The 57,671-nt window shown below is 29.3% G+C and carries 45 protein-coding genes and 1 other RNA gene (2 of these 46 cut by a window edge); 22 read left to right on the top strand and 24 right to left on the bottom strand.

The genetic code is table 11. The features are described 5' to 3' along the window. From CXF68_RS19900 to CXF68_RS19880, 5 genes are all read left to right on the top strand, one after another. Positions 1–611 carry the 3' portion of a hypothetical protein gene (locus CXF68_RS19900; protein WP_101047057.1) on the top strand. The gene continues 403 nt to the left of window position 1, outside the view, so only the last 611 of its 1,014 coding nucleotides appear in the window; the start codon falls outside the window, past its left edge; its stop codon occupies positions 609–611. 18 nt (positions 612–629) lie between these two features. Continuing rightward, positions 630–1,100 carry a DUF4280 domain-containing protein gene (locus CXF68_RS19895; protein ID WP_101047055.1) on the top strand — a complete coding sequence of 157 codons (471 nt, stop codon included), beginning with the start codon at positions 630–632 and terminating at the stop codon, positions 1,098–1,100. Positions 1,101–1,102: 2 nt separating this feature from the next. Further along, on the top strand, positions 1,103–4,039 hold the full coding sequence (locus CXF68_RS19890) for a hypothetical protein (RefSeq protein ID WP_101047053.1): 2,937 nt from the start codon (positions 1,103–1,105) through the stop codon (positions 4,037–4,039). A gap of 19 nt (positions 4,040–4,058) precedes the next feature. Then, entirely contained in the window at positions 4,059–4,952 is an 894-nt protein-coding gene (locus CXF68_RS19885; protein WP_101047051.1) for a hypothetical protein, read from the top strand. A gap of 414 nt (positions 4,953–5,366) precedes the next feature. Next, positions 5,367–7,451 carry a WG repeat-containing protein gene (locus tag CXF68_RS19880; RefSeq protein WP_198553865.1) on the top strand — a complete coding sequence of 695 codons (2,085 nt, stop codon included), beginning with the start codon at positions 5,367–5,369 and terminating at the stop codon, positions 7,449–7,451. A 405-nt stretch (positions 7,452–7,856) separates the two neighbouring features. Here CXF68_RS19880 and CXF68_RS19875 read toward each other — a convergent pair whose 3' ends face one another. Continuing rightward, positions 7,857–8,630, bottom strand: coding sequence for a LexA family transcriptional regulator (locus CXF68_RS19875; protein ID WP_101047047.1), 774 nt, complete (start codon positions 8,628–8,630; stop codon positions 7,857–7,859). Positions 8,631–8,854: 224 nt separating this feature from the next. After that, positions 8,855–9,249: a transfer-messenger RNA gene (ssrA, locus tag CXF68_RS19870) on the bottom strand. A gap of 196 nt (positions 9,250–9,445) precedes the next feature. On the opposite strand from ssrA, the gene CXF68_RS19865 reads away from it, so the two are divergent. The 3 genes from CXF68_RS19865 to CXF68_RS19855 all read left to right on the top strand — a co-directional run bounded on the left by CXF68_RS19865 (position 9,446) and on the right by CXF68_RS19855 (position 12,014). Next, complete coding sequence (locus CXF68_RS19865; RefSeq protein ID WP_101047044.1) at positions 9,446–10,654, top strand: NAD(P)-dependent oxidoreductase; 1,209 nt, start codon at positions 9,446–9,448, stop codon at positions 10,652–10,654. A gap of 43 nt (positions 10,655–10,697) precedes the next feature. Beyond that, on the top strand, positions 10,698–10,913 hold the full coding sequence (locus tag CXF68_RS19860; protein WP_028887519.1) for a DUF3820 family protein: 216 nt from the start codon (positions 10,698–10,700) through the stop codon (positions 10,911–10,913). A 273-nt stretch (positions 10,914–11,186) separates the two neighbouring features. Next, on the top strand, positions 11,187–12,014 hold the full coding sequence (locus tag CXF68_RS19855; RefSeq protein ID WP_101047042.1) for a GEVED domain-containing protein: 828 nt from the start codon (positions 11,187–11,189) through the stop codon (positions 12,012–12,014). 104 nt (positions 12,015–12,118) lie between these two features. Here the strand turns inward: CXF68_RS19855 and CXF68_RS19850 are convergent, their stop codons facing one another. From CXF68_RS19850 to CXF68_RS19830, 5 genes are all read right to left on the bottom strand, one after another. Further along, a complete protein-coding gene (locus CXF68_RS19850; protein WP_101047040.1) occupies positions 12,119–13,024 on the bottom strand; it encodes a transporter in 906 nt (301 codons plus the stop codon). Positions 13,025–13,127: 103 nt separating this feature from the next. Then, positions 13,128–13,493, bottom strand: a complete 366-nt coding sequence (locus CXF68_RS19845; protein ID WP_101047615.1) for a DUF2809 domain-containing protein — start codon at positions 13,491–13,493, stop codon at positions 13,128–13,130. A gap of 67 nt (positions 13,494–13,560) precedes the next feature. Continuing rightward, positions 13,561–14,946, bottom strand: coding sequence for a cell envelope integrity protein CreD (gene creD, locus CXF68_RS19840; protein WP_101047038.1), 1,386 nt, complete (start codon positions 14,944–14,946; stop codon positions 13,561–13,563). A 53-nt stretch (positions 14,947–14,999) separates the two neighbouring features. Next, positions 15,000–15,296 carry a transcriptional regulator gene (locus CXF68_RS19835; RefSeq protein WP_028887514.1) on the bottom strand — a complete coding sequence of 99 codons (297 nt, stop codon included), beginning with the start codon at positions 15,294–15,296 and terminating at the stop codon, positions 15,000–15,002. 2 nt (positions 15,297–15,298) lie between these two features. Then, a complete protein-coding gene (locus CXF68_RS19830; protein ID WP_101047036.1) occupies positions 15,299–15,907 on the bottom strand; it encodes a hypothetical protein in 609 nt (202 codons plus the stop codon). A gap of 364 nt (positions 15,908–16,271) precedes the next feature. On the opposite strand from CXF68_RS19830, the gene CXF68_RS19825 reads away from it, so the two are divergent. Together CXF68_RS19825 and CXF68_RS19820 are read left to right on the top strand one after the other, a co-directional pair. Continuing rightward, on the top strand, positions 16,272–17,537 hold the full coding sequence (locus CXF68_RS19825; protein WP_101047034.1) for an ATP-binding protein: 1,266 nt from the start codon (positions 16,272–16,274) through the stop codon (positions 17,535–17,537). A gap of 15 nt (positions 17,538–17,552) precedes the next feature. Continuing rightward, entirely contained in the window at positions 17,553–17,906 is a 354-nt protein-coding gene (locus tag CXF68_RS19820) for a DUF1801 domain-containing protein (RefSeq protein ID WP_101047032.1), read from the top strand. Here the strand turns inward: CXF68_RS19820 and CXF68_RS19815 are convergent. The 3 genes from CXF68_RS19815 to kdsA are packed head-to-tail and all read right to left on the bottom strand — an operon-like array spanning position 17,903 to position 20,710. Next, entirely contained in the window at positions 17,903–18,865 is a 963-nt protein-coding gene (locus CXF68_RS19815) for a transglutaminase domain-containing protein (protein WP_101047030.1), read from the bottom strand. The genes CXF68_RS19820 and CXF68_RS19815 overlap by 4 nt on opposite strands. 32 nt (positions 18,866–18,897) lie before the next feature. Beyond that, positions 18,898–19,851, bottom strand: coding sequence for a transglutaminase domain-containing protein (locus tag CXF68_RS19810; protein ID WP_101047028.1), 954 nt, complete (start codon positions 19,849–19,851; stop codon positions 18,898–18,900). A 40-nt stretch (positions 19,852–19,891) separates the two neighbouring features. Next, positions 19,892–20,710 (bottom strand): 3-deoxy-8-phosphooctulonate synthase, encoded by an 819-nt coding sequence (gene kdsA / locus CXF68_RS19805; protein ID WP_101047027.1) that lies wholly within the window; start codon positions 20,708–20,710, stop codon positions 19,892–19,894. A gap of 90 nt (positions 20,711–20,800) precedes the next feature. Here kdsA and CXF68_RS19800 point away from each other — a divergent pair, with 90 nt between their 5' ends. From CXF68_RS19800 to CXF68_RS19785, 4 genes are all read left to right on the top strand, one after another. Next, positions 20,801–21,796: a M28 family peptidase gene (locus CXF68_RS19800; RefSeq protein WP_232771689.1), complete on the top strand. Its 996-nt coding sequence runs from the start codon at positions 20,801–20,803 to the stop codon at positions 21,794–21,796. Positions 21,797–21,965: 169 nt separating this feature from the next. Next, a complete protein-coding gene (locus tag CXF68_RS19795; RefSeq protein ID WP_101047023.1) occupies positions 21,966–23,447 on the top strand; it encodes a S8 family serine peptidase in 1,482 nt (493 codons plus the stop codon). Positions 23,448–23,542: 95 nt separating this feature from the next. Continuing rightward, a complete protein-coding gene (locus CXF68_RS19790) occupies positions 23,543–24,064 on the top strand; it encodes a DUF4136 domain-containing protein (RefSeq protein ID WP_101047021.1) in 522 nt (173 codons plus the stop codon). Continuing rightward, positions 24,064–24,414, top strand: coding sequence for a TfoX/Sxy family protein (locus CXF68_RS19785; protein WP_101047019.1), 351 nt, complete (start codon positions 24,064–24,066; stop codon positions 24,412–24,414). The genes CXF68_RS19790 and CXF68_RS19785 overlap by 1 nt, the downstream gene beginning before the upstream one ends. 32 nt (positions 24,415–24,446) lie before the next feature. On the opposite strand, the gene CXF68_RS19780 is transcribed toward CXF68_RS19785, so the two are convergent. From CXF68_RS19780 to CXF68_RS19760, 5 genes are all read right to left on the bottom strand, one after another. Further along, positions 24,447–24,893, bottom strand: a complete 447-nt coding sequence (locus CXF68_RS19780; protein WP_028887504.1) for a hypothetical protein — start codon at positions 24,891–24,893, stop codon at positions 24,447–24,449. 47 nt (positions 24,894–24,940) lie between these two features. Further along, positions 24,941–31,096 carry an alpha-2-macroglobulin gene (locus CXF68_RS19775; RefSeq protein WP_101047017.1) on the bottom strand — a complete coding sequence of 2,052 codons (6,156 nt, stop codon included), beginning with the start codon at positions 31,094–31,096 and terminating at the stop codon, positions 24,941–24,943. Between the two features lie 190 nt (positions 31,097–31,286). Continuing rightward, positions 31,287–33,338: an OmpA family protein gene (locus CXF68_RS19770; RefSeq protein ID WP_101047613.1), complete on the bottom strand. Its 2,052-nt coding sequence runs from the start codon at positions 33,336–33,338 to the stop codon at positions 31,287–31,289. Positions 33,339–33,348: 10 nt separating this feature from the next. Continuing rightward, positions 33,349–34,302: a type IX secretion system membrane protein PorP/SprF gene (locus tag CXF68_RS19765; protein WP_101047015.1), complete on the bottom strand. Its 954-nt coding sequence runs from the start codon at positions 34,300–34,302 to the stop codon at positions 33,349–33,351. Positions 34,303–34,306: 4 nt separating this feature from the next. Next, entirely contained in the window at positions 34,307–37,186 is a 2,880-nt protein-coding gene (locus CXF68_RS19760; protein WP_101047013.1) for a gliding motility-associated C-terminal domain-containing protein, read from the bottom strand. A 155-nt stretch (positions 37,187–37,341) separates the two neighbouring features. On the opposite strand from CXF68_RS19760, the gene murC reads away from it, so the two are divergent. After that, complete coding sequence (gene murC, locus CXF68_RS19755; protein WP_101047011.1) at positions 37,342–38,694, top strand: UDP-N-acetylmuramate--L-alanine ligase; 1,353 nt, start codon at positions 37,342–37,344, stop codon at positions 38,692–38,694. Here murC and CXF68_RS19750 read toward each other — a convergent pair. From CXF68_RS19750 to CXF68_RS19740, 4 genes are all read right to left on the bottom strand, one after another. Beyond that, entirely contained in the window at positions 38,691–39,764 is a 1,074-nt protein-coding gene (locus CXF68_RS19750) for a nucleotidyltransferase family protein (protein WP_157822014.1), read from the bottom strand. The genes murC and CXF68_RS19750 overlap by 4 nt on opposite strands. Further along, positions 39,754–40,860, bottom strand: coding sequence for a hypothetical protein (locus CXF68_RS19745; RefSeq protein ID WP_101047007.1), 1,107 nt, complete (start codon positions 40,858–40,860; stop codon positions 39,754–39,756). Before CXF68_RS19745 ends, CXF68_RS19750 begins: the two co-directional genes overlap by 11 nt. A 151-nt stretch (positions 40,861–41,011) precedes the next feature. Continuing rightward, a complete protein-coding gene (locus CXF68_RS20915; protein ID WP_198553864.1) occupies positions 41,012–41,185 on the bottom strand; it encodes a hypothetical protein in 174 nt (57 codons plus the stop codon). Positions 41,186–41,199: 14 nt separating this feature from the next. Then, positions 41,200–44,595, bottom strand: coding sequence for a T9SS type A sorting domain-containing protein (locus CXF68_RS19740; protein WP_101047005.1), 3,396 nt, complete (start codon positions 44,593–44,595; stop codon positions 41,200–41,202). Between the two features lie 265 nt (positions 44,596–44,860). Here CXF68_RS19740 and CXF68_RS19735 point away from each other — a divergent pair, with 265 nt between their 5' ends. Then, positions 44,861–45,856 (top strand): hypothetical protein, encoded by a 996-nt coding sequence (locus tag CXF68_RS19735; RefSeq protein ID WP_101047003.1) that lies wholly within the window; start codon positions 44,861–44,863, stop codon positions 45,854–45,856. Positions 45,857–45,896: 40 nt separating this feature from the next. Here CXF68_RS19735 and CXF68_RS19730 read toward each other — a convergent pair whose 3' ends face one another. The 3 genes from CXF68_RS19730 to trkA form a co-directional block, all read right to left on the bottom strand. Next, the gene (locus tag CXF68_RS19730) at positions 45,897–46,463 is read right to left on the bottom strand and encodes a phage tail protein (RefSeq protein ID WP_101047001.1); all 567 of its coding nucleotides are present in this window, start codon (positions 46,461–46,463) and stop codon (positions 45,897–45,899) included. Positions 46,464–46,932: 469 nt separating this feature from the next. Next, positions 46,933–48,432 (bottom strand): TrkH family potassium uptake protein, encoded by a 1,500-nt coding sequence (locus CXF68_RS19725; RefSeq protein ID WP_101046999.1) that lies wholly within the window; start codon positions 48,430–48,432, stop codon positions 46,933–46,935. Continuing rightward, positions 48,432–49,778, bottom strand: a complete 1,347-nt coding sequence (trkA, locus tag CXF68_RS19720) for a Trk system potassium transporter TrkA (RefSeq protein WP_101046997.1) — start codon at positions 49,776–49,778, stop codon at positions 48,432–48,434. Before trkA ends, CXF68_RS19725 begins: the two co-directional genes overlap by 1 nt. Before the next feature lie 97 nt (positions 49,779–49,875). Between trkA and radC the strand changes: the two genes are divergently transcribed. Then, entirely contained in the window at positions 49,876–50,562 is a 687-nt protein-coding gene (gene radC, locus CXF68_RS19715) for a DNA repair protein RadC (RefSeq protein ID WP_101046995.1), read from the top strand. A 125-nt stretch (positions 50,563–50,687) separates the two neighbouring features. Here the strand turns inward: radC and CXF68_RS19710 are convergent, their stop codons facing one another. Then, positions 50,688–51,734 carry a M12 family metallopeptidase gene (locus tag CXF68_RS19710; protein ID WP_198553863.1) on the bottom strand — a complete coding sequence of 349 codons (1,047 nt, stop codon included), beginning with the start codon at positions 51,732–51,734 and terminating at the stop codon, positions 50,688–50,690. A gap of 693 nt (positions 51,735–52,427) precedes the next feature. On the opposite strand from CXF68_RS19710, the gene CXF68_RS19705 reads away from it, so the two are divergent. From CXF68_RS19705 to CXF68_RS19685, 5 genes are read left to right on the top strand one after another with little or no spacing between them, the layout of a single operon-like run. Beyond that, on the top strand, positions 52,428–53,732 hold the full coding sequence (locus CXF68_RS19705; protein WP_101046993.1) for a polysaccharide deacetylase family protein: 1,305 nt from the start codon (positions 52,428–52,430) through the stop codon (positions 53,730–53,732). A gap of 27 nt (positions 53,733–53,759) precedes the next feature. Beyond that, positions 53,760–54,437 carry a YjjG family noncanonical pyrimidine nucleotidase gene (locus tag CXF68_RS19700; protein WP_101046991.1) on the top strand — a complete coding sequence of 226 codons (678 nt, stop codon included), beginning with the start codon at positions 53,760–53,762 and terminating at the stop codon, positions 54,435–54,437. A 21-nt stretch (positions 54,438–54,458) separates the two neighbouring features. Next, entirely contained in the window at positions 54,459–55,004 is a 546-nt protein-coding gene (locus CXF68_RS19695) for a hypothetical protein (RefSeq protein WP_101046989.1), read from the top strand. Continuing rightward, positions 55,004–56,383, top strand: coding sequence for a DUF5723 family protein (locus CXF68_RS19690; RefSeq protein ID WP_101046987.1), 1,380 nt, complete (start codon positions 55,004–55,006; stop codon positions 56,381–56,383). The genes CXF68_RS19695 and CXF68_RS19690 overlap by 1 nt, the downstream gene beginning before the upstream one ends. Position 56,384: 1 nt before the next feature. Continuing rightward, positions 56,385–57,131 (top strand): hypothetical protein, encoded by a 747-nt coding sequence (locus tag CXF68_RS19685; protein ID WP_101046985.1) that lies wholly within the window; start codon positions 56,385–56,387, stop codon positions 57,129–57,131. Positions 57,132–57,170: 39 nt separating this feature from the next. Here the strand turns inward: CXF68_RS19685 and CXF68_RS19680 are convergent, their stop codons facing one another. Further along, a protein-coding gene (locus CXF68_RS19680) for a replication-associated recombination protein A (RefSeq protein ID WP_101046983.1) crosses the window boundary here: on the bottom strand, positions 57,171–57,671 show its final stretch. It continues 771 nt past the right edge of the window; the window shows 501 of its 1,272 coding nt (coding positions 772–1,272); its start codon lies off the right edge, out of view — the gene reads right to left on this strand; the stop codon is at positions 57,171–57,173.

Here is a 57,671-nt window from a genome sequence, read left to right as displayed (position 1 = left end):
ACAAATTAGGACAAATAATAAATGTTACCAACCAAGAAGAAATTAAAGAACGTTGGGAAGCAAAGCAAAAAGAACTAGCAAAACGATATACCGGAAAACCATTTGTAAATTATTGTAAAAAAATAACGGAGGTTGTAAACAGTTCTGAAAAAATAGTAAAAAGTCTTGGCAACGATGTAGGATATGATATACTGTTTTCAGAAATATATATGAATTACACCAAAAAGTTTAGCCAATCATTAGAAAAAGGGTTTAAATGGTTTTCGGGAGTTCAAAAAGTGAACTTTTATGGTAATCAATCAGTAAATCCAATACTAAAAGAAAATAAGCGTATGCTAATAACCTATAAAGGAAATATGAAGCCTGTAGGAGGATTAGAAAAAGGAGAAACACAGATAAAATATGAGTTAGATGCCAAAGATAATTCACTACTACGAGTAGATGGTACCTTTAATTATGTACAGAACAATGTAGATAAAACGATACAATTTAAAGCTATTTGGCAAGAGAGTATGGATAAAACTGTTGCACAACAAATAGCCTATGAAAAGCAAAAGGGAATGTATTTTGATGAGAATTCTGAAAAGAAGTGGTACCAACTTTGGAAATAAAAAATAAAAAAATGAACTATGGGAAAAGCAATAGTATGTCAAGAAGCAGAGTGTGAGTGCCAATTTGGTACCATGCCAGATAAAATAATATCGATAAGTCAGCACAAGCAATATGTAAACGATGCCGATGGTGAAAAAAAGATGATTGTGTCTACCATGGATCTAGGGCAACCATTTGAGAAAAAAACCTTTGGGCAATGCAAAATGCAACCAACTCCAGGAGGCTACAAACCATGCCAATCTATGGTTACAGAGTGGGGAGGGTTTTACGATAAAGTAACATTAGATAACGGTGGAAACCCTATTTTAGAAGACAGTAAAGCTACTTGCCCAATAGGAGGAGCTCCTTGTATAAGTATTACATTTCACGGGCAAACAGCCGAAGCCACCCAGCAACATGAAGAAGAAGCCGATGAAGAGGTTATGGATCAAATAAATCCATTGGCAGCAGATGATACAAATGGCATAGCACAAAGTATACTAAGATAATTATGGCAGCAAAAAAAGAACTTATTCCTGTAGGGAAAATTAGAAGTCAGCAAACACATATAGATTTTTTTGAAGGTAAAAGCAATGGTGTAAAGTGGCAAAAAACAGCGAATATACAAGCCTTTTATATACCTGTAGGAGCAACCACCTCATTTAAATTTAAAGTACACACCGCTAAAAACTTTAAGGCAACTGCCGAACGGGTGTTTTTAGCTTTGCAGCCACTTAAAAATTTTAAAAAACCAACTGGTTGGATGCCTTTAAACGGTAAGGTAGCAAAAGAACCTATTCATAGTTACATAAATAGGTTAAGTCAAAACCAAATAGATGATGGAAGTTTTAACCCTTTAACTGATACCATGACCAAAGGTGTAGGTGTTAATTATCTTAAAACATTTGAGGTTGATAAATACGGAGTATTTACCTATTTAACTTTCGAATTGCGACTCGAAGCAAAAGATATAGGACAAGCCTTTTGGTTAGAAGCCTTTAATTTCTTGCCAGAATGGGGAGAGAGTAAGTCAACCAATAAGAATGCAAGTAAAAATCAAGGTTTTATTATAGCAGCTGTTGACAGCATTCAAATATTACATTTTTTCGCTAAAAAACGTACAGAACAAGAAAAGAAGATAAAGAATGTTGTACAGAAAACCATTACAAATATACCCGAAGAGTTGGCTTATGGCGATATTTTAGATATACATATAAGCATACATACTCAAAATATAAGTTTTCCTATAGCGTTAACAATTATAGATAACGATACCAAAATTGAAGTTTATAAAGATACTTTAAGTGAAGATGATTACAAAAACTCAACTAGTGCGTTTCAAAATTTATACGCTATAAAAGAAGTTCATTTAAAGCCTGATTGGATAAACGAAATAGGGCATGAGGTAGGAGACTCTAAAGATGAAAAAGGAAGCCCAAGAAATTTTACAATGCGCTTACAAATAATGCCTTTAGAATTTACAAGCTCAGAATTTGCTACAGATAGGGCTAAGCAAAAAGTTAAAGAAATAACCTTTACAATAAATTATAAAGACGAGTGGAGTATAGATGAAGAAGAACAAGAGTGGGTGCCACAAATAGCCGAAATACAAGAAGCTACACTAGTAACCCAAAAGTTTGAAGAATGTAGGTTTGAAGCTATAAAAATAGAAGACGGTACAGAAGGTAGCCCATACCACTTATTAAAACAAGAAAAAAATGGAAACCTTACTACTGACAAAAAAACCGAAATACTAGAATATGTAGCAGGTAATAAAAATAATGTGCACGAAATTACCATTAGTCTGGCTGAAGTAAAAACTGTAGAATGCCAAGAAGCAGGTTTTGATAATGCTACAGCCAGAGGTAAATCGCATAAAAACAATACCTTTATTGTACCCGATTATGATAAAGAAAAAAACGAAGGAAATAAGGTAAGTATTTCTAATGCAAACACGAACAAAGAAAAATGGCAATTGTTTGACCATAACCGTTTTTTTGATACCGAAATTTTTGAAGAAAAAGGTACCCGTAGCGAAGAAACACTTACATTTAAACTTGCTTACCCGTATGATGCCTATAACGAGCATACGTTTTTATTAAAATATTTAAGTTTTCAAATAAAACCAGAGTACTTGCCTGTCGTAATACAAAGTTGCCGTTATGTACGTACACCTGTATTTAAAGTGTACCCAGATGCAGTGTTTGTTTACCATTATATGTATGATGCAGCACAAGAACTTTATTTTCAAGATAAAGAAGTAGCACTGTTATCTATGGATGCAGATATATTAGATAGCGCTAAAAAGTTTATAAGGGAATGGCTTTACGAACCTTTTAAAACTATTGTAACCGCATTAGGAAAAAAAGACAAGCTAGATAATGAAGTTATGGGTATTATAGATAATTTTTTAAACAGCCCATCTACAACGCAAAAAATAGGATTTCATATGCTTGCTGATAGCGAAGAAATTAACTATGCTCAAATGTACCCGTATAAGGCAATACTATATTATCAAATGTTGCAAATTGCACTATTACCATTAGCTATAGAGTTATTACTTATATATCTTACTCGTGGTAAAAGTTTGCAAAGCAAATTAGGTAGATTTGCTAAAAAAACACAAAAGGTAAGAAGTAAATGGAAAAAGTTTTCTAAAGAAAATGATATAAAGCTTATTTATCCTAAATTATGTGTTAATTATGGGATGTATCGCCAGCAAGAAGAAAAAGGAAATGTAAGTACGGTATTAGAATATACCCTACAAGCAAAACCGCTTTTAGGTATTGAAATGACCAAAAAGTTTGAGTTTGATTTTTCTGGCGGTACCGCAGGTCTTATCGCTATTTTTACAGGCGAAATTTCGAGCGATATTAACCTAAAATACAACAGCTATACAGAAGAATTTACACTAACCGATAATGCCTGCCAACAAACTGGTAATAGTGGCATACCATACCGCGAAGGTGATATTGTAAAAAATGATAGTTATATTAAGTGTTTTGTAGATTTAGACTTAGATTTTGAGGCAAAAGGTGAATTTCAACTATTTTGGATAGATGTACCTTATAGTGTCGAGGTAGCTGCCGAGTTTAAAATTGGGGGCACTATAGGTATTGAAAGGCGTTTTGGTTACCACAAACAAAACGGATTATATGTGCAAGATATTTATTATTTTACCGGTGCCGAAGGTGAGTATAAGATTGATGCTTCAGCAAGTTTAGGCCCATTTGAAGAAGAGTATACATCAGGAGATGGAGAAGAAGCTGAATGGGTTAAAACACAAATATTAGAACGCTTTACATACCAACAACCACCACAGTATATTATTAAAACGTTTAAAGATCTAGCAAAAAATAAAGACAACAAACCTAATGATAAAACTTTTACAAGCCCCCAAGTACCTAAGGTTAGTTTTACTAAGCCTAACATTACTACTAATAATTAATTGCAAAAAAGAAACTATTATGGGACCTAACGAGAAAAAATTTAATAATATCCCTAACGAAATTAAACGTTATAATCTAGCCAAGTCTGTAAAGCACTATTTATACTTTCAGCGTTCTGAACAAGAAATTATGGAAGTATATATTAATGATATACCCTTTAAAAAATATTCTGAACATAAAAATTCTGCAGTTTCATTCCCTATTAACGAGTATATCTTAAAATCGGGCACTCAAAAGGTAGACGTGGTTTTTAAATCGCTTAAAGGCAAACCTTTTAGAATGGGTTTTGGTGGCATTATAAAAATAAAAAAAGTAGCCAAAAGTGAAGATTATAAGAATAATAAAGTTATAAAAGAATATACTACCCCAATAATTGATAACAATGGAGTAAAACAATTTATAGCCACAGGGCAATTAGAATACCGAGATAGTTTTACTTTTGAGGCTACTGTGCCCTACGATTTTACAGGTTGGAGAGAGAGCCAAGACCTTAGTGAAATGGATGTTGACGTACTTGAAAAAGAAGTGGTTAATTTTCATAAAAATGTAATTGATATAGCTAAACGCAAAGACCGTGAAGCTTTATTTCAGTTATTTTACCAATCTGAATTTCAAAAAGCGGAGTCTGAATATTATGATGATAAATTATTTAAAAAGTTTACTGGCGGCTATAACTTCATTTTAGACGATCCAACAGTAAAATTCTTACCTTTAGAGAACTACAAACTGCAATTATATGCGAATAGTAAAATTGTAACTCTAGAGAGCATTGAAAAATACGGTAGTTATGCGTTACGGTTTGATTATATCTATATAAGTTCTAAAACAGGTAAAGAGTATGATAAAACATCTTCTTTTAAGATTTTTCTGCACAAACCAAAAGGTTCCGATAAATTAGTGCCAATACGTTAAAAATAGTTGTTTACTTTGATTAGGCATATTATTGTCTGGTTTTGCATGGTTGCAAAAAAGGAACGATTACAACATCCAAGGAAATTAAATGTTATAATCTTAATGAATCGATTAAGTATTACATGCTTTTTTATCGTTCTGAGTAAGAAGTTGTGGAGGTATATGTAAAAGGTATCCTTTTTAAAAATATTCTACAAAATAAAATGATGGAGTATCATTTCCTATTAACGAGTGTATCTTAAAATTGAGTACTTAAAAGATAGGTGTAGTTTTTTATCACTTAAAGTCAATTCTTTTATAGTTATATACTAATAGTAAAATTGTTATTTTAGAGACTACTGAGAAATACGGTAGTTATGAGTTATGTTGGTAATAGTTAAACTCAGTAATCCACAATTAAATAATTTAGGTAAAATGAAGCAAATAATTACCCTATTAATAATATTAATTTTCAATATTAGTTGTAGTCAAGAAACCAAAGAAGAAACTTTTGATATTGAAAAAATAAAACTCACTGAAAAAGAAAAAATAGAATTAAATAACGTTCTTAAATATTATAAGAATTTTACAATAAAAGAAATAAAAGCTAATTTTGAAGAAAGTATAACTGCTGTTGAGGATGGAATTTCAAATGAAAAAGAATATATCTTTGATAAGGATAGCCTTGTAAAGGAAGAATATAGTCTTCCTTTTCAATTATACCTAAAAGGTATAAAAAAACAAGTAGAAGCTCTTAAAAAAAGCACTTTTTTAATTCAGAATTTTAAAAATGATAGTATCTATCTTAGATTTGATACTAAAAACAGATTCTACACACACTCTCATGAAGATAAAGAAGTATTTAAAGACATATATACTTTAAAGAAAAAATATTTGAATACACAAAAAATTGATACAACCTTTAATAAAGAAGCATTTTTTAATTTTGGTTATTTTAATATAAATTTTGGTAAAGCAAAATATATAGATAGTCTATTAATTACTGCTAATATTAACTACACTAAATCATACGATACAATTGTATTTTCTAAAAAAGAAATACTTAAAAATAAAGAAGGTATAATAATAAGGAATATTAGCAACAACTATATTCATTTTGAAAACAATAAGAATGTAAATTTTTTTAAATTGGAAGCTTATAACTCTAATGGCAGAAAATTAAAGAAAAAAAAGAGTAGAAATTATTCTCCAAATACAATTAGAAAATATAATAAAGAGCTTCTAAAAATATTAGAAAAGGCCTATCAAAATATTAAAAATATAGATAATCATCAAAAAATAAAAGAAGAAATAAAAAAAATAAAATACAAAATTATATTACTAAATCGTAAACATAATGGTTCACAATATAGTTTTCATGGTAATATTGATAAAATAAAATTTTATATAGAAAAAGAAAGAGAAAGTTTAGATTTCGATTTTATTGCTAGGAATAAATATCCTTCAACCTTTTATTTGAATGAACTAAAAGTAGAAACCTTAGTGATGAATACTAAAAACGAATTACTTTTTACAATTCCTGATACAAATTTTGAGTATTTAAAATATGATAGCTTTAATAAAAGAAATACTTTTTATTTAGCTAAAGATAATAATGATGAGGCTGAACAATATTATTATTTAAATGTAGAAAAACAAATCTTTAAAAAAGTAGTTCATGTTGAAGCACTTTCAGAAAATTTGGTAAAAGCAGAACTTGAAGAAGAAGATAATTATTTTTATGCTATTTTTAATAGCAATAAAGAGAATGTTTCTGGTTTTAAATATTTAGACATAGTAGTAGAAAAATATAATGAAGAGTTTTATATTATTGCGCAAAAAAAAGATAAAACATACACCTTTATTAACAACAAAGGAGAAGAGATAGGTACAAAAGGTTTAACTAATATTAGAACATCTTGGTTTAAATACGCTCCTATAGTATCTGCTATTAAAAATAATAAAATAGGTTTTGTAGATAAAAACGGTGAAACAAAAGTACCTTTTATATATGATATATATAATAAGCAATTTTCAGATTTAGAAATGAAAAAAAATAATTTATTTGGACTAATGGGACTTAATGGAAAACTTTCGATTCCATTAATTTACAATAAATTAGAACGATTTTATAACAACTTGTATATTGTAACGAAAAATGGGTATCAAGGTATTGTAGATATAAATAATAAAATTATTTTACCAATAAAATACAAAATTTGGAAAAATGATTTAGAAGACCTACATCTGATTACCTGTAATAGTAAAGCAGGCTATATTAGCAAGGAGGGAAAGATAATAATTCCTGAAATTTATAAAAAGGATGGTTCTGACAATTTTAGTCATGGTTTTGCTCAAGTTTGTAGAACAGAAGATAATAAATGTGCTATTATAAACGAAAAAAATGAAGTTATAATACCTTGGACAGATGCAACAATTAATTATAAGTATCATGAAGGAAAACGTACCTATACTATAGGTTCTAAAACCTACAATTACTTATTACAATTAATTGAATAATATTTGAATTTTATATAATAAAATGATTACTAGCAAAGATGTAAAAAACATAGAGCTTTTTGTCAATATCAAAAGTTCTGTGTTTATTTACAAAATCCGTTAAATATGAAATTAAGTATTTAAGAGAAAAAACAAAAATACTTTATTAACTGCCCAAAGTTTCTTATACTAGCATAATTTTATTATGCTAAAAAAGGTAATTATTTAGATAGTAAAAAATCAGAGAAATGGAAATCTTATTATAAAAGTAGGAATTTAGAAAAAGAAGGAGGTTTTATAAATGGTTATAGTAGGGGAATATGGAAATATTCTAATAAAAAAGATGAATTATTACATATAGTCGAATTCAAAGAAAATTCAGTGGAAACAATTTTTTTAAATGATAAATTAAAAAAGTAATATAAATTACCCTATCGATTTTTTAAGCGCTTCTAATTCTACCCCCAACTCATTAAACATATTTATAATGCTGCTTAATTTTAATTCATGCTCTTCATACTCTTGTGTATTAATACTACATGTAAACTTCCATAATTCTAATATTTCAGAAACGGGAACTTCATAAGGTTGATAACTTGTGTTGTCTGGTTTTAATAAAAAAGACTGTTTTTCATCAACTAAATTTTCTAACCTTTTATAAGTCATTCCATCATCTTTAGTTACTACAATATAAGAATAACCACTTTTCGCTTCTTTTATGTTCTCAATAAACTCAGCTACTAAATAAGAACCATCCTTCATTGGTAGCATAGAATCTCCTTTTATAGGAAAAGCTCGGTGTTTGCCAGTAGGTAAAAAAGGCAATTTTATTTTTTCTAGTTGCTCTATATATTCAGGGTCATCATAACCTAGCAAATAACCAGCAGAAGCTTTAGCAGGTACAACTTCTATTAAATTTTCATTATTATCATCAATTGCTATTGGGAATAATACTCGCTTGTTACCAACTTCAATAAAAGAAACATCTTTGGCTTTGGTTAAATCATTTTTAACAATAATATCAATAGGAAGTTTAAAATATTTAGAAAAATCTATTAAAAACTCAATCGTTGGTGAAGATCTATTTTCTTCATAAGAACTTATTCTAGATCGCGTTACTGATAGTTCTTCAGCTAAAGCCTCTTGAGTTAGCTTTTTTAAAGTTCTTAAATGTTTGATGTTTTTTGATAAATTTTCCATGTCGCTACATTTGTGAGCAACAAATGTATGTATTTGTAGCTGATTTTTTGGTGTAAAAAAAATATTTTACGATTGAATTTAGTCACTCTTTTGAAGATTAAGTAATAGGGGAGTTTTAACTATAAAAATGCACTGTTTTATAATTGTGTTTAAAACAATTAAATTATTTTTAATTGAAAACTTAAAATTAAAACCCCTGTAAACATAAAGTTTACAGGGGTTCTTTGTGGAGACGCCGGGAATCGAACCCGGGTCCAAACAAGCAGTTCAAATGCTTTCTACATACTTATTTCTTTCTTAATTTTCGACTAGTAACTGATTAAGAACATTCTGTTAATAGCTTATCTTCTTTAGTTTCAAAAACTTGCCGAAGTTTCAAGTTTTCTATATTTACTTTTACGATATCCAAAAGTGAAGCGCCGTAAATCAAGGCTATCCGTGGACATAAAGCTTGCACACCTTGTGTGCCTAGGCTAATCCTACTGTGATTCGGATTAAGCAGCTAAAGCGTAGTTATTCTCGCCGTTTAAAAAGTTGAAAAAAAGTTTAACGAGTTGTCTCTTCACTCCTCGGTATGCTTACATTATCGCTGATCTCGCTGTCAAAACCAGTCGTCCCCAAATATGTTAAAGAACACAAATCGTAAAGTTTCAAAACAATAGTTACAATACATTTGTTTAAAACCTAAAAATTGTGGGGAGCAAATATATGAAAATACTATTTGTACAATACTTTTAAATCAAGTATTTTCGCCTACGTTGTATTAATTTACAACAATTGTAGTTAATTTGTTTAATTTTATACAAAAAAGAAGAATGAAATTCGGTATCATCAAAGAACGCAAGAATCCGCCAGATAGAAGAGTGGTTTTTTCACCAGAAAAACTTCAAGAGTTTAAACAACAATTCCCAACTGCAGAAATAGTTGTAGAAAGTTCAGATATTCGTGTTTTTAAAGATGAAGCATATAAAAATGTAGGAATAGAGGTTGTAAACGATGTTTCTGATTGCGACGTGTTGTTGGGCGTAAAAGAAGTTCCGTTAGAAGCTTTAATATCTGGGAAAAAATATTTTTTCTTTTCACATACCATAAAAAAGCAGCCATACAATCGTAAGCTGTTAAAAGCGATGTTAGAAAAAAATATTGAAATGTATGATCACGAAACCATTATAAAACAAAATGGTGCACGATTAATAGGTTTTGGTCGTTACGCTGGTTTGGTAGGAGCATACAATGGTTTTAGAGCTTTAGGTTTACGAGAAGAATTATTTGATTTACCAAAAGTAGAAACACTTAGCGATTTAGATGCTGTAAAAGCAGCACTTAATAAAATTACCTTACCAAATATTAAAATATTACTTACAGGTACAGGTAAAGTTGCTAAAGGAGCAAAAGAAATTTTAGACCATTTAAAAATTAAAGAAGTTAGTGACGCACTGTATTTAACAGCTGATTTTTCTGAGCCAGTGTATTGCATGGCAGATGTTATGGAATACAATAAACGTACAGATGGTAAAGTAGGAGAAAGATTCGCTTTTTATAAAGACCCTAGTGGATATGAAAGTAACTTTATGCCGTATGCTAAAGTAACAGACTTTTTTATAGCGGGTCATTTTTATGGAGACGGAGCACCGTATTTTTTCACAAAAGAGAATGCAAAACAAGACGGTTTTAGAATAAAATACATTGCAGATATTTCTTGTGATGTTAACGGACCTATTCCTTCTACAATTCGTTCTTCTACAATTGCAGATCCTATATACGGATATAACCCAAAAACAGGAGATGAGGTAGATTTTAGAGATGAAAAAGCAATTACGGTAATGGCTGTTGATAATTTACCTTGCGAGCTACCAAAAGATGCTAGTGAAGGCTTTGGAGAAATGTTTTTAGAACATGTAATTCCTTCTTTTTATAACAATGATAAAGATGGAATTTTAGAGAGATCTAAAATGACAACAAATAAAGGGAAATTAACCAAACGATATTTATATTTGCAAGATTACGTAGACGGAAAAGAATAAAAATAAAACCCCGCATTTAGCGGGGTTTTTTATAACCAAAAATATGTTGCCAGATAAACAGTTTTTAATTGATACTGCAAGAATGAGAATGCCCTTTGGTAAATATAAAGGAGTTTACTTAGTTGATATTCCTGAATATTATTTAGTGTGGTATAAAAATAAAGGGTTCCCTGAAGGAAAATTAGGTAAAATGATGGGGCTGGTATACGAAATGCAATTAAATGGTTTAGAAGAAATTTTGCGAAAAATTAGAGATTAATTTTATATTATTATTCTGAGTTCGAATACTATTGAAAAAAATCACTTATAAAGTGATTTTTTTTTCGTTTTTATGTTATTCCTATATTAAATTAAGGTTTTTTGTTTTTAGTAAGTTGTTGTTTAATAGATGGTTGTTTCGCTTGTTTATTGGTTGTTTTATTTTTCGTATAGATACAGTTTAGTAACATTTAAAACCACGTTAATTAACCATAGCGAATTAATTTTGTCTTATAAAATGAAATTAAAGTTTAAATTTTACTAAGAAAAAAACATGAATACGAAAAAACAATTATTAACAGGAGTATTGGTATTACTAGCGCAATTATTTATTGCTCAGAATAACGAATCAAACGGATTACAAGATACTACGCAAATATATTGTGAAAGTACCAATGAAAATCCAAGAGGGCAACATATTACAGAAGTTGGTTTTTCTGGAGTTAGAAATACAACTACATATAATAGTGGCTATGAATTTTACGAGTTTAATAATATAAATGTAACTAAAGGACCTTATACGAATTTAAATGAGGCAGGATTAATTACTATAAAGGTTGAAACGGCTTGGAGAAATACAAAAGTTGGGTATTGGGTTGATTGGAATCAAGATGGAGATTTTGATGATGTATCTGAAGAAATGATATTAAGTAATGTAAAGTATCCAACAAAAAATGAATGGTTAAGTTTTTTTATAGTTCCAAATTCGGCTAAACTAGGAAGAACAAGAATGCGTGTTAGAGCTGTTTATGCTGATCAAATAAGCTCTTGTGGTGATGAGTGGTTTGGAGAAACAGAAGATTATATTATTAATGTAGTTGCACCTCGTTCAAAAAGAGAACGTATGGTTTCAGTACAAGAAAATATTGCTTTTCCTAACCCAAGTACTAATGGTAGTTTTACCTTTTTATTTAATAAACCAACTACTAATATTACTTTTAAAGTATTTAATAGTAATGGTATTTTAATACGTAGTGTATTAAATCAAAATACTATTGATAATAAATTGATGTTAGATTTATCTGATTTTAATTCAGGTATTTATACAGTACAAACAATTTCTAGGCAAGCATTAGAAACAACTAGGTTGGTTATACAATAATGAGTTTTAAAAACAATAGGAGTAGATAAATAGTTACTAAATTTATAATAATAAAAACAAGGCTTATCTAGTTATAGATAAGCCTTGTTTTTATTATTAAGTTGTTATTTTAAAGATACATTGTAAGTTAAACCAGCCGAAAAGGTAGTCGATTCACCTATGTTTCTACCATCAATTACTTTACCAAATCCTAAACTAACGCCCAATTTAGGAATAATGTTTTTATATATAGTAACGCCAACACTACTATAATCTACATTAGTCTCAGGAAAATTACCTTTAAAAGCAGGAGAGCCAATATCAACACCTTCTTCAGAGTTAAAAAAATCACCCCAAGCTTCAATGTAAATAAATTTACTAGCATATCCAATTTTAGCTTTAGTAACAAAAGCATTAGGAACTCCAAAATCTTTACCAGGTGTTAAGTTATTATCAGCATCACCTCTAAGGTTATAAGAAGCTAAAACTGTAGAAAATAAACCGCTATCAGTGTTTAAATGTAAACCAGCAGTAACATCAAATCCGAATGCTCCACTTCCAAGAGATAAAATTCCATTAGGTTCATACCCAGTAGGAATAATAGCTGTAAGACCAGTTATAACATTTAAGTTTACTTTTTTAAAATTAAATTTATAGGCATTCAATTTTAAAGCTATTGAAATATCTTGTAATTCAGATATTGAATTTTTACCATTTACAGGGTCTGCAGCTCCTGTTGTATTATCAGCAGAAATAAAAGGTACATTTATTACAGCCGACAAACGGTCAGTAATTCCATATTTAGCGTAAAGAGAAATAATATTTTGATTTATTTCTCCGTGAACAGGAACACCTTCATTTTTTACATCAGCTACATAAAAAGCATCGTATTTACTAATAGAGAAAGAAGACGTTATAGATAAATCACCTTTTTTAGATGTAAATCCATCTAATAAGCCTTGTGCATTTACAGTAGAATACATGGTTGTCATTGCAACAACAAATAATGCGATTAGTTTTTTAATTTTCATTTTTTTAAATTAGATTCAATTATTCGTCGAAATCAAAATCAAACATTACATAAAAATAAATTTTATTAAAATAACGAAACCTGTCTTTTTATTAATAAATGAATTATTGTTTCTTTTGAATCACCAATTCAATAATTAATACAGTAACAATACCTAATGCATAGGCAATTAAATCACCATAACTAAAGGTATTACCTATTATAATATTTGCCATTCTAGAACTTTCTAAACCAAGCATTTTTACCAAATTAAAATTTTGTAATATTTCAATACTAAAAGAAAAAATTAAAATTGAGATTGCTAATTTTTTAGGAGCAATATTAAAAAAAGACTTTACGAAATAGTAAAGTAGCATTACAACCAGAAAATCACCAAACGTATGTCGTATAAAACCTGATGTTTGTGCAATAACAATTTCAGTTATAAATAGTAATACAAAGGTTATAAAACTTTTTAAATTGAATTTCATATATATAATTTTTAAAACGTAAAACTTCATGTATATGAAGTCTTACGCTGTTTAGTAACAAATCTAATTATCCGTTTTGCCAATCAATTTTTCTAGAAGCATACATTACCGATGCTAGAATAACAAAAAGCCCAACACTACCAACAAGTAATGCGTAATTTTCTAATTGAATTATTATAAAAATAAAAGCATATAAAGCTATTAATGATAGCGCTATGAATATCGGAAATTTCATTCCTTTTAATATCGATTTTGAATAAAGTGAAATTAATCCAATTACAGCGATTCCTGAAACTATATATGCCTTTAAAAAACTACTATGCTCTGAAATAGAAATTAATAATGTGTAGAACATAGTTAAAGCAACACCAATCATTAAGTACTGAAACGGGTGGATAGAAATTTTACTCATTGTTTGAATAAGAAAAAAGATTAAAAAAGTTAAACCAATAACTAAAAATCCATATTTAGTAGAGCGCTCACTCTTTTGGTACTCATCTACAGGAATCATAAAGTTTACCCCAAAAGCATAATCTTTTAAATTAGGAATTCCTTTAAAAGATTGTTGAGGAAAAGGCCTGTTGATATCTAAAATTTTCCAGCTAGCATCAAAACCTGTTTTAGAAATTTTATCAGAATTATAGGGTAAGTATTCACCAATAAAATTAGCGGTTTTCCAATCAGACTTTATATTTATATTAGTTTCTTTACCAACAGGTATAAAACGAATTTGTTTACTACCATTAATGTTTATGTTTAAGCTAAAGGCAACATCATTTTTAGTAGGAATATCATCTTTATTTATAAACTTACTTTCTAGTTTATGTAAATCAAGATAGCCGTTATTATAGGTGTTATTAGAATTGTTGTTTTTATACTTAGAAGTAAAAGAATATGTATTCTTATTCAATTTAATTTCAACCAAACTATTAACACCTTTTAAGTTTGAAGTTTCTATTATTAACCGTGCTTTATTCCAAAGAATATCTTCTTTTGAAATATCCATTTCGCTAAAATCAGGTTGTGTAAAGCTTCCCGAAATATTAATATTACTGTTGTAAACGGCTGTTTTATAAATGCCACGTTTCTTTTCTTCAGGATTTATAGTAGAATTTACATCCAGTTTTTTAGGGAAAAAATAACCATAATTAATCTCTTCAACCATTTCGGTTTGCACTTCTTTGGTTTTTTGATTTACAATTGATTTTTTATGATATGTTTTGTAAGGTATTTTTAAAATAGGACCATATAGTAAAACTTCTTTACCCCATTTTTTATTTATTTCTTTAACAACTTCTTGCTGTCTGTTCATGCGTTCATAAATTAAACTTTTAATAAATGATAGTGGAATTAATAAGATTAATATTAAGAAACCAACCATAAGCATTCGTGCTGTGATTGATGTTTTAACCCATTTTCCAAATCTTCCGTTTTGTTTGTTTAATGTTTCCATAGTATGTTTATTTAAAAGAACTTTGTTTTTCAAAGTTGATATGTAAAAAAATATTATTTATTTTTAATTAGCTTTTCTAAAGCCTCTATATGTTTCTTAAATTCTTGTTTACCTAAGTCTGTTGCGTAATACCTCGTATTTGGTTTTCGGCCTATAAACTGTTTTTCTACCCTAATAAATTCAACTTTTTCTAAAGCTTTACTATGGCTAGCTAAATTACCATCAGTAGCGCCTAACAATTCTTTTAGTGTTGTAAATTCAGCATACTCATTAACCATAAGAACAGACATTATTCCTAGTCGGATTCTATGATCAAAAGCCTTATTAATATTTAGAATAATATTTTTCAAAACTATTTTTTGTCGTATTTATAATACATTAAAGTACCGTAAACTATATGCATAACACCAAAACCAATTACCCAAAACCAAAAACCATAACCAATAAAGTATGAAGCTAAAAGACCAAGAGCAATTTCTATATATCCTAAATATTTTATGTCTCCAAAAGTGTGTTTAGAGGCATTTATTAAAGCTAAACCATAAAAGAGTAACATTAATCCGCCTGTTTGTCCGTAGCGGCCTTGACTTAAAATAATAATAATATAAATTCCTCCAGCAATTAAAGGCACCATAAAACTTGTTAATAATCGTTTAGTTGTTGCATCCCATATTTTAATACTACGCTCATTCGCTTTTTTAGTTGTTAGAAAAATAGCAGTACCAATACTTAGAATTAATACAAGTAATAAATCTAAAAAAGCAAGTTGAAACACCCAGCCATCAAGTAATAATTTACCGTTTGAATGATTATTTACTAACCAATAAGCAAAAGCAGCACCAATTAACGCGTAAATACCAGCTAAAATACCCGAAAGACCGCTCAATGAAATAAATCGAGATGATTTATTCATTAAGTTTTTAATTTCTGAAATATCTTTTAAATAATCTTGTGAATTCATTTATAAAGAACTTTGAAACGCAAAGTAAAGTGTTTTATTTCATTTTTACAAATTAAATTTTATATAAAACTAGTAGAGAATAGATATTAAAATCATAGGAGTGCTTAAAAACTATTTTATTACTTCTTGATTTTACTGAAGTTTGAATTGTCGTATAAAGGAAAATTTATTTATTTAAAAACAACTCTTAGAGTGTATAATAAGTTTTTAATATTAAAAATAAGAAGGGAGTAAAATACATCTAAATTATGTTAGGTACTAATTAACTAAAAAGTGTATTTTAAAGTAAAAAACAGCTTTTATAAGTATATATTAATAATATACTTTTATCTTGTATGTTAATTTTAAATAAATAATTTTTAAGATGTTAAAAAGTATTGGTAAGTTAGAAGATTTTGAAATTAAAAACATAAGTATTGTTTTTCTTATGATGAGTCCTGGCTTATTTTTGTACTCTATTTTAATTTTTAGTGTAAACCCAAACGCAACTGAAATTTATGGAGCTAGAGAAGTGCTATTCTTTTTATTTTTAATTGTTGGTTTATTGCCTTTTACAAAAAATAAAAAAGTACTTGAAAATTATGGATGGATTACTTTTTTTTCTCTATTTATTTTTGGTCATTATTTAATATATACGACTTATTTTAATAATTTTAGTTTAGATTATTTATTAGGAACTTATGTATCTGTTTTTGGTACAGTATTATTACTTAAAGATCGTTTTTTAATAATTTTTTTTTCTGCTACATGTTTACTTCATATTTATTTTAGATTATTTAGTTCAGAGGTACCAGCTATCGATGAAGTAGCTATTCTAATATCAATGACTACTATTTTCTTTTTTTCTTTTATTATTTTAAATAATTCTCTAACGTATAAAAAAAAGCTAATTAAGAATAATATAAAGTTAGAAGAAGAAGTGAAAATAAGAACTAAAGATTTGCTTGAGAGAACAAATATTTTAACAGAAAAAAATAAAGAACTAGAAGAGTTTGCATACGTTATATCTCATGATTTAAAAACCCCAATAAGAAATGTATATACCATAACACAATGGTTATTAGATGATCATAAAAGTGTTTTTAATGAAGAAATAAATAGTAATTTACAGTTAATAAAAGAACAAAGTAACCAAATGGAGTTGTTGGTAAATGGTATTTTAGAATATTCATTACAAAAAAAACAAGGTAATTATAGTTGTGATATAGACTTAAATAAAATGTTAACTAATATTGCAAAAGCCAATTCTAGAGCAAAATGTAGAGTCTTATTAAAAGACACTTTTCCAAAGGTAAAAGGTATTGAATATCAGTTGTTACAGGTGTTCCAAAACTTAGTTCAAAATGCTATAAAGTATAATGATAATGAAGAAAAATTGATCAGTATAGGTTATAAAACGGTTAATCAATTTTATCAATTTTCTATTGAAGATAATGGTATTGGAATAGAAGAAAAGTATTTTGAAAAAATTTTTAAATTATTTCAAAAGTTAGAAATAATTACAGAAAAGGATTCTATAGGTATGGGTTTGGCGTTAGTAAAAAAAATAATTAATACAATGGGAGGTAAAGTTTGGTTAAAGAGTAAATTAGGAGAAGGAACAATTTTTTACTTTACAATACCAAAATAATTTTTAAGGAGGAGAATGAAACCAGCAGAAGAATACATATTAAACCAGCAAGAGCCGTTAAGAACTATTTTATTGCATCTTCAGGTTTTAATAGAAGCTAATTTTACTGAAATAGAATTATTGTATAAATGGAAAATTCCTTTCTATTACTTAAAAGGTAAGCCTTTATGTTACTTTAATGCCACTAAAAAAGGTTATATTGATGTAGGTTTTTACTCTAAAACAACATTGAAAATGTATAATGAATTTTTAGTGATAGAAAAAAGAAAGGCTGTCAAATCATTGCGTTATTATACGATAGAAGAAATTAAAGAAGAAATATTAGTATCAGTTTTACTAGAAGCTTATACGATTAGAATATCAAATTAATGTAATTTAATTTTATATTCTAAAGCCAATTCATTTTCGATGTATATATGAATGTTGGTGTTTCTTTTAGGGTTTTTAAAATAAATATCAGTTAAAGAGTTTTTGCTTTTAATTACAGGTATTCTAATTTTATCATCATCAGAAAATATATACTTAATATTGGTTATGTCTTCAGGGTTCTTAATTTTTAAGTGTATTCTATCATCGTTGCTTACAATTATCTTACCTGTATTAGGTTTTAAAAGACCAATTTTATACTTAAAAAATGCATTTTGATAAAAAGGCTCATTACAAAATTCTTTTAAAGGCTTTTGGTTTAAGTAACGTTTCCAGAATTTACTAGAAGGAAAGTGAGTTAATCGTAATTTTTCTTTTTTAACATTAAAATAAGCTAGATCTATTTTTTTCTGCCAAACTTTATTATAAATATAACCAGCCCCATAAGTAGCATCAAATAATAACCAGTTATCTTTGATTTTTACAGCATTCCAAGCATGATTTTTACTTTTAGGGATGATACCTATAGAATTAACTGATGATTTAGAATAACCATAAATCATTTCACTCTCTAGATTAATTAGGTTGCATAGTTTATTAAATAGTAAAGCATTTTCGTAACAAACTCCTCTTTTATTTTTAAATGCCTGATTAATTAATTGACTTTCTTTTCGATCTCTAGCCCTTTTTAAATCAGATTTAGTTGTATGAACTATAAAGTTAGGAGGTGTTAATGTTTTGTTTTTAAGTGTATTGTAGTCTATGTTTAAAGCGATCCACGTATAAATAGCTCTGACTTTTTCTATTTCTGTTTTAAAATCGTAGTCAATTCTTTTCGCTAATCCCTCAACAGATTCAGCTTTCATATAAGAAGATATTATTTTGTCAACTTTTTCTAAATCTTGAGAAAATAGATTTTTATTTATAAAAATAAATAAAAAAAGTACAGCAAGTTTTTTCATGAAGCAATTGTTTTGTTATAAATATAGTAAATCTATTTTAGAAGAAACTCTAAGACAACTTCTTTATCTATAATCAAATAGAGTTCTTTGCTGTTAGTAGGAGGAGTAATACTAATTGTAACGATGTTTCCTTTAAAAGTAGTTTTTGCTTTTTTTGCATATTTTAGGCCTTTAAAACCACAGTAAATAGATTGGTTGGGTTTAACATTTTTAAGTGTAAAAACAATTGGTGCATTGATTTTTCTATGAATAATACCAGTATTTGGCTTTACTAGATGGTATTGCTTTTTAAGAAAAGAAGACGTGTAAATAGGTTGTTTAAAATAAGTAGTTAAACTCATTTTTTTTACACGTAATCTCCATAAAGAGTCTTCAGGAAAATGAGTGTAAAAATATTTTTCTTTAGGGATGTTAAAATAGTAATCATTAAAGTTACGCTGCCAACGACCGTTGGTAACTGCACCAGCAGCCCAAGTAGCATCAATATAAACCCATTTATTATTAATTTTTACAGCATTCCAAGCATGATTGGCGCGATTTTTTATTTTACCAATATCATAAGAAGAATTTCGTACGTAACCTTTTATAACTTTATTTTTAATATTTAAAAGCGTACAAGTTTTACTAAAAGCTCGAGCATAACCTTCACATAAAGCAGTGCTATTAGAGAATGTTTTTACAGCAAAAACATCTTTTATCGCTTTTAATTTTTCTTGCTTTTCAGCTTCATTTTTATATCTAAAGCCTATTTTTTTTTGCTTAGGGTTATAAAACTCATTTAAATTATAACTAATATTAAATGATAACCAGGAAAATACAGCTCTTGCTTTTTCTTCATCTGAATTAAAGTCAATTGCTATTTTATTTGCTAGTTTCTCTGCGGTTATTAATTTAGGGTAAGTTTTTATTTTATTATCTACATAAGAAAAATCTTGAGCAAATAAAGAAAACACAGTAAAGAGTAAAAGAAAATAAAGTTGTTTCATCTTAAGGGGTTATAACAACTTTATTTATCAAAAATTGTGCCTATAAATTTGTTATAGTTTTTCTAATGGTAACTAAGTTGGTTAGTAGTTTTTCTAAATAATCAAGATGTAACATATTTGCTCCATCACTTTTTGCATTTGCAGGATCAAAGTGAGTTTCAATAAATAAACCATCAACATTGTTAACTACTCCAGCTCTTGCAATTGTTTCAATCATATCTGGTCTTCCACCTGTAACACCGCTTGATTGATTTGGCTGTTGTAACGAATGTGTTACATCTAAAACAGTAGGAGCGTATTGACGCATTGTTGGAATACCTCTAAAATCAACTATCATATCTTGGTATCCAAACATCGTTCCTCTGTCGGTTATCCATGCTTTTTCATTACCAGCATCGTGTACCTTTTTAACAGCATGTTGCATAGCTTCAGGACTCATAAATTGCCCCTTTTTTAAATTTACAACTTTACCTGTTTTAGCAGCAGCTACAACTAAATCGGTTTGACGAACTAAAAAAGCAGGAATTTGTAAAACATCAACATATTCAGCGGCTTTATATGCATCTGAAACTTCGTGAATATCAGTTACTGTAGGTATATTAAAAGTTTCAGAAACTTTTCTTAAAATTTTTAATGCTTTTTCATCACCAATTCCCGTAAAACTATCAATTCTACTACGATTAGCTTTTTTAAAACTTCCTTTAAAAATATAAGGAATCTCTAGCTTATCAGTAATAGTAATTACTTTTTCTGCAATTCGCATAGCCATTTCTTCACTTTCAATAGCACAAGGTCCTGCCAAAAGGAAAAAATTATTAGAATCTGTGTGTTTTATATTCGGAATAAGTTTCAAGTCCATCTTTATAAATTTTCTACAAAATTAAGAAATTTAATTGGCTATATTTAACCTTTTAAATTAAATAAGAATCAATAGTATAAATAGAATATGATGAAAAGAATAATATATGTATCGGCACTTATTGCCTCGTCGATGTTATCATGTCAAACAGTAAAAAAAGGTAATCAAAAGGTAGGTGTTAGTACCGTAGTATTATCAACAAATGTTGATGCTGATTTAATTAGTATAGATTCTTCTCTTGTTAAAAAACACTTATACACTTTGGCATCCGATGAAATGGCTGGGCGTAAGCCAGGAACTGAAGGTATGGAAAAAGCAACGAGGTATATAGAGCAAGAATTTAAACGTATTGGTTTAAAAACATTTGCTGGTTTAAAAACGTATCGCCAAGAATTTACTTATAAAGGTATTAAAATGAGTAATATTATTGGGGTTTTAGAGGGGGAAAGTAAAAAAGACGAATTTGTAGTTGTATCTGCACATCACGATCATTTAGGTACAAAGAAAGGTGGGGAAGGTGATCGCATTTTTAACGGAGCAAATGATGATGCCTCTGGTGTTGTTGGTGTTTTGTCTTTAGCCGAATACTTCACAAAAAAAGGTGTTAATGAGCGTAGCATTTTATTTGTGTGTTTTACTGCTGAAGAAATGGGGTTAATTGGTTCGAAGCATTTTGGTAAAGGAATTGATGCAAGTAAATTTATTGCTGGAATTAATTTAGAAATGATTGGTAAAACGCCAAGTTTTGGGCCTAATACAGCTTGGTTAACAGGTTTTGAGCGTTCAGATTTTGGTAAAATTATTCAAAATAATTTAATTGGTACAGGGTATCAATTATTTCCTGATCCATATAAAAAATTTAATTTATTTTTTAGATCTGATAATGCTTCTTTGGCTCGTTTAGGTGTTCCTTCTCATACTTTTTCTACAACACCAATTGATGTTGATAAGGATTATCATAAAGTATCAGACGAAGCTGAAACTTTAAATATGACTGTAATTACTGAAACAATTAAAGCAGTAGCTAAAGGAACAGAAAGTATAATTAAGGGAAAAGATACCCCAACAAGAGTTGTTATAGAATAGTAGTATATTTTCAAGAAATAAATTATTTAAAAGAGCCTATGGGCTCTTTTTTTATTAATATTAATTATTGTTTAATTGATGTTAAATTAACTTTTTAATTATGTATTTCGTTGATTATTAGTGTTTGTTTTGTTATATTCGTTAAATTTTAAATTTAATCCCTTCAAAAATGAAAAAAAAATTATTAAGTTTAGCTGTTGTTTTAGCAATGTTTTCTTGTGCAGATAATGAACTGTTAGAAGCTCCAGAGCAACAAAAAGAATTACTTACAAAAAAAGAAATTAATACCATTATTAAGAGCTCATTAGCGTCTACAGGTGATTTTAATTGGACTGGGCAGACAGCTCATACAATTTTGAGTGCTGTAAAACATGGAGATGATATTTTAACAATTGGTTATGGTACTTCTAAAAGTAATTTTGCAAGAAATGCAGCATCTAAAAATATTAAAGACGCGTTAATTCAGTTAGTTCGTAGTTCAGAAAAAACTTCAGCGAGAGGAACTAGTGAGTTATATGTTAATGAAACAATTAATGTTATAGATATTAAAGTAACGAATAAAGAAACTATTGAGTCTTTATTAAAAGATAGTAGAGTACGATATATAGAACCAGGTAATTATCAATTCTTAGAATCAAATAATCAGGAACGTTCTTCTTCAGGAGGTTCAGGTTGTGGTTACGGTACGGCAAGTTTAAGTACGAATGATTACCGTACTATTTCTCCAGGAGCAAGAGTACCTTGGTCTTTTGATGCACACAAAATTCCACAAGCATGGAATTATAGTACAGGAGCAGGTGTAACAATTGCTATCATTGATTCTGGTTTGTCGCCAGAACAAAAATGGATGAACCAATATTTTAATGATGGGTATTCTTCTGGAAGAACTGTTCAGAAGTATGGGACATTTGTAGATTCTTGGTGGGCTTGGTCTAATGATTATGACGGAGTAAATGATAAGTGTGGACATGGTACTAAAATGGCAGCAGTAGCAACGGCGCCAAGAAATAACGATAACCTACCAGTAGGAGTTGCTTATAATGCGAATTTAGTAAGTTATAGAGCTGTTGAAAATGTGTTTATTAATGATTATCATGAGAAAAGGGGAATTGTTGAAGCTTTAACTGCTTTGGCAAATAGAAATGATGTAAAAGTAATTTCTATGTCAATAGGCTCACCTTTTAATATAGGTAACGTTTCTGACGCAATTAAATATGCACATAGTAAAGGTAAAATGATTTTAGCAGCAGGTGGTACTTCAACATCAGTTACTACTTGGTATGGGGTGATTTTTCCTGCAAGTATGTCAGAAACTGTTGCTGTTACTGGTGTAAGAGAAAATCAATATAACAAATGTGATGTTTGTCATACTGGATCTAAAATTGATTTTACGATTCAAATGCAAAGAACAAATGGGACCGATAATAATGTGCCTACATTAAGTTATTATAATAATCAAGCTAATTATGTAGGAGGATCATCAGTTGCTACGGCAACAACTGCAGGTATTGCAGCTTTAGTATGGGCTAAGCATCCATCTTGGTCACGCGCACAAGTATTGCAAAAAATGAAAGAATCTGCAGATTTTTATCCAAGTAAACATGCTGAATTTGGATATGGAAATATTGATGCTTTAAAAGCAGTTCAATAAAAAATAAACTGACTAATTAAAAAAGCTTCGAGTAATCGAAGCTTTTTGCATTTTTATAAGGTATGATTATTGATGTAGCATTGTAAATTATTTTTATGAAACTATTAAAATATCTTTTTTTATTATTTATTGTAGGTTGTTCTTCAACTAAAGTGATTTATGATTACGATAGTAAAACAAATTTTGAAAAATATAAAACATTCAACTTTTTTGAAGATGCAGGTAATGGTTTGAACGAATTGGATGTAAAAAGAATTACAAATGAATTGTTGTATAAATTACAAGAAAAGGGGATGAAATTATCAGATACTCCTGATGTATATATAAATATTGTTTCAAAAGAAAGTGAGGTTGCAAATAGAAATACTATTGGACTTGGAATAGGAGGTGGCGGTACTGTTGGTTTTGGTATTTCAGGCGGAATACCTATTGGAAGTAAAAAAATGAATCAGCAGTTAACAATTGATTTTGTAGAGCGTAAAAATAATGAACTTATTTGGCAAGGAATTGCAGAGAGCGAGATAAAAGAAAGAACTACACCTGAAGAAAGAGAGCTGCATTATAAAAAAGTAATTGAAAAAGTGTTAGTGAGTTACCCACCGAGTAAAAAGAATTAATGGCATATAATGAATTTTTATCAGATAGAATAACACAGTTTTTTAATGAGAGTGACGTTCATTTTTATGAAAAAAAAATGTTTGGAGGTCTTTGTTTTATGGTAAATGATAAAATGTGTGTTGCGGTAATTAAAGATGAAGTAATGGCACGTATAGACCCCAATATATATAAAGACTGTTTACAGAAAAAAGGGTGTAAAGAAATGAATTTTACGGGTAAACCAATGAAAGGTTTTGTGTTTTTAACTGAAGAAGCAATAGATTTAGATGAAGATTTTAAAGGTTGGTTACAATTGGCTTTAGATTATAACCCTTTAGCAAGAGCTAGTAAAAAGAAAACCCCCAAATAATGGAGGTTTGTATTGTTGTTTATTTTGATAATTTAGAATTGGTAACGTAGCCCTAAACCAAAATCAGAATTAAAACCGTCATAATAATCACTAAAACCAATCTCTGGTCTATAATCTAAAGAAAGTACTAATGGAATGTCGAAGTTGTATTCTATTCCAACTACACCTGCAGCAAAAATAGCGCTATTACCACTAGCAGAAGCAATACCTCCACCAGCACCAGCAAACCAGTTAAATTGATTTTCTATTTCCCATACCCATTGGTAAAGCCCAGTTGCTTTAAAAGCATTACCTTTTCTTATACCTAAATCGATTTCTAATCGATTAGATCCACTTAATTTTCTTTGGTAAGATATTTCGGCACCAAAACCACTATTGTCACCAAAACGAATACCAATCGCATTGTCTGCAATGTCTTGTGCATTAGCTGTTAATGTTGAAATCGTTAAAAACCCAATAAATAAAAATAGTTTTTTCATAATTTAAATTATATTAAAAAGTAATACCTATTAATGTAGCGGCTAAATTAGTTAATTATTAATCGTTTTCCTTTAGAATGGCTACTAAATTCAGGAGCATACATACTTTGTATAGTTGTTATGCCATTGCTAAAATTACCAGCATTGTTAACACGAACATCATATTCAAAAACATAAACTCCCTTAGGTAAACGATCAAAAAAGAAATTTGTTGCAGCATCTTTTGTTGCTTGATAATATCCTAAACGATCTTGCCATTTGTATTGCGAAAGTACATTTGTTGGTTCTACACCAGATGCTCGCATGTCTTTCATATGAATAAATTCCATATCTCTGTCTGAACTAAGCGCTATTCTTACAGTAATTAAATCACCAACTTTTAAATTGGTTTTATCAGTAATTTTAATAAGCTCTTTTCCTGTATCAGTATTTACTTTTTTAAATAATTTTTTGGTTAATTTTAAAGGTGTTTTAGCAGATGTAATTTTATCTAAATCTTCAAAATATTGCCAGTATAAACCTCCCCAAGCAATCCCTTTTCCTTTTTTAGAAATGGTTACTTCACCCATAGCTGGTTTTATATGATTTCCGTTCCAAGATGTTTTAAAATAACCTGTACCAGCTTCTACTTTTACATTTTCTAGTTTAGTAGTTTCAATTTTTTGATCTCCAATTTTTATGGCAATCATATCTGTAATTGAAAGCCATTCACTTCCTTGTAATAATAAAGCATATACAGCTTCTGTTGTAGCTTTGGTTGTTTTCCAACGGTTGGTTTGCTTGTTTTTAAGTAACCATATTTTTAGATTATCAACCGTTTTAGTATCGTTTTCAATTTCAGCAAAAGCTTCTATTAATAAAGCCTGTGTTTCAATAGGGGCTTGGTAATTATAATAACCAGCAACATTACTTTTCCAGTACATTCCTAGCTCATTAGAAGTAATACTATTTTCTTTTAATGATTTTATAATTTTTGTTGAAATCGTTTTATTATTATTTCTAAATTGAATTAATGCAATTTGTGCCTTAGCATACAATTGATAATCATTCCAGTAAACAGCGGTTTGATTTTTATAATATGCAATTGCTTTTTTAGCAGTGCTAGAAGCAGCTGTTTTTTCATAAAAACTACGCATGTATAAATATTGAATAGCAAAGTAGCTTAAATGATTTTTCTTTAAGTAAGCTTCATATTTATCAATTCCCTTACTAGCTTTTATCTTATTTGCTTCCTTTAATAAATCATTGTATTGCGCTACTATTTCTTCATCTAAAAAGTGGATAGCTTTTTGAAGCATTTGTGTTGTTGAGGTCTCAAATTTACGTACGCCTAATTGTTTTAAATGACCAAAACCACTAACAATATGTTGTGTAATATATCTATTCACATAATTCCCTCCTTTAAACCAAGGGAAACCACCATTACTCATTTGCATATTTGCAAGCTTATTAATAGCTCTTTGTTGCTCATTGTCCATTTTATTTAAATCGAATAACAATGCAATACGCTTTTTTTGTTCCGTTTCTGATTGCGCATCTCGTAACCAAGGAGTTTCTTGAATAATTAAGGATTTTAATTCCTGATTTTTTTCAAGATTAGATAACAACGCATCACTAGATTTCCATTGTTTAAATACTTCTTGAATTCTTGGGTTTGAATTTGCAATATGACTAGCCAAAGTATTGGCGTAATAACGAGCGAAAGTTTGTTCGCTACATTCATACGGATACTCCATTAAATATGGCAACGCTTGTATTGCGTACCAAGCTGGGTTTGATGTTACTTCTAAAGTAAGTTTATGGTGTTTTAAACTAGACGAAGCATTGTTTTTTAGTTTGTCTAAACTAAACGTTTTTGTTTGGTTTGAACGAACCCACATTGGCAATGTTTCGGTAACTAACATGCGGTTAGATAAAACGGGTAAAACATTTTGTTCTCCGTCAGAGAAATTACCTGCTTTGGCGATGATTTTATATTGAACTGCTTGAATGTTATTAGGAATTGCTAAATTCCACGAAACACTTGTGTTTCCGTTTGTATCGACATTAAAAGATTGGTTTTTTGATGAATTATCGAATAGATTAATCTCTTTCCCTGTAATAGCATCTGTTAAAATTAATTGAGAAATACCTTGTAAATTTTTATCTGACAGATTCGAAATTTTAGCACTCAATGTTATTTTATCACCTTCTCTTAAAAAACGTGGAGCATTTGGGGTAATCATTAACTCTTTTTGAGTTACAGCTGTTAGCGTTTTAGTTGCCGATTGTAATTCTTTAGTATGGGCAAGTAATTGTAATTTCCATTTTGTTAATGCTTCAGGAGTGGTAAAACTAAAAGTAATGTTTCCTTTTTTATCAGTTGTTAAATGCGGGAAAAAGAAAGCTGTTTCTTGTAAGTTTTTACGAATTTTAATACCTTTTAAAGATGTTTTTTTCTGATCTTCTTTACTGGTAGTACTATTAGTGTTCATAGCAAGAGGAGCATCTTCTGCAGACTCATATTCTTCTTGCACATCATTTTCTTGCATGTTTATACCTGCAGCTCTTCCTTTTAGTTCTTGAGATGTTTCAGCTAAAGGCACACTCATTTTAGCTTTTCGACTCATCATCATTTTACCTGGTCGATGATTATTATTAAATGCAAACCCAAACCAATTTAGTTGTGCGTATTGTTGGTTTTGATAATTGTAATTAGTGTATTTGTTGTTGTAAAGTCTAAAACTGTTAGTTCCAAAACTATGTTGGGCATTTAGAGTGTTTCCGTACGAGTAATAAGTTGGTGTACTTATTGGAGTAAATTGCCAATTATGAGGTTTAAATTCATCTAAAGAAGCATCGTACATACTTGCTAAAACTTCAGCAGTAACTTTATTTTCTTTGTCGTTTTTAATTGTGAAACTCCATTTTTCGGGTGTGCCAGGTTGTAGTTTGTCTCTAAATGTATTTGTTTCAATAGTTATAAGTTCTTGTTTATTGATCACTGGAATATTAACAACTCCTGAAACAAAAGAATTATAATTAACAAAATAATATTTTATTGCAAACCCACCAATATCTTCTTTATTTACTGGGAATTCAATTGTTTCTACACCGTTATTTAAGTGAATTAATTGTGTATTCGTAATTTTATGATTCTTTTCTGTTTCAACTACTATAGTAATGTTATCTGAAGCAGAACCAACTTGTAAACAAACGTTATCGCCAACATTGTAATTGGTTTTATCTAAATTGTAGAAAAATAATTTACTATCGGCTATTTCTTTTTCGATTGTATTGGTAACGGTAAAATAAGTTTTATCGGTTACTTTTTGATTAAATTTATCTTTTGTGTTTAAAATAGCAATGTATTTACCCGAAGTCCAGATTTTAATGCTCTTCAAAGCAATTTCTTTTGATTTTTTAGTATCGAACTTTTCATCAAAAACTAATTCCCCTTTTTTCCAATCTTTTTCATTTACTTCCTCTTTAGTATATGAGTCATGCGGAAATAATTTTCTGAATTCATTTTCAGAAATATCTTGATAATCAGGAGTATTCCAAGGTCTTTTTCGTAATGGATTTTTTGGAGCTTGTAATTTATATATTTTTACAGTTCCTATTGCAGCAGCAAACTCTTCGTTTAAATTTTTAGTAGTAATTTTTATTTTCTGCTGTTTAGCTTCTTTGTTAAGAGTCGAGTTTATTTGCAAAGAGGCTATTAAAGCATGGTAGCCTACCTTTACAATTATTGTTTCGCTGCGTGTTTCTCCATTTATATCGGTAACATCAGCTGTAACCTCATAGTTGAAAATAGGTAAATCGTCTTTAGAAACACTTTCATCAGGAAGTGCTTTAAATTTTATAGAAAAACTACCTGCTGCATCAGTAATGCTTTCTCCGTGAGTAATTTCTTGTGAGTCTGAAGAATAACTAGGTTTACGCCAATACCACCAGTTAGGATATTGCACCTTTCTGTGTACTCTATACACAACTTTAGCGTCAGTTATATTTGCGCCAGAAAAAGCTTTTGCAAATCCATTTACAGTAATATTATCGTTTAGTTTAAAAGTTTTGGTAATAGGTTTAAATGCTGTTTCAAACTTTGGGCGTTTGTATTCTTCTACAGAAATAGAAGTTATATAGTCTTTTTGTTCAAAATTGAAGTTACCATTATTATAAAAGAGACTTTCTTTTTTATTACTCTTGTTTATAGAGAAGGTATACTCACCAGTTAAACCATTGTTAGGTAGTATAATTTCTCCAGAAGCTGCGCCAAACTCATTTAATTTTAAATCAAGCTTTTTTACTTCTTGGTTATTAACATCATTTAAGGTTACTTGTATGTATTCGTTTGTAAAAGGAGTTGATTTATCTTTTTTATTTTGAACAAAAATTGTTTTAAAATACACTGTTTGCCCTGGACGATAAATACTTCTATCTGTAAAAATGAATGGCTTTACTTTGGTAGTTTCATTTAATGCATTTATATTTTGTTTTTGGTGTTTATATAAATAGTAATTCCCAAAAACAGCACTGTCGTTACCAGAAGTAACTGTTGCCGAAACATTATAATGTGTGTGGTTGCTTTTAAAAGTAGCAAAACCATTTTTATCGGTAATTAATTTTTTATTTAGGCTTGTTTCTGCTCTGCGTTCATTATTTTTTAATAGTATTTGAGCATTTTTAATAGGTTTACCTGTATTTCTATTAACTACTTGATAGGTCTTTGTGTTATTTTGTGAGTTTTCAATTAAAACTAAATCACTTATTTGAACATTTGCAACGGCATACAAGCCTGTATTGTTTAATGTGCTATTTTCATGCGCTACAATTAAATAATTACCTTGCGTAAGTTTAGGTACAATTACTTCTGTAGTATGAGATAAGTAATCATGTTCGTTTCTTAAATCATTGTTCCAAGAATTAACTTGATTTAGTTTGTTTATGAACTTTACACGATCTTCTTCTTTGTATGTTTTATTTAATTCTTCTATCTGAGTTCTATTAATCTTAAAAGTTGTAAAGTATAATTTACTAATATTGTTATAAGTTACTAATAGGCGAGAAGATGTATTTATTGGACTGAATTTTTCTGATACAATAGCAAGTGCTTTACTTGTTATTTGTTGTTTTAATAATTCACATTTTTTAGCTCCAGTACTTTTAGGAAATTGCTTGATTACTTGATTGCAAACAGCAAGTGCTTCTTTGTTTTTAAAACGAACTTCTTCATTTTTTTGATATGTATATGAGTTTGCTTGTTGGTTGTATATTTTAGCTATTTTGTAAGTATACAATCCAGAGACTTCATTTGTTTGATACTTTTTTTCACTTGTTTTTAGTGTTTGTAAAAAAAGTTGCTCTTTATTTTGAAAAGTAGCGTGTTGATTTATAAAATTTAATCGTTCTAAATCTACATCAACTAATGCATCTAAATTCCCGTTCCTTAAGTGGAAGTTAAGTAGCTCTTGGTAAATTTTTAGAGCATTAAATTGAAGAGATAATGCATCTTTTGTTTTTAAATTTATTTTAGAAAAAGTACTTGCATCGCTTATTAAATTTTTAGTGTCAATTTTAAATTGATAGGCTGGTTTTGTAATATTAGTTTCAGACGTTTTGTAAAAACTAAGAGCGTTGTGTGCTAAGAAATCAAATAGGGTAGGGCGGTATTTTTCAGAATCTTTAGAAGTGTATAAAATGTCATTAAATTTATTAATGTCTGTTTGTTGTAATAGTAAACCGTTTTCTAAAGATTTTTGATAATGGGCATGAATTTCAGCAAAGAGTGTATCTAAATCCCAGGTCCTAAAATCGTTTTTGTTAACCTTATCAGAAGTTTTAGTTCGTTGATAAAATTTCCATCTATTTTCTTTAAAATATTGCCAATATAGATTGGCTAAAATATTTTCTAATACGTTTTTGGTAGGAAAACTACTTTTATTAATATGTTCTTTAAACTGATTAATAATTTTTAGTTGCGCATCTTCTTCTAAAGTTAATGAGAATTTACTTTTATAAAATAAAGATTTTATAATTTGTGGAGTATTTTGAGCAACTTCCGCTTTAGCGTAAATTGTATTTACAACATTTAAAGCCGATTTGGGAAGGTTTTGTTTTTCAAATTCCTGTACTTGCTTCCAAAGATTTTTGTAATTCTCTTGAGCTTTTAGTGTGGTAGAGAATAGTGTAATCATAAATAACAGTGTTGTGATTTTTTTCATAACTTATGTTTTGATGCCCTAAAGCACGCGTAAATTAAAATTAAAAGCAATCGATAATTAGTTAACAACCTATTTTAAGAAGTAAAATTGTGTATTGACTGAGTTTAGCTATAAAGATAATTAATAATTATTGTAATATTTAGATTGTTTACAAAACAAAAAACGAGCCAATTGGCTCGTTTTTATTAAATTAATATATTTGTTTTACAACGAATTCACATCGCCTATTTGTTTCATGTTGTTCTTCAGTACAAGCATCTTCAGTTTTACATTTTATAAGAGGTTGTGTTTCTCCATAACCAATAGCTATAACCCGTTCGGGTTTAATACCTTTTTCTATAAAATAGATTCTTGCTGAGGTTGCTCTTTTTTGTGATAATTCTAAATTGTAACGATTATTTCCTCGAATATCTGAATGTGTACCTATTTCGACAACCATTTTTGGATACTTTTCCATTAATTTAATCACATAGTTAATTGCTCTTTTAGTATCCTTACGTAAATACCAAAGTTTATAATCAAAGTTTATTTCATCAGTTTTAATAATAATTCTACCGTTATTTTTTTCTAAACTTTTTTCTTTAGCAATGACTTGCTCAATTTTTGTTTTGTTTTGTAGTTTTAGTTTATTTGTGGCTGTTGTTTTTAACTCTTGTGCTTTTTTAGCTTTTAATTGTAATGCAATTCTTTTTTCTTTTTCAATTTCAGTAATCGATTTTAAGGCTATAGATGCATCGTTATCTTTATTTCTTTGCTTACTTGTAGGGATTGTCTTTCTTTTTTCTTGGTACCCTTCTTTAGAGGCTATAACGATATATGAAGTTTCACAAATTGCCCTAAAACTAAAAGCCCCATTAGCATCTGTATATATTTTTTTTAAATCATTATTATCTGTACCAATTAAAATTAGTGTATTTCCTATAACCTCCTTAGTATCAATATCAGTAATTATACCTGAAATAGATTGTTTACAATCTTCAATAATTAAAGCTTTCTCTTCTACAATTTTATAAATATCATCGTTTCCTTTTCCTTCTGGTCTGTTAGAAGCAAAAAAGCCTTCTTTTGTTTTGTTGTTTATGTTAAATGAAAAATCATCGTAACCAGAGTTTATTGGTAAACCAATATTATCGGGTTTGCTGTATTTGTTATTAGAAATTGTACTAACAAAAACATCCAAAGAGCCAAAACCTGGATGACCGTTAGATGAAAAGTATAATTTATTATCTTTACTAATAAACGGAAATTGCTCTTTTTTAGGGGTGTTTATAGTTGCTCCTAAGTTTCTTGGGTTTCCGTAGGTACCATTATTATTTATAGTAACAGCATAAATATCAAAAGAACCATATCCGTTAGGCATATCTGAAGAAAAATACAATGTTTTTTCATCATCACTTAAAGCGGGGTGTTCTGATGAGTATTCATCATTGTTAAATGGTAGTGAGGTTATGTTTTTCCATTTACCATTAATTAACTGTGCTTTGTAAATCTGTAAATGAGTAATTTTTTTATTGTCCTTTTTACGTTTTCCTTTCACTAGATTATTTCTAGTAAAATAAGCTGTTTTAGCATTCTTCGTAAAAATGATATTAGATTCGTGAAGTTTTGTGTTTATTGAAGTTGAAAATGGTTCTGTTTCGTTATTTAATGATACTTTATAAATGTCTAAATAACCATTTCCTGTCCAACCATATGTTTTAGAGGTGCCTTCATCATCTTTTTTAGCTGCAGAAAAGATAATACTGTTCCCTTTTTGTATTGCTCCAAATTCTGAATTTGGTGTATTAATAGCTAAATTTTTAATAGTATATCGATTACCTATTGCTTTTATGTTTTCAAGATATTCTATTTCTTTCTCCAGTTTTTGAAGTCTCTTAGCGTCGTTTTTTTTGTAGTATGAACGTAATAAGTTATCAGCTTTTTTATAATCACCAGTTGCTTTTAAAGTATTGGCATATCTGAAATAATAAGGTTCGTCTATTAATTTTTTATAATACTTAAAAAGTAGCTTATAGTTTGTAGCTGCTTTATCCATATCGTTTATAAAATAATATGAATCTGCTAAGTTTTTTATTGTTTTAAAGTTCTTGTCTTTTTTTATAGCTTTTTCAAATAAAGGAATAGCGTTGCTATAAAAAGCTCTATCAAAGTATTTTTTAGCTCTTTTAAAATCTCTATTTGCTTGGGCATTGCTACAAATAACAATGAAGAATGTAAATAAGACTGTAATTGTTTTTTTCATATAGCTTTTTTTAGAAGAATCGAGGAGATTTATCATATCCTTTTTTAAGACCTAAAGTGTCAAAATCAAAAAGAACAAACACTTCATGTGTTCCTGAATTAAAATCACTAAGGTTTGTTGTTGTGTAATCATATGCATACCCAATTCTTAAATTATCAGTAGCTTTTACGTTAAACATAGCGCTAAAAGAATCGTTTATTCTATAGGATAAACCTCCTTCAAAACGGTCGTTAAATAATACGTTAATAGAAGTGTCTACAACAATAGGAGATCCTTTAATGGCTTTTAATAAAAAAGAAGGTTTTAATTTAATAAGGTCGCTTAGTGTAAAAACATACCCTGCATTTGCAAATAAATGTATTTCTTCTCCACCAATACTTTTTAAACCGTTTTTTTCGGTAAAATGTTTTGAATTTAAAAGATTAGGTACAGAAACCCCAAGATAATATTTATCTGTAAAGTAAAAAGCACCAAAACCAAAGTTAGGGGTTATGCTATTTTGATTATCAAAGGCTAAATCGTTTGTTAAAACACCACTAATAGTATTATCATCAGGAAACCTAAAGTTAGCGAAATTTGTTTTAAAACTACTAAAACCTGCTTTTAGTCCTAGTGATAACCGGTGGTTTTCGCTTAGTTGTAATGTATAGGCAAAATCGGCATACACATTATTTTCTTTTAAAGCATTATCGCCAACATTGTCGGTAATAAGAGATAAACCTACTTCAAATTTATCAGTTATTGGAGCGTGGGCAAAGAAAGTATATGTTTTTGGAGAGCCCACAGCGTTTGCCCATTGCGTTCTATGCATGAATCCAAAATTAATTACCCCTAACTCATTAGTTACATAAGCTGGGTTTATAACATTCTGATTGTACATGTACTGTGTATACTGTGGATCTTGTTGTGAAAAAACACCAGCAACGGTATTTATATATATAATTACTAAAAGTATCTTTTTCATAGTCTTATTTACTTAAGTAAATTCTACCCTGTTTAGGTTTAATATTATCTTTGTTATATTTTAAAATGTAAAAGTAAACTCCACTTGTAGTATTGTTTTTGGAAGAAGTACTTTTTCCATTCCATTTAGGAGTATTAACATCTCCTTTGAATAGCGATTGCCCGTACCTGTTAAATATTTCTAATTGATAGTCTGGATAAAAATAATCGATATTAGGGATGTAATAAAAATCGTTAACTCCATCACCGTTAGGAGAAAATCCGTCAGGAATAAAAAAGTCATAGTCTTCAGGATTACAGTTGTTAAGACTTACTGATATTGGAGTTCGCTCACTTTCACAACCTGAACCAGGATGAATGTTAGCAACATAATAAACAGTGTTTTCTTCAAGTAAATCTGAACTATCAAGTTCTAGGCCTCCTAATAAAGCATCGTACCAAATAAAGTTATAATTAGCGGTATTGGTTAGAGACATTTCAAAATCAAGTAATGTAAGTTTCTCTAATCCGCATAAAAGTGTTATTCCCTCTACTACCGGTATGGGTGGAGCAATTACAGTAATTGTAAATGGTAATCTAGAAATACTTTCACAACCAGTAATGCTTTCTGTAGCATAATAAGTTACTCCATTAACTAGTATAGTATCTGTAGTTAATAAATTTCCATTAGTAGGGCTATCATACCATAAAAGTTCTCCTGAGTTTACTTCAGCGTCTAAATTAGCAATAGTGGCTTTTTCGATACCGCAAAATAATGGGGTTGTATTTGTAGATGTTACAATTTGTGGAGTTAAAATAGTAACTGTTACAGCTGTACGGTCAGAGCTTTCACAACTATTACTTATGTCTTTAGAGCTTACATAATAGTCTTCACCGTTAACAAGAGTTGTTGAATAGTTTAAAGGAGTGGTAGATGTATTATCAGCATACCAAGTTAAATTTTCTCCGCTAGTAATAGCGATGTTAGCAAGTGTAGGTGAATTAGGGTGATAGTCTGATAAACAGAATGATTGATTTGCGTTAAGCACTGGTGCATCGGGAATACCATTTATAGAAAAACTTTCTCGTATTTCAAAATCAAATACTGTTCTACATGGAGTTGTATCGTTTTGAGTACTTTTTATTACAACATTATAAGTACCAGTTTCTAGGTTACTTATATCAATATTGTAATTAGCGCTACCTCCACTAGCGGCAAAAAAAATAGTATTTTCTGTTAATATATTAGCCGTATTTACTTCTGAAACTTCATAATTTATAGTATATCCTCCATCTGCCATAGCTGGGGCGTTTATAATAGCTTTTATGTCAGAAGCATTACATACATTATCTATAGTAAGACCTAATTCAATGTCTTCAGGTACTCTATTAATAGAAAAATCATAATTGATACAGTTTAAACCGCTTTGGCTTGTTGATGAAATTGTAAAGTTAAAATCATTTTCATTAGTAGGAAAGCTTGAAAAATTAATAGGTATTATTGCTTCACCATTTAAGAAAGTAAGGCTATACGTGTTTACAATTAAGTCATTAGTACTACCTTTTATTGTATAATCAACTGTTTTTGTACCTGTAAACAAACTTCCATCATCATTATAAAAATCATAAATGGTAAGGTTTAGATCATCTTCATCATAACAAGTATCTTCTATTTTGGCCTTACCTTCATAAATAATAAAACTTTTTTCTACTACCATAAAAGAATTACAAATAATACCGTTTATATTATTAATTGTGGCAGTTCTTATTATATAACTACCAGGTGTTAAGGTATCATTAGGAAGTGTTATTTTTTCTAAATTTATATTACCGTCATCATCAGTTAAACTAATGTCGTTTAAAGTATTAGTGTAAACAATATTATTAGTTGTTGTATTTACAATTTCATATACTAAATCATAAGTCATTGAAGAATCTAAAGTAGCTTCATGTAAAATTTCTATTAGTAATGAATCGTCTTTACATTGATTTATAACTGAAAAAGCAGCAGCTATTTTTGGTAGTATAACTGAAACAGTAACAGATTGTTCTTCGCAGACACCAAGCGGATATACAGTATATGTGAAATCGTACTTTCCAGAGCCAAAAAGTTGATAAATTTCTTCAATATTGATTGTCGCATCTAATGCATTTTGAATTTGTCCTGTATTATTTACGTCAGTCCAAACACCGTTAGAATCTTGACCCATAACATAATCAAACAAGTTAACGTTATCATATAGGCTTAAATTATCGGTGTCACAAATTTCAAGATTCATGGCTATACCTGCATTTGGACTACGATGAACTTCTAATATTACTGTTGCCGTTTTTGAAGCACAAGAATTTACATTACTAACAATGTAATTTAAAGCATAGGTACCTGCTCCTGCAAGTTCTGCATTGAAAATATTATCGGTTAAAAAACCAGTAGGCGTACCTGGGACTTCTTTCCATTCGCCATTAATATCGGCACTTAAATTTGTTAAGTTATTGTCTAAAAAAGTAAATAAATTAACAGTTGTATCATTGCTACAGGCATTTGCACCACCATTTATATTGTCTTCACCAGGATAACCTCCTAAAAAGATGGTAATCTCTGAACTTTCGTTGCAATTTGGATTTGTATAGGTAAAAGTATGTTCGCCAAATCTATTTATTGCCCACAAATTAACAATACCAGTATTATTATTTATCGCGTTTTGATTGATAGGACTATTAGCAAACCAATGACCACCTGCTAGTGGTGTTCCTTGTAATTGGTTAAAAAGATTGTATGTTTGATAATTAGTGTCAGACTCTTTATTACAAATAGTTACCGTATTATCTGCTCCTGCACATTGAGAGAAAATATTAAATAACGATAATGAGAATAAGAGCAAAGAAAAAAGTATTTTTTTTTGCATAGTAGTAATTATTTATAACAGTTTTAGAAAATACAAAGCAACATAAAAATCAGCGGTTTAAGAAAAAAAAAGCATTAATTTTTAAAAACGATCATTTCTCTTTTTCTTAAGCTCTTTTACTTCGTTATCTTTACATAAAAATTTAGGAGATTAAAATGACAGTACATTTTATAGCAATCGGAGGAAGTGCAATGCATAATTTAGCAATTGCTTTACATGAAAAAGGATATCAAGTAGCAGGAAGTGATGATACTATTCATGATCCATCTAAATCTAGATTAGAAAAACGAGGGTTGTTACCTGAAGAATTTGGATGGTTTCCTGGAAAGATCACCAATGATTTAGATGCTGTTATTTTAGGAATGCATGCGAAAAAAGATAACTCAGAATTACTAAAGGCACAAGAGTTAGGAATTAAAATTTATTCATATCCTGAGTTTTTATTTGAGCAATCTAAAAACAAAACGCGTGTAGTTATCGGCGGATCTCATGGAAAAACGACTATAACATCTATGATTTTACATGTGTTGAACTATCATGACGTAGCTGTAGATTATATGGTAGGAGCACAGTTAGATGGTTTTGATACGATGGTACATTTAACTGAAGAAAATGAATTTATTGTTTTAGAAGGTGATGAGTACTTGAGTTCACCTATTGATATGCGCCCGAAATTTCATTTATACAAACCAAATATTGCTTTGTTAAGTGGAATTGCATGGGATCATATAAATGTATTTCCAACTTTTGAAAATTATATAGAACAATTTAAAATTTTTAATGATTCTCTTACTAATGGAGGGATGATGGTGTATAATGAGGAGGATTTAGTTTTAAAAGATGTTGTTGAAAATTCAAGCCATCCAATAAAAAAGTATCCATATAAAACACCTAATTATTTTATTGAAAACGGAATTACTTATCTTGATACTCCTGAAGGTGATTTACCTCTAGAAATTTTTGGAGATCATAACTTACAAAATTTAGCTGGAGCTAAATGGATTTGCCAGCATATGGGTATTGATGAAGATGAATTTTATGAAGCCATTGCTAGTTTTAAGGGAGCAAGTAAGCGTTTAGAGAAAGTTGCAGAAAATGAATCTACAGTGATTTTTAAAGATTTTGCTCACAGTCCTAGTAAAGTAGAAGCAACAACAACTGCTGTTAAAAAACAATACAATAAGAGAGCTGTTTTAGCTTGTTTAGAATTACATACCTATAGTAGTTTAAATGCAGAGTTTTTAGCAGAATATAAAGGAGCCCTAGATAAAGCTGATAAGGCGGTAGTTTTTTATTCGCCACACGCAGTAAAAATAAAACAGTTAGAAGAAGTTACTGAAGCACAAATAGCAAGTGCTTTTGAGCGTGATGATTTAGTTATTTATACAAATCCAACAGCATTTAAAGAGTTTCTATTTAATCAAAATTTAGATAATACTGCTTTGTTATTAATGAGCTCAGGAAACTATGGAGGTTTAAATTTTGAAGAAGTTAAAGAATTAATTTAGAACCCAATTTTTTTTCTATACCAGTTGTAATCTGTTAGTTTAGAAAAAATAAATTTTAAATACGATTTTTTATAAAAAGCTTTAAGTATTATTCTAATTCTTTCTTTATAGAAAACGTAATGTTTTATAAAATTAGTCTTTGCTCTTTTATTGAGTCCATTGTCTAAGTTTTTTAGATACTTTTTTAGGTATAATTTACTTGCTTTAGTTGATTTGAATTCAATGTTTTTAAAAGTAGATAGTATCGTATTATATAATTCTAAACCAGCATTTAATTCTTTAGATAACTTAATATCTTTAATAACGGTTTTTGATTCAAGTTTCTTGTCAAGCAAAAAAACGTCATAAGCTGCTCTAAAACTTAAGTTTTTTATTAAGTAGGCATTATCATTGATGAATTTCGAATATACTGTTAGTTTAATTTGATTATCAAAAGATAAAAAAGTGGTGTTATTAATTATTTGTAAAGTTTTTTTTACAGAATCATAATTAAAATAAGGTGATTTTTCTATCCGTAGCATTTGTTTATGAACTTCAATAGCTGCAATTTTTTTTGGATGCGTTATTGCAGGTAAATGTCTGTGGTCGTTATATAGCTCTGATACTTTATTGGTGTAGCCATTTTCTTGAAGTATTCTAAAAGCAGTTATGCAGTCTTCTTGTTCAAATAAAATATCAATATCACCTGTCATTCTTTCAGCTATGTCCTCATATAAACCTTCAAGTAAATTCCCTGTTCCTTTTAAAAAAATAGGGGTTATGTTATTGGAAAGTAGTAACTCATTTAGCTCTTTGGCTTCTTTAATTATTTGCTCATTCCTTTCACGGTTTAAACCCGTAATATGTTTCATGTATCCAACTAAATCTTCAGGTAAGTAATGTAGAAAGTTTGCTCGTTTTAAATTACAATATAATGCAGGAAAAACGTAATGAGCTGTGCTTAATTTAACCACATTATCCCAATTGATATTGTTAGATTTTAATTCAAGCTCAACGATATCTCGATTGTGTTTTTCGTGAGTAAGGGTTAAACATTTCCCAACAAAAAATAAGGTTTCTTTATAATTCATCATTAAAAATTTTCGAGACCGTTGCTACCATTTCTGAATTGTTTGAATAAGTAAGTTGATAACAAGGAAGGTTTGAAAACCAGTTTAAGAAAGTTTCAACATTTTCTTGTATTGGAGATAGCCAAGAATCAGGAACTAATTGCTCAAAGGCTTTAATATTAGATATCTTATCAATAATTATATCACTATCTTTTTTGTATTTAATGAAAATTAAGGCTTTACATGGTTGTTTTGATTTGTGATTAACATTATTTGTAGGTAAGTACCTAACGATTTTATTTAATCTTTTAAAATGGTATTCAGCAGAGTTTTCTAATTCAGGGTATATAGGAAGTAAAGTTGGTAAACTATTTTTCTTAATTGAAATAGCTGAAGGAAAACTATATACTTCTTGTTTCTTAGCGTCAACAGGAACAAAATCATCAGCTAAACAAGTAAAACCATTTGCTTGTAATAGCGCTAAAGAAGTGCTTTTTCCGTTACCTGAATCACCTAAAAATAAAATAGATTCGGTTTCATTACTCACAGCTGAAGCGTGAAAAACTCCTAGCCATTCATTTTCTGGTTTATGATGTATTAATTCAGTAATTTTCATTGAAAATTTTCCTTGAAAATAATGAACATCACTTAAATTCCATGTTCCGATAATATTGTTGTTGATTGTAAAAGAAATAAATTCGGTATTACTGTAAACTTCAAAATGATGTGTTATTTTTTTAGTCGTAGTAATTGCTATATGCGCAAATTTGGGATGTACTAAAGCATATTCAAATTCAGATAAATAATTTACCTTAAAAATAATATCATTTATTTTATAATACTTTTTGTGTTCAAAATGATCAGGTTTAGAAACATGAACTAATTCTTGTTTTATAGAGTGTTGATTATTTAATAGGTTTTCTATATCTCTCACTAAATTTTCAGCTTCTTTTAGTGGTATACTTATTTGATTAAAAACCTTAGTGATAATTTCTTTTTTATCAGTTTTGTTATGTAACAAAGAAAGTATTTCTGCTACCATTGGTTCAATAACAATATATTCATTGGTATCTTTAAACCAAACAACTTTTTTATTCTCTAAGTGTTTTATAATCATAGTCAGTAAAAATAAATAATTAATATACTTTTTAAACTGTTTTTTATTTTTAATTGAAAGAGGTTTTTTTGCACCTGTACTATTGTAGAATCATTAAAATAACAAAACCCCGATAATATCGGGGTTTTTATTGTCAAAAACTTAGTAGGTGTTAAAAACCACCACTACCTGGGTCAGCAGGACTTTGAGCTTGCGCTTTTTGTGGGTTTAAAATCATATAGGTTCCAATAGCGGTTAAAGCAGCGTATTTGCTATAGCCTCCTATTTTTTTCAATGCCTCTTTTCTAGAGATATCTTTACTTTTATTTTCAATTTGTTTTTTCATAATGATATGTTGTATTACTCTAAAATAATTTTCTTACTAATTTTTCCTAAACTAGAACTTAATTCTACGATATAAACTCCTGCAGCAGTTTTAGGTAATTGAATTACATGAACTCCTGTTGATTTAAGTTCTGTACTAATTACTTTTTTACCTAAAATTGAATATACATTTACGGATGCTTTATCAGTTTGTAAACCAGCAACAGTTAAACTATTATTAGCAGATTTGTAAATGCTTACATTTTGTAAATCTTTTGTAATATCAACATCTTCTAAGTTTTTAGCACTTGTATGAATGTAGAATTGACCAGTACCTTTAGCAGCACTTTTTAAAGTTACTGAATGATTCTCTTCAGAAATATTTACTAAAGTATTATTAATTCTATCTTCTAAAAATACATTAGTGTTATCTGGTAGGTTTTGTGCTTTTACAGAAAAGGTAATTTTCTTACCAGCTTCAGCAATTAAACCTACAGGTATAATCATTGTTTCAAGATTTTGATTCGGTAAAGTTTGAATCGCTAATTTTTTTCCTTTGCTATCAGAAACCAATTCAGTATATACTTTGAATTTGTAATCTGTACCTCCAAACATTTTAGAATCGTATCCATTATCAAAACCAGTAGTTTTACTATCAGCATAAAAGACTTTAGTAGCACTCTTATTAGTTCCTTCTTCTACAGATAATTCAAAAGTAGATTTTGGAGCTTCTCTCATAAATGTATCCGCATTTTGATGACTTCTGTTGGCAGTTGTAAAAATTACAGCGCCTCCAGTTGAAGCTTCTACAAAAAATGCTTGTCCTGGAGCAACTTCTATAGGGCTTGCGTTATTGTATGTTACATACGCTGTTCCGTTCCATAACCAAACAGTTTCTTCAGTTAAAACTGCTGTGTTAGTAGTTGCAAATGTTGCAGAATTTATAAAGGCAGTAAAAGGGTTACCAAGTAAGTTGAAATTTGTAGTAGTTCCTGTTGATATACCAAATATTACATTAGAAGTGTTTAAAGCAGTACCTGTAGATATTAACTCACCAGCAGTAGCCAGTTGTACCGATAATCCTATTCCTGGAATTATGTTACCTGTAAGACCTGCAGTTGCGTATGCCCATTGAGAAGCATTATTATTCTGGTAAAGACCAATACCAATATTACCAGGAGTAGCACCTGTTGCAAAAGTATTATTTGCTATTACATTTTGCAATGTTTCATTAGCAATAGGTGAAGAAACTAAATACCAATCACCTGTTGTAGGTAAGTTTCTTTTATAAGTTACAGTACCTGTTACTGTGCTCTGAGGAATAAAACTAGCACCAGAGTTAATCGTTAATGAATTACATGTTACTGCAGCACTAGCTGTTGGGTAATTTGTTAAACCACCAGGAATAATAATATCTGCATTTGTAGGAGGAACACTAGTCGGATTCCAATTTAATGTGGTATTCCAAGCACTATTAAATGCACCTGTCCAAGTGTAAACGGGAGGTGTATTATCTACTACAAAAGTATTATTGTTTGTTCCTGTTGGTGTTAAATTAACTAATCCGTTACCTGAAGCATCAGCAATATTTTGTCCTCCAGCAAATCCTAAGGTAACTGTTGCATTCAACCCTGCTAAGTCTCCACCAGAAGCTGTTACTCTGTATACATTACCACTTGGGTTTGTTACTGAAGCAATTGTAGCTGTTGTTCCACTTACTGTAAAATCTGTTGCATCTACATTCGTTACTGCTCCATTAAAAGTTACATCCCATGCTAATGCATCTGCATCTGTAGGGCTTGTAGTTGGACTCTGACGAGTTATACTACTGATAAGCGGTGCTATTGTATCTATAGTTACTTCATTATTGGTTGCATCAGAAGTATTGTTTCCTGCTAAATCTGTTACTGTACTTACTACTTCATAACTTACAGAGTTTACGAAGGTACCTAATGTACCAGAAGCAGGTGTAGCTACTCCTGTATCTAGGCTCCAATTACCACTACCACCTGGTACTACATTATATGTTGCTCCGTTTACGGTAACAGTCATTGTTTCTCCAACAGGTAATGCAGTTCCTAAAGCGTTTGTTCCTGTAATTGTTGGTGTTGCATCACTTGTAGTTTGTACAACAACTGTTGGTGCTGTTGGTGCTGAAGTATCTATAGTTACTTCATTACTTGTTGCATCAGAAGCTGTGTTACTAGCTAAATCTGTAACAGTAGCAACTACTTCGTAGCTTACTCCATTTACAAAAGTACCTAATGTACCAGAAGCAGGTGTAGCTACTCCTGTATCTACGCTCCAATTACCACTACCATTTGGTACGACATTATATGTTGCTCCGTTTACGGTAACTGTCATTGTTTCTCCTGTAGGTAGCGCAGTACCTAAAGCATTTGTACCTGTAATTGTTGGTGTTAAATCGCTTGTGTTTTGAGTAACTGTAGTAGGGGTAGTAGGTGAGTTATTATCTACTACAAAAGTATTATTATTAGTTCCTGTTGGAGTGTAATTAACTAATGCATTAGCAGAAGCATCAGTAATGTTTTGCGTACCTGCAAAACCTAAGGTAGCTGTTGCATTTAAACCAGCTAAATCACCGCCAGAAGCTGTTATTCTATATACGTTACCACTTGGGTTTGTTACCGAAGCAATTGTAGCTGTAGTACCAGTTACAGTGAAATCAGTTGCATCTACATTACTTACCGCTTCATCAAAAGTTACATCCCAAACCAAAGCATCTGCATTTGTAGGGCTTGTAGTTGGACTCTGACGAGCTATACTGCTTATACGTGGTGCTATTGCATCAGTAGGAGCAAGTGTCCAAGTAAAGGCATCTAAAGCAATATATTGAAAACTTCCACCCATGGTGAAAATAAGTTCATCGATAACTGTACTTGAATTATCAGATCCGCCATAAGAAGTAAAATCTATTTCAGTAAAACCATTATTAGTACCAGTGGTAGTAACATAACCTGAACTGGTGTTAATTGTAAATACTGCCCCAGCTGCACCGTCTTTTTTACCAACAATATTTAGTGTTCCAGATACTGCCTGATTAAGAGATTGATCTGCAAAGAATAAAAAAACTTTGTTAGCCGTGAAATCAGTTCCGTCAGTAGTTTTTATGCTGAAAGATGGATTTGAATGAGTTCCTCCATCATTATCTATGTACCCGTTGTCATTACTGGTACCATTCCATCCCGTTCCAGGGTATTCCAAATCACCGCCAAAAGGCTTTAATGGATTGCTTAAGGTTGTAATTGTGAAATTTTGAGAATTGCTAGTAAAGGTATTTACACCACTAGCAACAGTAGAGAATGTTTCTGTTGTTTGAGCTGAAGTTTTTAAGTTTAAAAAGCTCAGAAAAATAAATGCGACAAAAAACCGCAAGCATTTAAAGGTTAAAAAAGTAGTTTTTTGTATCATTTGCTTTGTTTTTTAAGTAGTTAACTATCAAATGTATGCTTTTTTTTAATCAAAATTAAAGTTTATACATGTTTGTTATATAAAGAGGTATAAATGTTATTCTTGGTGTTATGAGCGTGTTTTGCATGCAGAAATTTTTAGAAAATAATTTTTTTTATCTATTCCTATTTAGAATACCTTTTTTTATTAGTTTTGGATTAGTACATTATTTTAGAAACCTTAAAATAGAGAGGACTAAATTATTAATATTAATTAAATTTTAATAATGAATATAGGAAGGGGTTTAAATCAAATAACTCAATTGTTACTAGCATCAAAAACTGAAAAAGAAGAAATTATTGCAGTTAAAATGTTATCTAGTTTTTATGAAGAAATTCTTGAAAAAATTTCGTCAGAAGAATTAAATAAAATTGGATTAGAAGTTAAAGGAGGTGTTGCTTTGTCGCCTATGCACGCTAAAGATTGTTTATATGATTATATAAGAACTGCTCGTTTTATTAAAGGAGTTTATAAGGCTATTAATAGTGCGAAGGAGAGTTTTTTTGATAAAAATCTAGAAATAGTGTATGCAGGTTGTGGTCCTTTAGCGACCTTAATAATACCTTTATTGTCTTGTTATGATTCAAAAAAAATATCAATTACATTAATTGATATACATGAGGTGTCAATAATGTCAGCAAAGAAAATTATTGAGTATTTAAGTTATGAGGAATACATTAAGGAGTATTGTATAACAGATGCAACAAAATATACACACAATAAAAAAAAATCATTGCATGTTGTGATAACTGAAACAATGGATAAGGCTTTAATTAATGAACCTCAAGTTTCAATAACACAAAACTTAGTAGCACAGCTTTCAGAAGGAGGTGTTTTAGTTCCTGAAGAAATTAAATTATCAACTAGAAATTCTTTTTTTGCTAAAGAGAATTTTTTTGGTAAGAGTGTGGCTAACGAAGAATACATTAATGATACAGCACTTCAAGACTTATTTTCTATAACAAAAAACATTAAAAAAACTAAAGATGAATTTAGTTTTGAATCAGGTTATATTCGTTTTGATAAAGATTTTGAAAAAACTCCTGATATTTGTATATATACTGAAATAAGAGTTTTTGATGATGTTTATATTAATAAAGGAGAATCGTTAATTACAAACCCTTATTGTGTTAAGTCTTTGTATTCGGTAAGTTCAAATCCATATAGATTATTCTATACTACAAAAAAAAGACCAAAATGGGATATAAAAAACACTCAATAATTTCAAATTATTGAGTGTTTCTATTATCTGTTTTTTGATATTAATTTCTTGAAGGAAAAACTCCTTGTAAAGCAATAATGTAATTTGTAGTTAAATAAGGCTGCATATTATTATGAGCTAGATTTCCACCATTATTATTAACAGTAACACTGTTAGAAGGAGCATTTAAAGAAATGTCTGGTGTTGCATCATTGAATCCCATTGTTGCAGTAAAACCTCTACCTACTTGTGCCCCTGGTGTAGCTATTGATGAATCTGCTGTAGCAGCTGTTTTTGTTGAATCTGCTGAACTTACCTTTACAGTCCCTTGAGCTGAGTGATTATGAGAAGGCATTTCAGGAATTGTTAATGTATGAGTTTCTTGTCCACTTCTTGAACCTAATCTACGATCAGATAATCCTGGTCCACGACCAGAGCTAATTGCAGCTCTACCACGTAAATCTGGTAAAGCAAAGGTAGTTCTTCCGTCTCCTCCGTAAATTGTTCCTAAAATTGAAAATAAAGCAGAGTATTGTGAAATAGGCAATAATTGACCTTCACATAATGCCCAGCCTCTTGGTGCAAAATTCCCTCCGAATAATACGATTTGTCCTAAAAATGGATCCATAGTAGTAAAAATTTAGTAGTTAATGTTTCGTTTTAAAACTTAATGAAAAAAATAAACAATAAGTATAATTTTAATTGATTACAGCTGATAGTTAGTTTGTTATGTGTGCGTTTTCTTTAAGTTCCCTTTTCAAATATAGTAAGAGACTTTGTTTTTTTTTAAAAACAGCACTTAAAGAGGAGGGATTGAGGTTTAAGTGTCTCTTTTTTAGGAACAGGTGTCGTTTCTTCTTTTTTTGTTATTAAAACAACGAAAAAACATTTAAATGATTATTTTTTTGTGAAGTTTGAGCCTTTTTTAGTAGTTGAGGAGATAGATTTATATATGCTATTGATAATAGTTAAACACATAGTGTTTGTAAAGGGGGCAGTTTAATAATGTTTGAGTTTTTGATGGTGTAAAGTTTACACATAGGAATTGGTAGACTATATGTCTATTGGAAGAATATTATTTAAAATAAGAAAATATACTAATTTTTACGCCAAAAGAAAGGAGTGAATAAAATGAGTACTGTAAAAAGCTCTAGCCGACCAATTAACATTAAAAATGAACAAAACCATTTTGCTCCTGTAGATAAGTGATTAAAATTATTTACAGGACTTACGCTACCTAATGCAGGACCAATATTACCTAAAGACGATGCACAAGCACCTAATGCAGAATAAAAATCTAATTCAAAAAAAGTAAGTATTACTGTACCTATTACAAAAATTAACATGTACAGAACAAAGAAAGAAAGTATGTTGAATATAATGGTTTGCTTTACAGCTTTACCATCATAACGAACAGGAATTATAGCATTGGGATGTAGTGATTTTTTAAATTCTAAAAAACTACTTTTTAACATTACAATATGTCTAACAATCTTTACACCACCAGATGTAGAACCAGCAGAACCACCCAAGAAAAATAAAGAGAAGAAAATTGCTGTTACAAAAAAGCTCCACATTGTAAAGTCAGCAGTAACAAAACCTGTAGTCGTAATTACTGATATTACAGAAAATAAGGCATGTCTTATAGCGCTTTCAACTTTACCGTAAACCATAGGATGTTTAATTGTAGTATGCAATAATGGGTCTTGGTAAAAAATAATCATTATTGCTACAATACTAGCTATTATTAACGTGCCAAATAGATAATATTTAAATTCTTCACTTTGTATTACTTTTCTTACTTTTCCTTTTAAAGCAAAGTAGGTAAGCACGAAGTTTGTACCAGCAATAAACATAAAAAATATGATAATATACTGTATCATAGGAGCTCCATTCCAATGAGCAACACTTGCGTTTTTGGTTGAAAAACCACCAGTACTAACAGTTGCCATAGCATGATTAAGGGCGTCAAACCAGTTCATTCCTGCTACTTTTAAGAGCAAAAATTGAACAACGGTTAGTAATACATAAATTTGCCATAATCGTTTAGCTGTATCGGTAATACGTGGGTGTAATTTATCTGCTGATGGCCCAGGAGCTTCTGCCATAAATAATTGCATTCCGCCAATACCTAATAAAGGTAGTATTGCTATAGTAAGTACTATAATACCCATACCACCAATCCAATGAGTAGCACTACGCCAAAACAAAATTCCTTTAGGCATAGATTCTATATCTGTTAATATAGATGAACCTGTAGTTGAATAACCTGAAATAGTTTCAAAAAAAGCATTTGTTATAGATGGAATACTGCCAGATAAAAGGTACGGAAGCATTCCTGTAATTGATAATGTTAACCATCCAAAAGTTACAATAAGGTATCCTTCTTTTTTTTGAATTTTTTTGTTATCTGGTTTATTAAAAAAATAAAGAATTAATCCAGAGGTTATTGTAATAATACCAGCGCTTAAAATACCCCATTTAGAAGGTTCATCATAATAAAAACTAAAAGGCAATGAAAGCCACATAAACAATCCATTAAGAATGGCTGTTACTCCTAAAAAACGGTAAATTAATTTTAGATTAAGATTTTCCATTAGTTGAATAAATCTTCTACAATTGATATTGCTTCTGGTAAGCAAAAAACAATTGCTTTGTCTCCACTTTGTAATTGAAAGTTACCAAATGACATGTGAGGTTTTCCGTTTCTTATTACACCTCCAATAACAGCTTCTCTAGGAAAACGTAGTTCTTTAATTGATTTTAATGTTACCTTAGCTTTTTCTTGTACTTCAAATTCAAAAACTTCAGCATCAATATTATGTAAGTTAGCTAAAGCTAAAATTTCTCCTTTACGTATATGACGAAAAATATTACTTGCAGCTATTAGTTTTTTATTAATAAGTGTATCAATACCTATAGTTTGAGAAATGTTGATGTAGTCCATGTTTTCAACTAAAGCTACGGTTTTTTTAACTCCCTTAGATTTTGCGACTAAACAAGACATAATATTTGTTTCAGAATCACCAGTAACAGCAATAAAAGCATCCATTTCTCTAATATTTTCTTCTTCTAAAAGCTCTAAATCTCTACCATCACCATGAATAACCAAAGTATCTATTAAATCTTCAGCAAGATTTAATGCTTTTTCTCTTTTACGCTCAATCAGTTTTACTTTAAAATTATCTTTACAAAGACTTCTTGATGTTTTTCGACCAATACTACTACCACCAAGAATCATTACATTCTTAATAGCTATTTGTTTTTTACCAATGATAGGGTGTAGTTTATCTATACTGTAACTAGGTACTGAGAAATATACTTGATCGTTTATTTTATAAGTAGTATCTCCACGAGGAATAATGGTTTGAGCAATCCCTTCGCGTTTTATAGCAATCGTAATAAAATCGACTAGACTAAATTTTTCTTTAGCCTCTTTAACTGTTAGGTCTAATATTGGAGATTTATACCCGAGCGTTGTTCCCATAATATTAAATACCCCATTTTCGAAAGCAACGGTATCATTAAAAGAAGACTGGTTTAAAAGTAATTTTATTTCTTCTGCAGCTAAAGCTTCAGGAGAAATCATGAAGTCTACTCCAAAATCTTTAAAATTAATAGAATCGTTTTTTAAAAATTCAGGGTTGTTAATTCTTGCGATGGTTTTTTTTACACCCAAAGCTTTTCCTATTACAGATATTGTAAAATTTGTATTTTGGCTTTCAGTAACAGCTAATAATAAATCAGCAGAATCAATACCTATTTCTTTTAACAAATTTATAGAAGTAGCATCACCTTTTTTGGTAATAACGTCTAAATGGTTGTTAATGTAATTTAGCTTTTCGCCATCAAAATCGATCACATAAGTATCTTGTGATTCGTAAGAAAGGAGTTTAGCCAAATGAAAACCTACGTCTCCAGCACCGGCTATAATAATCTTCATGTTTAAATTTGGGAATGTATAGAGTACAAAGATACTATGCTTCTTTGGGTTGTGCAAAAAATGAATTATATTTATCTAAAAATTTGATACAAAAGCTATGAAAAAGATATCAATTAAGTCGTGGGCATTAGACGATAGACCACGAGAAAAACTTATGATTAAAGGTAATACAGCTTTATCTGATGCAGAATTAGTAGCAATACTTATTGGATCTGGTAATAGGGAAGAGAGTGCAGTGGGGTTATCTAAAAGAATATTATTGTCAGCGAATAATGATTTAAACGAGTTAGCAAAATTATCTATAGAAGAGTTAATGAAATTTAAAGGAATTGGTGAAGCAAAAGCAATTTCGATTGTTACAGCTTTAGAGTTTGGAAAAAGAAGGCAGTATGAAGAAAGTCATGCTATTTCTAAAATAAAAAGTTCGTTGGATGTCTCAAAAATTATGCAACTATTAATTGGTGATTTGCAACATGAAGAGTTTTGGGTACTCTATTTAAATAATTCAAATAAAGTATTAGCAAAACGCCAATTAAGTAAAGGAGGTTTTACTGCAACAGTAGTTGATGTGCGATTGTTATATAAAGAAGCATTAAAATTATCGGCAATAGGTGTTGTTGTATGTCATAACCATCCATCGGGTACATTAGAACCTAGTAGATCAGATATAGAATTAACAAAAAAAATAAAAGAAGCGGGTATTACACTTGATATAAAACTTCTAGATCATTTAATAATTACTAAAAAAGCGTATTTTAGTTTTGCAGATAAAGGAATACTGTAATGAAGATTAAAAACTTGTTATTATAGTATGCTTTTATTAAATGTTTATTTTTTTGTTATAAACAAAAAACCAGTGAAGATTAACTCCACTGGTCTACTTTAATTATTTAAAAAAGCATTGAATTATTAAACATAATACCAACTAGTACCTTTAAGTTCTACTTGCCTCCAGTCTTTACCATCGTGAAACCACCATAGGTTATTCTGTCGATGTACTTTTAAACCGTGAAGCGTATAATCTTGATTGTTATGATACGTGGTTCCTCCTGATGTATCTCCACCTGCTGAAGAAGGATACATTTTTTTAATACCAGCAATATCTCTTGGAGATAAACCGTTTCTTTGAGTGCTATATGAACTACCGTTTAATCTTGTAATTGTTGGACGTCCATTTTTTGAGAAAGACCAATCTGCATACATCATAATTGAATTGAAATCAAAAGGAGTATTGTCACTTCCATGATATCTTATTGAATATTTATCAAAATTGTATTTCATGTTCGGTATTATGTTTTCATCAATTATTTTAACATAAGAATCTCTGTCCGATCTACTTTGTTCATGAAAAAGACCTATAGCATGCCCAATTTCATGTATGACAGATCCTTGTTGACATGGTTGTCTATTGGTTCCTAAAGTAACCACTTGTCGTCCTCCTTGCATTCCTATTGCAGAGCTACAGCCACTCCCGCCATCAAAAGAAATATAATTGGGTTGATTCGTTCTTTTTACAAATTTTAAATTGGTTTTACTCTGCCAATGTGCAATGGCATTTCTAACGTAAGATTTATTAGGTGCACTACCTATTGTGTAATAAACAGTACTATTAGGCCATCTATTAGTTGTTGCTCCTGCACTTCTTTTTTTTGCATTCGGTTTTTGTCCTGGTTCTAAAACCAGACCATCTAAAGAGTCATATACATGTTCTTTCGGTAATATAACATCACCTCCCATAACATATTGTCCTTCAATAACTTCATAAGTTACTGGTACTCCTTGGTAAAAGCCTTTTTTAATTTCACCAGATTGACCTGGAAAAGCTAACTCTGTTTTTAAAGAAGGAGCTGTTTGGTTAGTTAAGTTTTCTGAATTTTCATTTTCGTTACATGCAGTAAAAAGTGAAAGGGAAATTAATAAAGCATAATAACATTTGGTTTTCATTGTTTGTTTCATTGTTTGTTTTTTGAAGGGTTGAATTATTTATTATTTGTTCGACAAATCTAGAGTTAAAAAACTACATAAACGTTTGAAATTTAACAAAATCATTAATAAATGTTTAATTTTTGTGTTTTTTTTATCTTTCTGAAAATGAGTGTTTAACGTTTGTTTTAAAGGTTTTGTTGTGTTTTTTTTAAGAGAAAAAAATAATTACTAAAAGTGTTTAATTTTCACTTAAAAAAAAAGGTAATTTTGCTAATTAAAGAGTTTTATATCGTGTTTATTAAAATTATAGAGGCTATAATTAGCCTTTAAAAGGGTAGTTTGCTAAAGTGTGTAAAGTAGTGGATAATCCTCTTAATAATAATTTATATGTAAATTTTAAGTTTTTAATTTATAGCGTTTTTTCCTGTTTTAGAAAGAGAATAAATCCAGAAGTTCTGTAAGTAGATTGTAGAGTTATTAGTTTTATATTGTCATAACAATAAAGGGATATTATAGATGGAGATTTCTATAAGTGATAAAATAAGTTCAAGAAAAAATATAGTTATCAGTTATTATGAAACGTTTTTAATTAGATGAATTTATTTCTTATGACAAGAGAAAAATGAATAGTTATGATCTATTTACGTGTTAGTTAAAAAGCGTATTTTAGCCTTTACAGATTAAGAAACTTTATATAAGTTCTAATACTTTTTATAATTACAGATGATACTTATTTACACACATAAAGTTACACCTCGTGTTCGTTATGTTTTTAAACATATATTTACACGAATATTACAAATTCAGACTAAATTCACAGGAAAAGTTGAAGATTTTGTTGCTTACAATGGTCCTAAGTTTTCATATACGAATGTTGCCTTAGGAAAAGAATTTTTTGTTAAAAGTAACGAATTATTGTTTCAGCAAGGAGTTAAGGATTTTGAGATTGATATAAAAAAATGGGGTGATGTTCCTTGTTTTTTTGAAACAGAAGAGCAGTCAGAAATTCCTTTTGATATTTTTGCAGCTAGTTTTTATTTAATTTCTAGATATGAAGAATATTTACCGCGAACAAAAGATAGTCATGAACGGTTTTCGGCAACAGAAAGTATTGCTTTTAAATATGGTTTTTTAGAAAAGCCAGTAGTTGATATTTGGGCATATAAATTTTTAGAAATTTTAAAACTTAAATTTCCTACTTATGAGCATTCTACAAGAAAATATCAATACATTTCTACAATTGATGTAGACAATGCTTTTGCATATAAATACAAAAGTTTTGTGCGAACTATTGGTGGTTTTTTTAAAGATATAATACACCTAAAAATAGTAACGGTTTGGGATCGGTTTGCAGTGCTATTTAATATAAAGAAAGACCCATTTAATACTTTTAAATCGATTATTGAATTAAAAAAAATATATGAGGTTAGAACTATTTTTTTCTTTTTGATAGGTGATTATACTACTTTTGATACGAATGTGTCTGCTTCTAAAAGTAAGTTTAGATTACTAATAAAAGACATGGTTGATTATGCTCGAGTTGGTTTACATCCGTCATATTATACAATGCATAACAACTTATTATTAAAAAAGGAAAAAGAGCGTTTAGAGAATATTATTAATATGCCAATAAGACGCTCTAGACAACACTATTTAAGGTTTTCATTACCTGAAACATATCAAAATTTAATTGATTTAGAAATAGAAGAAGATTATTCTATGGGGTATGTTAGTCATGCGGGTTTTAGAGCAAGTACTTGCTCTCCCTTTTATTTTTATGATTTAGACTTTGAAATTCAGACACCTTTAAAGATATTTCCATTTGCATTAGTTGATACTACTTTAAACGATTATATGAAGCTAACACCTAAGCAATCTTTAGGTAAAATTAGGGATTTAAGAAATGAAGTTAAAGCTGTAAATGGAGTTTTTATAACTGTTTTTCACAACGAAAGTTTAAGTAATTATCAGCGATGGAAGGGATGGAGTCGAGTGTATAGTTCTATGTTAAAAATAGTAAGAAATTAATTTTTCATCTAATAAAAGTATAAGAGAATGAATATAAAGCACGTGTTTTTTGATTTAGACCACACCCTTTGGGATTTTGATAAAAATTCGAAATTAACTTTTCAACAAATTTTCGAAGAACAAAAAATTGAATTAGAACTAAATAAGTTTCTAGAAGTTTATGTGCCTATAAATCTTAAATATTGGAGGTTATATCGAGAAGATAAAATTTCTAAATCAGATTTAAGATTTAACAGATTAAAAGAAGTTTTTGTAACTTTAAATTATAATGTATCAGATAATTTAATTATTACAATTTCTGAAGATTATATTAAGTATTTACCAAACTATAATCATTTATTTAAAGGAACTATTGAGGTTTTGGAGTATTTAAATAAAAAATATAAATTGCATATTATTACAAATGGTTTTGAAGAAGTTCAAAAATTGAAAATTGAAAATTCAGGAATAGATGCATATTTTAAAGAAATAATTACATCAGAATCTATAGGGGTTAAAAAACCAAACTATAAAGTCTTTGAATTTGCTTTAATGAAGGCAAAAGCAATGCCACAAAATTCTATAATGATAGGAGATAGTTATGAAGCAGATGTAATGGGGGCATTAAACGCTAACATGCTAGCAATTCATTTTTCAAATGAAGTAAAACCCCAATCAGGTGTATTAAGTATTCAATCACTAATAGAGTTAAAGCAATTTTTGTAAAATTTAAACGTCCGGGTATTTATGGCTAATAAACATGTTTTTATATTAATTTTAAGTGTTTTTTTATATAGCTCTTGTGTGAAAGATCTTGATTTTAAGCAAGCTGAAAATATAGAATTAACACCAACTATGGTAGCTGCATTAGTAAATATAGATATTAAACAAACGTCTATTGTTAATGCTATAGGTGTTGAGAATACCGAGTTTGTTGATGTATCAAGATTTGATATTTTTTCTAACTCAGTATTTGAAAAAGTAGAAAGAATGGTTGTTCATTTTGATATTACAAATCCATTTAATAGGAATTTTACATTGTTATTAACTTTTTACGATGATAATAGCACTGTTACTTATCAATTTCCGTTAATAACGATACCTGATGACATAGTTAATTATAAGTTTTCACATGAAATAATTATAGCAAATTCGCCACTTATATTAAATTCGAAAGAATTGAATTCAACAATACAGTTATTACCAAGTTTAGATGGGACAATAATCAATGTAAATGATAATAAAACATTTAAAATTAATTCTTCAGGAGTTTTTTATTTTAAAATTAATTAATGAAAAAATACATTACAATTTTATTTATTACAGGGTTTTTTCTATCTAAAATTTGTTTTTCTCAAAACAAACAAATTCTATATGGGTTTGATAAAATACCTCAAACATTGTTATTAAACCCAGGTGTAAATATGAATCAAAAATTTCATATTGGAATTCCTGTTTTATCAGGAGTTTCTTTTCAAACGGGTGCAACAGGGTTAACAGTAGCAGATTTATTTAGAGATAATAATATTGATTTTACAACAAAACTTTTTAATCTAATAGATAAGGTTAGTGCAGATGATTATATACAGGTTCACTCTCAAATTGAAATATTAAACGCAGGATATGAGTTAAACAAAAGGGATTATCTAAGTTTTGGTTTTTACACCGAATTAGATGCTTTTATGAGTATGCCAAAAGATGTTTTAATCTTACTAAGAGATGGTAATAATGCTCATTTAAATAAGGATTTTTTGTTATCTGAAATAAGTTTTAAAACTGAGGCTATTAGTGTTTTACATGCAGGAGTATCTAGAAAAATAAATAAAAAATTTACAACAGGGGCTAGAATAAAAATTTATTCAGGAATCGTTAACGCGACATCTACAGAAAATACAGGTTCTTTTAAAACTGCCTTAAATAAGAATAATGAATATGCTCACCACCTAAATAATATTAATGCAGTTATACAAAGTTCTGGGTTTTATGATGAAAATGACAAAACTGTAGATAGAAGCGATTTAATTGGTAGGTCATTATTAGGAGGTAACTTAGGTTTGGGTTTTGATATTGGTTTTACATATAAATTAGATAGTCAAACTGAAATTACAGCTAGTTTATTAGATATTGGTTTTATAAATTACTCTAAAGATGTTTTAAATTCAGAAATAAAAGGAGATTACACTTTCTCTGGAATAGATTTTCAATATGATGGAGCAACTAATGATTATTGGCAAAATTTAAATAATGATTTTAAAAATAAGGTACCATCTACTAAAAATAGAAAATCATACAGTGTTATGCGGCCTATAAAATTTAATAGTTCATATAAATATAGTTGGGGAAAGAGTAGGAATGAAGAGAGTTGTAGTGATATGAGTTATCAAAAATTTTATAATAATGCAGTAGGAGTACAGTTGTTTTCTGTTTTCAGACCAACGGGGCCTAAAATCGCTTTAACTAGTTTTTATGAAAGGAAACTGTCAGGTAAAATTAATACTAAGGTTACGTATACCATCGATGATTTTTCATATGCTAATATTGGAATGGGATTATCAACAAAAATAGGGAAAGTGAATGTTTATGGCATGTTAGATAATTTACTTAAAATAAATGATATTGCTAAATCAAACAGTGTATCTTTTCAATTTGGAATAAATTTAATATATAATTAAAATGAAGAAAATATTTTTTATTTTATTGATGATAACAACATCAATATTTTCACAAAAACAGGTCAATAAATATAAATATGTTATTGTACCTAATAAATTTGATTTTGTTAAAGAAAAGGATAAATATCAAACAAGTTCACTAACCAAGTTTTTATTTAATAAATATGGATTTGTTGTTTTTTTAGCTGATGAAAATTTACCTGAAGATTTAGTAAATAATAAATGTTTAGCTTTATTTGGAACGGTTAAGAATAATTCAAGTTTATTTACAACAAAAACAATTGTTGAGTTACGTGATTGTTCTGGTAAAATAATATATTCATCTAAAGAAGGAATTAGTAAAGAAAAAGATTATAAAAAGGCATATCATGAAGCAATCCGAAACTCATTTGAATCTATAAAAAAAATAAAATATAAGTATGAACCTGTTGCGAGTATTTCTATTCAAAAAGAGGTTAAAAAGATAAATAAACCCTCAAAATTAAAGGTTATTAGTGATCGTAAAAGGACAACTAAGAATATAAAATACGCAAATGTAATTAGTTTATATGCACAGCCAACTGTAAACGGATTTCAATTAATAAATACAAAACCTGAAGTAGTTTATCAAATATTAAAAACGAGTGTTGAAGATGTTTTTATTTTAAAAAATAAAAAGGGAATTTTATATAAAGATAATAATATATGGGTTGTAGAATTTTATTCAAAAGGTCTTAAATTCATTGAGAATTATCAAATTAAATTTTAAAGTGTATATTTTAAAAAGAGGGTTTATTGCCCTCTTTTTTTAGTAATTATATTTATCCTTCCAACGCTGTTTTAATAAATCTCTAAACTGATTTTCACGAGCATTATTACCAGGCTCGTATAATTTAGTGTTTTTGATTTCATTAGGTAAAAATTCTTGATTAACAAAATTACCTTTGTAATTATGAGAATACTGGTACTCTTTACCATAATCTAAATCTTTCATTAATTTTGTAGGAGCATTCCTTAAGTGCAATGGTATTGATAAATCACCGGTTGTTCTTACTAAGTTTTGAGCTTCACCAATAGCCATATATGAAGCATTACTTTTTGCTGAATTTGCTAAATAAATAGCACATTGACTTAATATAATTCTAGATTCAGGATTTCCTATTACAGCAACTGATTGAAATGTAGTATTAGCCATTATAAGCGCAGTAGGGTTTGCATTACCTATATCTTCAGAAGCGGCAATAAGCATTCTTCTGGCAATAAATTTAACATCTTCACCTCCTTCAATCATTCTTGCTAACCAATATAC

The sequence above is a fragment of the Tenacibaculum sp. Bg11-29 genome (genome assembly GCF_002836595.1).
GTDB lineage: Bacteria > Bacteroidota > Bacteroidia > Flavobacteriales > Flavobacteriaceae > Polaribacter.
The sequence above is the reverse complement of the archived record's forward strand: the minus strand, read 5'-3'. Positions and strand labels throughout refer to the sequence as shown.

Excerpts from the sequence above, each read along its gene's own strand:
- creD (WP_101047038.1), bottom strand. The coding sequence starts at position 14,946 with ATGGAAACATTAAACAAACAAAACGGAAGATTTGGAAAATGGGTTAAA.
- CXF68_RS19810 (WP_101047028.1), bottom strand. The coding sequence starts at position 19,851 with ATGAAACAACTTTATTTTCTTTTACTCTTTACTGTGTTTTCTTTATTT.
- CXF68_RS19895 (WP_101047055.1), top strand. The coding sequence starts at position 630 with ATGGGAAAAGCAATAGTATGTCAAGAAGCAGAGTGTGAGTGCCAATTT.
- CXF68_RS19845 (WP_101047615.1), bottom strand. The coding sequence starts at position 13,493 with ATGAAATTCAATTTAAAAAGTTTTATAACCTTTGTATTACTATTTATA.
- CXF68_RS19800 (WP_232771689.1), top strand. The coding sequence starts at position 20,801 with ATGAAAAGAATAATATATGTATCGGCACTTATTGCCTCGTCGATGTTA.
- CXF68_RS19875 (WP_101047047.1), bottom strand. The coding sequence starts at position 8,630 with ATGGAAAATTTATCAAAAAACATCAAACATTTAAGAACTTTAAAAAAG.
- CXF68_RS19865 (WP_101047044.1), top strand. The coding sequence starts at position 9,446 with ATGAAATTCGGTATCATCAAAGAACGCAAGAATCCGCCAGATAGAAGA.
- CXF68_RS19745 (WP_101047007.1), bottom strand. The coding sequence starts at position 40,860 with ATGATTATAAAACACTTAGAGAATAAAAAAGTTGTTTGGTTTAAAGAT.
- CXF68_RS19815 (WP_101047030.1), bottom strand. The coding sequence starts at position 18,865 with ATGAAAAAACTTGCTGTACTTTTTTTATTTATTTTTATAAATAAAAAT.
- CXF68_RS19855 (WP_101047042.1), top strand. The coding sequence starts at position 11,187 with ATGAATACGAAAAAACAATTATTAACAGGAGTATTGGTATTACTAGCG.
- CXF68_RS19695 (WP_101046989.1), top strand. The coding sequence starts at position 54,459 with ATGGCTAATAAACATGTTTTTATATTAATTTTAAGTGTTTTTTTATAT.
- murC (WP_101047011.1), top strand. The coding sequence starts at position 37,342 with ATGACAGTACATTTTATAGCAATCGGAGGAAGTGCAATGCATAATTTA.
- CXF68_RS19705 (WP_101046993.1), top strand. The coding sequence starts at position 52,428 with ATGATACTTATTTACACACATAAAGTTACACCTCGTGTTCGTTATGTT.
- CXF68_RS19880 (WP_198553865.1), top strand. The coding sequence starts at position 5,367 with ATGAAGCAAATAATTACCCTATTAATAATATTAATTTTCAATATTAGT.
- CXF68_RS19890 (WP_101047053.1), top strand. The coding sequence starts at position 1,103 with ATGGCAGCAAAAAAAGAACTTATTCCTGTAGGGAAAATTAGAAGTCAG.
- CXF68_RS19700 (WP_101046991.1), top strand. The coding sequence starts at position 53,760 with ATGAATATAAAGCACGTGTTTTTTGATTTAGACCACACCCTTTGGGAT.
- CXF68_RS20915 (WP_198553864.1), bottom strand. The coding sequence starts at position 41,185 with ATGAAAAAACAAATTGAAAATAAAAGTAAAGATATCTCTAGAAAAGAG.
- CXF68_RS19690 (WP_101046987.1), top strand. The coding sequence starts at position 55,004 with ATGAAAAAATACATTACAATTTTATTTATTACAGGGTTTTTTCTATCT.
- kdsA (WP_101047027.1), bottom strand. The coding sequence starts at position 20,710 with ATGGACTTGAAACTTATTCCGAATATAAAACACACAGATTCTAATAAT.
- CXF68_RS19725 (WP_101046999.1), bottom strand. The coding sequence starts at position 48,432 with ATGGAAAATCTTAATCTAAAATTAATTTACCGTTTTTTAGGAGTAACA.
- CXF68_RS19775 (WP_101047017.1), bottom strand. The coding sequence starts at position 31,096 with ATGAAAAAAATCACAACACTGTTATTTATGATTACACTATTCTCTACC.
- CXF68_RS19735 (WP_101047003.1), top strand. The coding sequence starts at position 44,861 with ATGAATATAGGAAGGGGTTTAAATCAAATAACTCAATTGTTACTAGCA.
- CXF68_RS19750 (WP_157822014.1), bottom strand. The coding sequence starts at position 39,764 with ATGAATTATAAAGAAACCTTATTTTTTGTTGGGAAATGTTTAACCCTT.
- CXF68_RS19770 (WP_101047613.1), bottom strand. The coding sequence starts at position 33,338 with ATGAAAAAAACAATTACAGTCTTATTTACATTCTTCATTGTTATTTGT.
- trkA (WP_101046997.1), bottom strand. The coding sequence starts at position 49,778 with ATGAAGATTATTATAGCCGGTGCTGGAGACGTAGGTTTTCATTTGGCT.
- CXF68_RS19830 (WP_101047036.1), bottom strand. The coding sequence starts at position 15,907 with ATGAATTCACAAGATTATTTAAAAGATATTTCAGAAATTAAAAACTTA.
- CXF68_RS19885 (WP_101047051.1), top strand. The coding sequence starts at position 4,059 with ATGGGACCTAACGAGAAAAAATTTAATAATATCCCTAACGAAATTAAA.
- CXF68_RS19860 (WP_028887519.1), top strand. The coding sequence starts at position 10,698 with ATGTTGCCAGATAAACAGTTTTTAATTGATACTGCAAGAATGAGAATG.
- CXF68_RS19820 (WP_101047032.1), top strand. The coding sequence starts at position 17,553 with ATGAAACCAGCAGAAGAATACATATTAAACCAGCAAGAGCCGTTAAGA.
- CXF68_RS19780 (WP_028887504.1), bottom strand. The coding sequence starts at position 24,893 with ATGAAAAAACTATTTTTATTTATTGGGTTTTTAACGATTTCAACATTA.
- CXF68_RS19825 (WP_101047034.1), top strand. The coding sequence starts at position 16,272 with ATGTTAAAAAGTATTGGTAAGTTAGAAGATTTTGAAATTAAAAACATA.
- CXF68_RS19765 (WP_101047015.1), bottom strand. The coding sequence starts at position 34,302 with ATGAAAAAGATACTTTTAGTAATTATATATATAAATACCGTTGCTGGT.
- CXF68_RS19730 (WP_101047001.1), bottom strand. The coding sequence starts at position 46,463 with ATGGATCCATTTTTAGGACAAATCGTATTATTCGGAGGGAATTTTGCA.
- CXF68_RS19790 (WP_101047021.1), top strand. The coding sequence starts at position 23,543 with ATGAAACTATTAAAATATCTTTTTTTATTATTTATTGTAGGTTGTTCT.
- CXF68_RS19850 (WP_101047040.1), bottom strand. The coding sequence starts at position 13,024 with ATGAAAATTAAAAAACTAATCGCATTATTTGTTGTTGCAATGACAACC.
- CXF68_RS19710 (WP_198553863.1), bottom strand. The coding sequence starts at position 51,734 with ATGAAACAAACAATGAAAACCAAATGTTATTATGCTTTATTAATTTCC.
- CXF68_RS19760 (WP_101047013.1), bottom strand. The coding sequence starts at position 37,186 with ATGCAAAAAAAAATACTTTTTTCTTTGCTCTTATTCTCATTATCGTTA.
- CXF68_RS19685 (WP_101046985.1), top strand. The coding sequence starts at position 56,385 with ATGAAGAAAATATTTTTTATTTTATTGATGATAACAACATCAATATTT.
- CXF68_RS19785 (WP_101047019.1), top strand. The coding sequence starts at position 24,064 with ATGGCATATAATGAATTTTTATCAGATAGAATAACACAGTTTTTTAAT.
- CXF68_RS19795 (WP_101047023.1), top strand. The coding sequence starts at position 21,966 with ATGAAAAAAAAATTATTAAGTTTAGCTGTTGTTTTAGCAATGTTTTCT.
- CXF68_RS19740 (WP_101047005.1), bottom strand. The coding sequence starts at position 44,595 with ATGATACAAAAAACTACTTTTTTAACCTTTAAATGCTTGCGGTTTTTT.
- radC (WP_101046995.1), top strand. The coding sequence starts at position 49,876 with ATGAAAAAGATATCAATTAAGTCGTGGGCATTAGACGATAGACCACGA.